At 56.2% G+C, this 57671-nt stretch carries 53 protein-coding genes; 39 read left to right on the top strand and 14 right to left on the bottom strand.

The window, feature by feature from the left end; translation table 11 throughout:
* The first annotated feature begins 169 nt into the window (after positions 1–169).
* The 10 genes from AC5FXY_RS19840 (at position 170) to AC5FXY_RS19885 (ending at position 10819) form a co-directional block, all read left to right on the top strand.
* Entirely contained in the window at positions 170–1180 is a 1011-nt protein-coding gene (locus AC5FXY_RS19840; RefSeq protein ID WP_493558461.1) for a hypothetical protein, read from the top strand.
* A 93-nt stretch (positions 1181–1273) separates the two neighbouring features.
* The gene (locus tag AC5FXY_RS19845) at positions 1274–2677 is read left to right on the top strand and encodes a lipopolysaccharide biosynthesis protein (RefSeq protein WP_493558462.1); all 1404 of its coding nucleotides are present in this window, start codon (positions 1274–1276) and stop codon (positions 2675–2677) included.
* Between the two features lie 13 nt (positions 2678–2690).
* The gene (locus AC5FXY_RS19850; RefSeq protein WP_493558463.1) at positions 2691–3614 is read left to right on the top strand and encodes a glycosyltransferase family 2 protein; all 924 of its coding nucleotides are present in this window, start codon (positions 2691–2693) and stop codon (positions 3612–3614) included.
* A gap of 40 nt (positions 3615–3654) precedes the next feature.
* On the top strand, positions 3655–4863 hold the full coding sequence (locus tag AC5FXY_RS19855; protein WP_493558464.1) for a glycosyltransferase: 1209 nt from the start codon (positions 3655–3657) through the stop codon (positions 4861–4863).
* A 130-nt stretch (positions 4864–4993) separates the two neighbouring features.
* Positions 4994–5926 carry a glycosyltransferase family 2 protein gene (locus AC5FXY_RS19860; protein ID WP_493558465.1) on the top strand — a complete coding sequence of 311 codons (933 nt, stop codon included), beginning with the start codon at positions 4994–4996 and terminating at the stop codon, positions 5924–5926.
* 78 nt (positions 5927–6004) lie between these two features.
* On the top strand, positions 6005–6724 hold the full coding sequence (locus AC5FXY_RS19865; protein WP_493558466.1) for a GNAT family N-acetyltransferase: 720 nt from the start codon (positions 6005–6007) through the stop codon (positions 6722–6724).
* Between the two features lie 60 nt (positions 6725–6784).
* On the top strand, positions 6785–7921 hold the full coding sequence (gene rffA, locus AC5FXY_RS19870) for a dTDP-4-amino-4,6-dideoxygalactose transaminase (protein WP_493558467.1): 1137 nt from the start codon (positions 6785–6787) through the stop codon (positions 7919–7921).
* Positions 7922–7928: 7 nt separating this feature from the next.
* Complete coding sequence (locus tag AC5FXY_RS19875; RefSeq protein ID WP_493558468.1) at positions 7929–9014, top strand: glycosyltransferase family 4 protein; 1086 nt, start codon at positions 7929–7931, stop codon at positions 9012–9014.
* Positions 9015–9026: 12 nt separating this feature from the next.
* Entirely contained in the window at positions 9027–10040 is a 1014-nt protein-coding gene (locus tag AC5FXY_RS19880; protein ID WP_493558469.1) for a polysaccharide deacetylase family protein, read from the top strand.
* 5 nt (positions 10041–10045) lie between these two features.
* Positions 10046–10819, top strand: a complete 774-nt coding sequence (locus tag AC5FXY_RS19885; protein ID WP_493558470.1) for a formyl transferase — start codon at positions 10046–10048, stop codon at positions 10817–10819.
* Between the two features lie 2 nt (positions 10820–10821).
* Here the strand turns inward: AC5FXY_RS19885 and AC5FXY_RS19890 are convergent, their stop codons facing one another.
* Together AC5FXY_RS19890 and AC5FXY_RS19895 are read right to left on the bottom strand one after the other, a co-directional pair.
* Positions 10822–12165 (bottom strand): hypothetical protein, encoded by a 1344-nt coding sequence (locus tag AC5FXY_RS19890; RefSeq protein ID WP_493558471.1) that lies wholly within the window; start codon positions 12163–12165, stop codon positions 10822–10824.
* A gap of 16 nt (positions 12166–12181) precedes the next feature.
* On the bottom strand, positions 12182–13453 hold the full coding sequence (locus AC5FXY_RS19895) for a tol-pal system protein YbgF (RefSeq protein ID WP_493558472.1): 1272 nt from the start codon (positions 13451–13453) through the stop codon (positions 12182–12184).
* 343 nt (positions 13454–13796) lie between these two features.
* Between AC5FXY_RS19895 and AC5FXY_RS19900 the strand changes: the two genes are divergently transcribed.
* The 5 genes from AC5FXY_RS19900 to obgE all read left to right on the top strand — a co-directional run bounded on the left by AC5FXY_RS19900 (position 13797) and on the right by obgE (position 19454).
* A complete protein-coding gene (locus tag AC5FXY_RS19900; RefSeq protein ID WP_493558473.1) occupies positions 13797–14477 on the top strand; it encodes a M20/M25/M40 family metallo-hydrolase in 681 nt (226 codons plus the stop codon).
* Positions 14478–14609: 132 nt separating this feature from the next.
* Positions 14610–16871 (top strand): sodium-translocating pyrophosphatase, encoded by a 2262-nt coding sequence (locus tag AC5FXY_RS19905; RefSeq protein WP_493558474.1) that lies wholly within the window; start codon positions 14610–14612, stop codon positions 16869–16871.
* Between the two features lie 108 nt (positions 16872–16979).
* Positions 16980–17519, top strand: coding sequence for a hypoxanthine phosphoribosyltransferase (gene hpt / locus AC5FXY_RS19910; protein ID WP_493558475.1), 540 nt, complete (start codon positions 16980–16982; stop codon positions 17517–17519).
* Between the two features lie 78 nt (positions 17520–17597).
* Positions 17598–18221 carry an adenylate kinase gene (locus AC5FXY_RS19915; RefSeq protein WP_493558476.1) on the top strand — a complete coding sequence of 208 codons (624 nt, stop codon included), beginning with the start codon at positions 17598–17600 and terminating at the stop codon, positions 18219–18221.
* A 168-nt stretch (positions 18222–18389) separates the two neighbouring features.
* Positions 18390–19454: a GTPase ObgE gene (obgE, locus tag AC5FXY_RS19920; protein ID WP_493558477.1), complete on the top strand. Its 1065-nt coding sequence runs from the start codon at positions 18390–18392 to the stop codon at positions 19452–19454.
* Between the two features lie 3 nt (positions 19455–19457).
* Here the strand turns inward: obgE and AC5FXY_RS19925 are convergent, their stop codons facing one another.
* A complete protein-coding gene (locus AC5FXY_RS19925) occupies positions 19458–19949 on the bottom strand; it encodes a hypothetical protein (protein ID WP_493558478.1) in 492 nt (163 codons plus the stop codon).
* 375 nt (positions 19950–20324) lie between these two features.
* On the opposite strand from AC5FXY_RS19925, the gene AC5FXY_RS19930 reads away from it, so the two are divergent.
* Positions 20325–20903 (top strand): nucleotide exchange factor GrpE, encoded by a 579-nt coding sequence (locus AC5FXY_RS19930; protein WP_493558479.1) that lies wholly within the window; start codon positions 20325–20327, stop codon positions 20901–20903.
* A 70-nt stretch (positions 20904–20973) separates the two neighbouring features.
* Entirely contained in the window at positions 20974–22122 is a 1149-nt protein-coding gene (gene dnaJ / locus AC5FXY_RS19935) for a molecular chaperone DnaJ (RefSeq protein WP_493558480.1), read from the top strand.
* Positions 22123–22212: 90 nt separating this feature from the next.
* On the opposite strand, the gene AC5FXY_RS19940 is transcribed toward dnaJ, so the two are convergent.
* Positions 22213–22422 carry a hypothetical protein gene (locus AC5FXY_RS19940; protein WP_493558481.1) on the bottom strand — a complete coding sequence of 70 codons (210 nt, stop codon included), beginning with the start codon at positions 22420–22422 and terminating at the stop codon, positions 22213–22215.
* Positions 22423–22576: 154 nt separating this feature from the next.
* Here AC5FXY_RS19940 and AC5FXY_RS19945 point away from each other — a divergent pair, with 154 nt between their 5' ends.
* From AC5FXY_RS19945 to AC5FXY_RS19980, 8 genes are all read left to right on the top strand, one after another.
* On the top strand, positions 22577–23080 hold the full coding sequence (locus tag AC5FXY_RS19945; protein WP_493558482.1) for an RNA polymerase sigma factor: 504 nt from the start codon (positions 22577–22579) through the stop codon (positions 23078–23080).
* Positions 23080–23718, top strand: coding sequence for a hypothetical protein (locus AC5FXY_RS19950; protein WP_493558483.1), 639 nt, complete (start codon positions 23080–23082; stop codon positions 23716–23718). The genes AC5FXY_RS19945 and AC5FXY_RS19950 overlap by 1 nt, the downstream gene beginning before the upstream one ends.
* Before the next feature lie 141 nt (positions 23719–23859).
* Complete coding sequence (locus AC5FXY_RS19955) at positions 23860–24813, top strand: ABC transporter ATP-binding protein (RefSeq protein ID WP_493558484.1); 954 nt, start codon at positions 23860–23862, stop codon at positions 24811–24813.
* Positions 24814–24828: 15 nt separating this feature from the next.
* The gene (locus tag AC5FXY_RS19960; RefSeq protein ID WP_493558485.1) at positions 24829–26172 is read left to right on the top strand and encodes an ABC transporter permease; all 1344 of its coding nucleotides are present in this window, start codon (positions 24829–24831) and stop codon (positions 26170–26172) included.
* 305 nt (positions 26173–26477) lie between these two features.
* Complete coding sequence (locus AC5FXY_RS19965; protein ID WP_493558486.1) at positions 26478–27761, top strand: PQQ-dependent sugar dehydrogenase; 1284 nt, start codon at positions 26478–26480, stop codon at positions 27759–27761.
* Between the two features lie 209 nt (positions 27762–27970).
* On the top strand, positions 27971–28879 hold the full coding sequence (locus AC5FXY_RS19970) for a ChaN family lipoprotein (RefSeq protein ID WP_493558487.1): 909 nt from the start codon (positions 27971–27973) through the stop codon (positions 28877–28879).
* Between the two features lie 6 nt (positions 28880–28885).
* Positions 28886–29545: a hypothetical protein gene (locus AC5FXY_RS19975; protein ID WP_493558488.1), complete on the top strand. Its 660-nt coding sequence runs from the start codon at positions 28886–28888 to the stop codon at positions 29543–29545.
* On the top strand, positions 29542–30186 hold the full coding sequence (locus AC5FXY_RS19980; protein ID WP_493558489.1) for a hypothetical protein: 645 nt from the start codon (positions 29542–29544) through the stop codon (positions 30184–30186). Before AC5FXY_RS19975 ends, AC5FXY_RS19980 begins: the two co-directional genes overlap by 4 nt.
* A gap of 114 nt (positions 30187–30300) precedes the next feature.
* Here AC5FXY_RS19980 and AC5FXY_RS19985 read toward each other — a convergent pair whose 3' ends face one another.
* Positions 30301–31173, bottom strand: a complete 873-nt coding sequence (locus AC5FXY_RS19985) for a hypothetical protein (RefSeq protein WP_493558490.1) — start codon at positions 31171–31173, stop codon at positions 30301–30303.
* 246 nt (positions 31174–31419) lie between these two features.
* On the opposite strand from AC5FXY_RS19985, the gene AC5FXY_RS19990 reads away from it, so the two are divergent.
* On the top strand, positions 31420–31986 hold the full coding sequence (locus AC5FXY_RS19990; protein WP_493558491.1) for an NYN domain-containing protein: 567 nt from the start codon (positions 31420–31422) through the stop codon (positions 31984–31986).
* Between the two features lie 112 nt (positions 31987–32098).
* Positions 32099–32845, top strand: a complete 747-nt coding sequence (locus AC5FXY_RS19995) for a YqjF family protein (RefSeq protein ID WP_493558492.1) — start codon at positions 32099–32101, stop codon at positions 32843–32845.
* A 57-nt stretch (positions 32846–32902) separates the two neighbouring features.
* Here the strand turns inward: AC5FXY_RS19995 and AC5FXY_RS20000 are convergent, their stop codons facing one another.
* Positions 32903–33259, bottom strand: coding sequence for a HesB/IscA family protein (locus AC5FXY_RS20000; RefSeq protein ID WP_493558493.1), 357 nt, complete (start codon positions 33257–33259; stop codon positions 32903–32905).
* 255 nt (positions 33260–33514) lie between these two features.
* Between AC5FXY_RS20000 and AC5FXY_RS20005 the strand changes: the two genes are divergently transcribed.
* On the top strand, positions 33515–34051 hold the full coding sequence (locus tag AC5FXY_RS20005) for a DUF7935 family protein (RefSeq protein WP_493558494.1): 537 nt from the start codon (positions 33515–33517) through the stop codon (positions 34049–34051).
* Between the two features lie 159 nt (positions 34052–34210).
* Here AC5FXY_RS20005 and bshA read toward each other — a convergent pair whose 3' ends face one another.
* Together bshA and AC5FXY_RS20015 are read right to left on the bottom strand one after the other, a co-directional pair.
* The gene (gene bshA, locus AC5FXY_RS20010) at positions 34211–35347 is read right to left on the bottom strand and encodes an N-acetyl-alpha-D-glucosaminyl L-malate synthase BshA (protein WP_493558495.1); all 1137 of its coding nucleotides are present in this window, start codon (positions 35345–35347) and stop codon (positions 34211–34213) included.
* 221 nt (positions 35348–35568) lie between these two features.
* Complete coding sequence (locus AC5FXY_RS20015) at positions 35569–38544, bottom strand: serine hydrolase domain-containing protein (protein ID WP_493558496.1); 2976 nt, start codon at positions 38542–38544, stop codon at positions 35569–35571.
* Between the two features lie 409 nt (positions 38545–38953).
* Between AC5FXY_RS20015 and mutL the strand changes: the two genes are divergently transcribed.
* The 3 genes from mutL to AC5FXY_RS20030 all read left to right on the top strand — a co-directional run bounded on the left by mutL (position 38954) and on the right by AC5FXY_RS20030 (position 42885).
* Entirely contained in the window at positions 38954–40972 is a 2019-nt protein-coding gene (mutL, locus tag AC5FXY_RS20020; RefSeq protein ID WP_493558497.1) for a DNA mismatch repair endonuclease MutL, read from the top strand.
* Between the two features lie 219 nt (positions 40973–41191).
* Positions 41192–41980 carry a rhomboid family intramembrane serine protease gene (locus AC5FXY_RS20025; protein ID WP_493558498.1) on the top strand — a complete coding sequence of 263 codons (789 nt, stop codon included), beginning with the start codon at positions 41192–41194 and terminating at the stop codon, positions 41978–41980.
* 14 nt (positions 41981–41994) lie between these two features.
* Positions 41995–42885, top strand: a complete 891-nt coding sequence (locus AC5FXY_RS20030) for a rhomboid family intramembrane serine protease (protein WP_493558499.1) — start codon at positions 41995–41997, stop codon at positions 42883–42885.
* A gap of 51 nt (positions 42886–42936) precedes the next feature.
* Here AC5FXY_RS20030 and AC5FXY_RS20035 read toward each other — a convergent pair whose 3' ends face one another.
* From AC5FXY_RS20035 to tilS, 4 genes are all read right to left on the bottom strand, one after another.
* On the bottom strand, positions 42937–43638 hold the full coding sequence (locus tag AC5FXY_RS20035) for a DNA alkylation repair protein (protein WP_493558500.1): 702 nt from the start codon (positions 43636–43638) through the stop codon (positions 42937–42939).
* Between the two features lie 47 nt (positions 43639–43685).
* Positions 43686–44318: a macro domain-containing protein gene (locus AC5FXY_RS20040; protein ID WP_493558501.1), complete on the bottom strand. Its 633-nt coding sequence runs from the start codon at positions 44316–44318 to the stop codon at positions 43686–43688.
* A 120-nt stretch (positions 44319–44438) separates the two neighbouring features.
* A complete protein-coding gene (mdh, locus tag AC5FXY_RS20045; protein ID WP_493558502.1) occupies positions 44439–45383 on the bottom strand; it encodes a malate dehydrogenase in 945 nt (314 codons plus the stop codon).
* A gap of 106 nt (positions 45384–45489) precedes the next feature.
* Positions 45490–46824, bottom strand: a complete 1335-nt coding sequence (tilS, locus tag AC5FXY_RS20050) for a tRNA lysidine(34) synthetase TilS (protein WP_493558503.1) — start codon at positions 46822–46824, stop codon at positions 45490–45492.
* Positions 46825–46972: 148 nt separating this feature from the next.
* Here tilS and AC5FXY_RS20055 point away from each other — a divergent pair, with 148 nt between their 5' ends.
* The 8 genes from AC5FXY_RS20055 (at position 46973) to AC5FXY_RS20090 (ending at position 55353) form a co-directional block, all read left to right on the top strand.
* Positions 46973–48688, top strand: a complete 1716-nt coding sequence (locus AC5FXY_RS20055) for an OstA-like protein (RefSeq protein ID WP_493558504.1) — start codon at positions 46973–46975, stop codon at positions 48686–48688.
* 102 nt (positions 48689–48790) lie between these two features.
* The gene (locus tag AC5FXY_RS20060) at positions 48791–49636 is read left to right on the top strand and encodes an outer membrane protein assembly factor BamD (protein WP_493558505.1); all 846 of its coding nucleotides are present in this window, start codon (positions 48791–48793) and stop codon (positions 49634–49636) included.
* Between the two features lie 93 nt (positions 49637–49729).
* Complete coding sequence (locus AC5FXY_RS20065; protein ID WP_493558506.1) at positions 49730–50071, top strand: DNA-directed RNA polymerase subunit omega; 342 nt, start codon at positions 49730–49732, stop codon at positions 50069–50071.
* A 21-nt stretch (positions 50072–50092) separates the two neighbouring features.
* Positions 50093–50671 (top strand): flavoprotein, encoded by a 579-nt coding sequence (locus AC5FXY_RS20070; protein ID WP_493558507.1) that lies wholly within the window; start codon positions 50093–50095, stop codon positions 50669–50671.
* An 80-nt stretch (positions 50672–50751) separates the two neighbouring features.
* On the top strand, positions 50752–51414 hold the full coding sequence (locus tag AC5FXY_RS20075; RefSeq protein ID WP_493558508.1) for a phosphopantothenoylcysteine decarboxylase domain-containing protein: 663 nt from the start codon (positions 50752–50754) through the stop codon (positions 51412–51414).
* Positions 51404–52336 carry a type IX secretion system protein PorD gene (porD, locus tag AC5FXY_RS20080; protein ID WP_493558509.1) on the top strand — a complete coding sequence of 311 codons (933 nt, stop codon included), beginning with the start codon at positions 51404–51406 and terminating at the stop codon, positions 52334–52336. The genes AC5FXY_RS20075 and porD overlap by 11 nt, the downstream gene beginning before the upstream one ends.
* A 325-nt stretch (positions 52337–52661) precedes the next feature.
* Positions 52662–54341 (top strand): DNA repair protein RecN, encoded by a 1680-nt coding sequence (recN, locus tag AC5FXY_RS20085; protein WP_493558510.1) that lies wholly within the window; start codon positions 52662–52664, stop codon positions 54339–54341.
* Positions 54342–54525: 184 nt separating this feature from the next.
* A complete protein-coding gene (locus AC5FXY_RS20090; protein WP_493558511.1) occupies positions 54526–55353 on the top strand; it encodes an enoyl-ACP reductase FabI in 828 nt (275 codons plus the stop codon).
* 232 nt (positions 55354–55585) lie between these two features.
* On the opposite strand, the gene AC5FXY_RS20095 is transcribed toward AC5FXY_RS20090, so the two are convergent.
* The gene (locus AC5FXY_RS20095; RefSeq protein ID WP_493558512.1) at positions 55586–56491 is read right to left on the bottom strand and encodes a carboxypeptidase-like regulatory domain-containing protein; all 906 of its coding nucleotides are present in this window, start codon (positions 56489–56491) and stop codon (positions 55586–55588) included.
* Positions 56492–56596: 105 nt separating this feature from the next.
* Positions 56597–57532, bottom strand: a complete 936-nt coding sequence (locus AC5FXY_RS20100) for a D-2-hydroxyacid dehydrogenase (protein WP_493558513.1) — start codon at positions 57530–57532, stop codon at positions 56597–56599.
* Positions 57533–57671: the final 139 nt, after the last annotated feature.

Raw genomic sequence — 57671 nt, forward strand, 5'->3', positions numbered from 1 at the left:
AGCCTCTAATAATTTGGTGCATTGGTGGAGGATGGCGGCATTGGCCGTTAGCCTCCACCAATGCACCAAAATTTTTGGTGCCACTTGGTAGTACTGGCAATTCCTCGATCAACCAACTCCAGCTTCTCCGACTGCCTTTCCGCTGTCTCTAGCGGTTAATTCTTCGCGAATGGATATTATCGTTAAGTCGTTCAACCGCCCGTATTACCTGGAAAGATGTATCCGCAGCATATACCAGTATGCGCAGGGCGACTTTACAGTTAAGATCCTGGATGACGGCACGCCGCCGGTGTATCTGGAAAAGATAAAGCGGTTATTTCCTGAGGTAGTAATTCTTACCTCGCCGTTGTATGATGCGAAAGTAGCAGCCATCAACGCTCATGTGCACGAAGGCAAGCCTTTCGACCAACGTACGATACCTACGGCCTTCTGGATAGAGGAGGTGAGGAAAAGCTCCTCCGTATTCTTACTGATAGAAGATGATATCTGGCTAACTGGGGAATTGCCGCTGAAGCAATTCGAAGACGAAATGCTTCAGGGCAATATTGTGATGGTGAAGCTCAGTTGGCTGGGCAACAATAATGTAATTACCGGGCAGAAGCGTGATGTTAATCAGATAATGGAGGAGATTGTACCGTCCATTCCTCTGCTGAGCCAACTCATTGTCCTAGACAGGTTCGGGGTTCGTACTTTACTAAAGTCCACTAAGCTGCTGCGCTTTGTGCGGTCTGATTTTAAGTTGCAACTACCCGTGTATACGCTCTACGGAGTCGCCTCTGCATTTTTTTCAAAAGAGTACTGGCTGTATTTGTGGAACAACAGCCAGTTGCGCGTAGATGAAGTCAAGCAGCTGCAAAAGGCGGCAGATTGGTACTTTAAGCACAATAGCCGCTACGCCAAATCGTACGTTGAGCTTACGCGTACATCTTTCAAAACATCGGCAACCAATATGTTCAAGGGGGTCAACCTTGATGTATTCGTATTCAATCATCACCTAAATGAAGCTTGGCTCAAAGGGGAGTTCGATGCAATGCAAGGTTTTCCGAAAGACTTTGACGAGTCCTACATTGAACAATTTCTGCAGCGGATCAACGATTCCCGTAGCTCCCACGGAGAATGGTTGAAATGGATTGAAAAATTTAAATCTCAATACCGCAGCTTCGGCTGCGAGGTGGATTAGTAAACTGATCGACATATACTGTTTGTAAAACTAAGCTAGTGCGTCAATGCACTGGTTGCTGGGTTTTTAATTTCACCGCTTGCGCTAAGGGTTTTGTATAAAAGATTGAAAGCTGGGGTTCTTGAAATAACAAGTGCCTTAAAGCAAAAAGGCTCTTTTGCACAAAATTTCGCTATTTCCTTTTCAGGCTCTGCAGCAGTAACTGTTTTGAGCTTGTTGTTGGCGCCTATTATGTCCCGCATTTATCCACCTGCTTCGTACGGGCAATTTGCGGTATTCAATAATATCGTAGGAAATCTGGGCCTGATTTCGACACTTTCCTACGCAAGTGCTATTCCACTGCCTAAAGAAAAAGCGAAAGCGCTAAGCGTTGTTCAACTGACGCTTATTCTATCGTTCGTTTCTTTTGCCCTGCTGGCCATTGTATTTGGTCTGTTCGGAGATGAATTGCTCGTAAAGTTGCAAGTGCCGTCCTTGGGCAACTGGGTGTACCTGATTCCGTTGCTGCTGTTGTTATTCAACCTCAGCATGATCATGAATTTGTGGTATACCCGTACCAAGGCGTTTAAAACTAGAGCCGTGGTAGATGTGGCCACCAATGCTTCGGGCCGAGCCTTCACGTTGGGATATGGTTTGTGGTCAGCGGGACATCCTACGGGTCTCATTCTAGGTGACTTGTTTAGCCGCCTGACGCTGTTTATTGGTTTGTTGAGAAGCGGGGCACACAAGGAGTTGGGTGAGGTTCGCAGCACCTTTTCTTGGCAGCGCATAAAGGAGGCTGCTGTGGAATACCGCGAGTTTCCCTTGTACATGCTGCCGGGGAGCTACATCGATGCTCTTTCAGCGCAGCTACCCATTTTCTTTCTGACCAGTGAGTTTGGCGCCACGGTGGTAGGTTTGTACTCTTTCTCGGTTACGCTCCTAGAAATGCCTATTAATCTAATCGGAGCTGCTGTAGCACCCGTATTTTATCAAAAGGCTACTGAGACTTATCATAATAATCCTGGTTACTTAGGAGAAATTACTCTTAAGCTATTTAATAAAATGTTGTACCTGGGGCTTTTGCCTTTTGGTGTAATTACTGTTTACGGCGACTGGATATTTAAATTTGTGTTTGGCGCGAAATGGGAAATGGCAGGCTTGTTTACTGCCTATTTGGGGTATTATTATATTTTCAAACTTACTTCTCGCTCCACGATGGCTATTTATACCGTGGTTAATAAGCAGCGGTATACCCTCATTACAAATATTGCATTGCTGGCCACACGCGCTCTGGCGCTGTCCATCGGTGTGTATATGCACGATGTGAACCTAGCCTTGATGTTATTTGGACTAGGAAGCCTGCTTTGCATGTTTATCGTAGATATGCACATTCTGCATCTTTTGAAGCTGCCGGTATTCGGTATTGCACTTCGTACTGCTGCTATTATCATTAGTGCACTGGTTGTGTTGAAGGTATTACGTTTCGGAATAGAATCTTTATTTCCAGCTTTGTAGCTTGATTACTGCCATGTCAGAGTCTACTTTCTCAGCCAATTCTCCGTTCTTCAGCATAATAATACCCACTTATAATCGGGCAGACTTCATTGCTGATACTCTCCGCTCGGTTTTAGCTCAATCGTTTAAGTCGTTTGAGGTAATCATTGTAGATGATGGGAGCAAAGACAATACGGCGCAGGTAGTTCAGCCATTCGTTTCGGGAAACGTGCACTACTTCCGGAAACAAAATGGTGAGCGGGGCGCAGCACGCAACTATGGTCTGGACCGGGCGGCGGGTGAGTATGTATTATTTCTTGACTCGGATGACCTGTTTCACGAAAATCATCTAAGCATCCTCTTCGCGGAAATTCAAAGAATAGGTAGCCCCAATTTCATAGCTACCAAATATGATTTCCTTCGGGATGAGCAGTACCATCCGAGTGACTTGGTAGCTGTGCCTGCCGGGCGTTACGGCTTGGATTTTTTTATCCGCGGCAATGCCCTGGCTTGTAATATTTGCGTGCGGCGGCAGAATAAGCAATTGCACCGTTTTGAGGAAGACCGCCGATATGCTGCCGTCGAGGATTGGATGTTTATGCTGCAGAACACCCAAAACGATGTCGTGCATCTGGTCGATGCCGTGACGCTGACCATGAACGACCACGATGCCCGTTCTATGCGGGCCGACAACCAAGGCTTGATCAAAAAGCTGGAGTTGGCGGCACAGTGGATGCTAAGCCACGTCACGTTAAATGCGGAACAGCGCCAACGCTTGCTGGGTCGAGTGTACTACCTATGCGCAATCCACGCATACGCAGATGGGCACCGGTCGCAAGCTTTAGCATTCGCCTGGCGGGCCAAGGCAGGTTTATCGGCCTCTCAAGCAGTCATACTCGGCGTGCGCTGCTTGGCTGGACCTGGCTTTATTGGAGCCCTGAAAAAGCTGCGCGCTTAAGCCAGGCACTCTTGTTTACGACCTGACGTTTTCCCTCATCATGCGCATCTTATTTTTGAGCTATTGGGGCTTGGAAGACCCTTTGACTATTTCTACAGTCATGCCGCACCTCAAGGTGTTGCAGGAGCGGCCCGATGTGGAAAGCATCTTGCTGGTGACGATTGAACGTGGAGCCACAGCACTGAGCATTCCAGTGTTGAGTCTGCCTTTCCCTAATCAGAAAGTCACTTTCAAGCCTCTTTGCTCTCGGCCAGGGCGCAATGTGCTCGTAACCAAGACAGATGACTTCTTGCGCTTTCCGAAAGAGTTAGCCAGTTTGGTGCAAGAGCACCACATTGATGCTATCGTGAGTAGAGGCGCACCAGCCGGGGCCTTGGCCTACTTGGTATGGCAAAAAACACGCACTCCTTTTCTGGTCGAATCGTTTGAACCGCACGCCGATTACATGCTCGAATCGGGCGTGTGGCGTAGCTACGATCCGCGCTATCTGTTTCAACGGTATTGGGAAACCAAGCAGAAGCAGCTCGCCCTAGGTTTGATGCCGGTGGCTGAAAATTATCGGCAACAATTGATTCGGGAAGGAGTGGCTGCCGAGAAGATCGTAACGGTACCTTGCTCCGTCAATACCAGTGCGTTTAAGTTTGATCCGGCGCTAAGGGAGCAGGTGCGGCATCGTGTAGGCTTTGCTGCTGACGCGGTGGTCGGCATCTATGTCGGAAAGTTTGGTGACATCTACTATGATGCCGAAGCGTACGATTTGTTTAAGGCTGCCGCAGCGCACTTCGGTGCTGATTTTCGACTGATCGTCCTGACGCCCAATCCGCTTGACGAAGTCAAACAGCGGTTGGCAGCGGTTGGCTTGGGCCCCGATAGGGTTTTCGTAATCAAAGCTGCGCACCACGAGGTGCCTGGCTATTTATCGGCTGCTGATTTTGCTTTTGCGCCCATCAAGCCCGCCCAGTGCCGTAAGTTTTGCTCACCGATTAAGGTAGGTGAGTATTGGGCAAGCGGCCTGCCTGTATTGCTGACCGAGGGCGTAGGTGACGACAGCGACATCATTCAGCAGGAGGGTGGAGGCGCCATCTTCAACTTGGATCGGCCAGCAAGTGTGGGGGAGGCTATTGAGCAAATCGGAAAAGTGCTGGAGGCACCCCGCTACCGAGAAACTGTTCAGCAGTTAGCATTGAAGCACCGCTCATCCGAGCGGGTAGTGGGGGCTTATGATGCTTTACTGACCGGCGTCGGATAAGAGGGAATTCAGCCCGCGGCCGGCTACTTCAGATAAGCCAACCGTTTGGGACGTACCTTTGTGAGCGGCAAGCAAGCCAGCAAGAGCTGGATTAGCGCACTTTTTCTCCACCTTTGGTCCCTTTGTACTCTTGAGTTCAGAACGTCCGTTGTTTTCAATTGTCAGTCCGGTGTACGGGGCCGAGACCTTGGTAGATGAACTGGTGCGGCGTATCGTGGCAAGTGTGTCGCAGCTGACAGATAACTTCGAAATCATCTTGGTAGATGATCGGGGGCCCGATAATTCCTGGAAGCGGATTCTACACAACACCAAGCTGGATAAGCGTGTGCGGGGCGTGCGGCTAAGCCGAAACTTCGGTCAGCATAAAGCTATTACCGCCGGTCTGGCTCAGTGCCGTGGCGAATGGGTGGTGGTCATGGACTGCGACTTGCAGGATCAACCCGAAGAAATTGCTAAGCTGTTTGCAAAGGCCCAGGAAGGCTATGACATCGTGTTTGCGCGCCGCGTAGAGCGGCAGGATACACTCTTCAAGCGTTTCTTTTCGAAGGCGTTTTATCAGGTACTGTCCTACCTGACGGAGACTAAGCAGGATCCGGCCATTGCAAACTTTGGCATTTACCACAGCAAAGTGGTGCAGGCGGTGTTGGCGATGAAGGATAGCATCCGCTACTTTCCGACTATGGTTCGGTGGGTAGGGTTTGACATTGCTTCGGTGTCGGTGGAGCATGCCGAGCGGCCGCAGGGCAAGAGTTCTTATAACTTTCGGCGCCTGATTCATCTGGCTATCGATATCATCCTGTCCTACTCCGATAAGCCTTTGCGCTTAGCTGTGAAACTGGGGCTGTCGGTGTCAGCCATGGCTTTTGTCATGGCCCTGGTTACGGGCGTCCGGTTCCTGCTGGGGAATATTGTAGTACTAGGCTATACCAGCCTCATCATTTCCATTTGGCTGCTTTCGGGGCTGCTGATGTCGGTTTTGGGTATGGTAGGGTTATACATTGGCAAAACCTTCGAGCAGGTCAAGAGCCGACCCGTATTCTTGGTTGATGAAATAATCAACTAAGCCCGCAGGCCTTGAGTAATGGTGTCACACAAGGCTTGCCCTCCTGTTTATCTGGTATCTTACGCTAGACGCTAGCACATGACGACTGAATTGGTTCCTTTAGCCTGGGATAGTGAGTTTTTGGGCTTTTCGGTGGGCCGCATTTCTGTGACCAAAGGCGCAGCAGAGCAGTTGACCGATTTAATTACCCAAGCTCGCCATTCGCAGTACCAGCTGATCTATGTAGTGGCGGATCCGACCGATGTGCTTAGTCAGCAGGCCGCTTCTCACCACGGGGCAGTGCTGGTAGACCGGAAAGTGACCTTTCTGCAGCAACTGGAAGCCAACTCCGTCGCCGCAGTGGCAGAGCCCGATATCGTGGAGGTGCATCAGATGAACCCGCAGTTACGGGCGCTGGCCTTGCAGAGCGGAACGTACTCCCGGTTTCGTTGCGACCCCCGTTTTGAGCGGCAGGTGTATGAAGAACTGTACACCAAATGGATTGAGAATTCCTTGAAGCGTGAACTGGCTCGCACTGTGCTGGCGTACCGTCCGGCTGATAAAGAACTAGGTGTGCTGACCCTTGGCCTCAAGCATGGCCGCGCCGATATTGGGTTGCTGGCCGTGGATGAAGCAGCACGTGGAGCACGAATTGGGCAACGGCTAGTGGCCGCGGCTAAGCGGCAGGCGTTGGAGTGGGGGTGCCCAGCACTACAGGTTGTTACCCAGCTGGAAAATCAACCGGCCTGTCACTTTTATGAACGATGCGGGTTTCATCAGGAGCAGGTAGAGTATATCTATCACCTGTGGATGGCTTAAGGAGGAGTTGCCGCCCGTTGCGTATTTTTGCACGTTTTTGGCTTTAACCTGCCCCGTCACATGTACCCACAAATCCCATTTAATAAACCCTATCTATCAGGAAACGAGACGGTTTATATAGAGCAGGCTGTTCGTTCCGGCAAAATATCGGGTGATGGAATATTCACTAAGCGTTGTCATTCCTTTTTTGAGCAGCAATTAGGCTTCCGTAAGGTGCTGCTAGCTACTAGCTGCACCGATGCGCTGGAAATGGCGGCTATTCTGCTGAACCTGCAGCCCGGCGACGAAGTAATCGTGCCGTCTTACACGTTTGTGTCGACGCCCAACGCCTTTGTGCTGCGTGGCGCAAAAATTGTGTTTGCTGATAGCTCGTCGGAAAACCCCAATCTGGACGTGCGCAAGATAGAGGAGCTTATCACTCCGCGTACCAAGGCCATCGTGCCGGTGCATTACGCTGGTATTGCCTGCGACATGGATGCCATCCAGGCCATTGCCGACCGACACAACCTTGCCGTTGTGGAGGACGCGGCCCAGGCTATCGACAGTTTCTACAAGGGCCAGCCGCTGGGTACTTTTGGTGCGCTGGCTGCATTCTCTTTCCACGAAACCAAGAACATCATTGCCGGTGAAGGTGGCTTGCTGGCCATCAACGATTTGGCATATGCCAGCCGGGCCGAGATAATTCGTGAAAAGGGCACCAACCGATCATCTTTTTTCCGCGGCGAAGTAGATAAGTACGGCTGGGTAGACGTGGGCTCTTCCTTTCTTCCTTCGGACATTATTGCCGCTTTTTTGTGGGCTCAGCTGGAGCACATGAGTGAAATCCAGCAACGCCGAAAGGATATCTGGCAGCGCTACTACGACGCTTTTTCACCCTTAGCCAACCAAGGCATTGGGCTGCCCATGATTCCGGACTATGCGACTAACAATGGGCATATGTTCTACTTGGTTTGCCGTAGTCTGGATGAGCGTACAGCGCTGATTGAAAGCCTGAAGAAGCGGCAGATACTCCCAGTATTTCATTACTTGTCGCTGCACAAGAGCCCGTTTTACGCAGACAAGCACGACGGCCGTGAACTAGCTTGGGCTGATCATTACACAGACTGCTTGGTACGTCTGCCTCTGTATTACGAACTCGCTCCCGAAGACCAGCAGCGTGTAACTGAGGCTGTGCTGGACTTCTACAAAGGACGTTAACCGCGCAATGCCGAGCATCCTTTTTCTTGTTCCATACCCAGTTGGAAAGGCGCCCTCGCAGCGGTTTCGCTTTGAGCAATACCTGTCCCGGCTTGCTGAGCAAGGCTACCAGTATCAACTGGTGCCCTTTCTCGACGATGCTACGTGGGCTATTCTATACAAGCCCGGCCACACGGGCCGTAAGGTTCTGGGTATTTTAGCAGGCTTTCTACGGCGTCTCCTGCTGGTGCTGACTGCCGTCGGCAAGTACGACTTCGTGTTCATCCACCGCGAAGCGGCTCCCATTGGTCCACCGGTGTTCGAGTGGATTATTGCCAAGTTGCTGCGTAAGCGCGTTATCTACGATTTCGACGATGCCATCTGGATGAAGGACCCAGCCGGCGAGCAGACGTTCATCAGCCGGCTAAAGTGGCAGCAGAAAGTGGGACAGATCTGTAGCTGGGCTTATCGGGTGAGCTGTGGCAATGCTTACCTGCGCGATTATGCCGCGCAATTCAATTCACAGGCTGTCATCAATCCCACTACCCTGGACACGGAGCATTTGCACAACCAAGTGCGGGAGCAGCAGACTGGTCTTAACGAAACGGTAGTGGTGGGCTGGACTGGTACCCACACCACATTGCGGCACCTGGATTTGGTGTGGCCGGTACTGGAACGGCTTGAGCAAGAAGGGCACCGGTTTGAATTTCGGGTCATTTCCAATCAACCGCCGGAATACAAAGGACTGAAGTCACTCACTTTTCGCCCGTGGCGAAAGGAGACGGAAATTGCAGACTTGGCCACGTTTCATTTTGGCCTGATGCCGCTCGTAGATGACCCATGGGCCCGTGGAAAATGTGCCTTCAAGGCGTTGCAATACATGTCACTGGGTATGCCGGCGCTAGTATCCCCGGTGGGCATGAATACGGAGGTGGTGCAGGAAGGCATCAACGGGTACATATGCGCCAACGACGAGGAATGGTATCAGGCTATACAGCGTCTGCTTACGGACGAACCGTTACGCGCGCAGCTAGGCAAAGCTGCCCGGCAAACTATTGTGGAGCGTTATTCTGTACTTTCTAACACTTCCAACTTTCTCGCGCTGTTTCGCTAATCAATCGCCCAAATGACTGCTGATAAACCTACGGAGCCGGGTAAGCTGATTATCTCGCTCGATTTTGAGTTGTATTGGGGAGTGCGGGATCAGCAGACCTTGTCGCAGTACGGTTCCAACATTTTGGGAGTGCGCCAAGCCATTCCCGCTATGCTGGCCCTGTTTGGCGAGTATCAGTTGCGCGTCACCTGGGCCACTGTCGGCTTGCTTTTCTTCAGCAAGAAAGACGATATGCTGGCTCATTTGCCCTCAGTGCGCCCGGAATATGCTGATCCTAAACTCTCGCCTTACCATGCAATGCACGAAGTAGGGGCAGATGAAGTTCAGGACCCGTACTACTTCGGGCAATCATTGATTGACCAGATTCGGCAGGTACCAGGACAGGAAATGGCGACTCATACTTTTTGCCACTACTACTGCTTGGAGCGAGGGCAAACCCCCGAGGCTTTCCGGCATGATCTGGAAGCGGCCGTGCGCATAGCGCGTGCGCAAGGCCTGGAAATGCGCAGTCTGGTGTTTCCGCGCAACCAGTCCAATGCGGCTTATCTGGACATTTGTCGCGAACTGGGCATTACGAGCTACCGCGGTAATGAGCAGTCGTGGATATATAAGGAGCGCAACGAGGAAGAACAAGCCCTCTACAAGCGCGGCGCCCGCCTGCTCGATGCATACCTGAACCTTTCGGGGCATCATTGTCATCGGCTTGAGGATATTGCTCGCTCCGGGGCGCCCTTTAATATCCCCGCAAGTCGTTTTCTCCGTCCCTGGTCCCAGCGGCTCAAGCCTCTGGAAGGGTTGCGTATGCGGCGGATGATGGCTGCCATGGAGCACGCGGCACGCGAAGGGTTAGTCTACCACCTGTGGTGGCACCCCCACAACTTCGGCGCTAATCTGGTAGAAAATATGGCCGTATTGCGGCGCTTAGCTGACCATTACCGCACTTTGCAGCATCGGTACGGCATGGAAAGTCTTTCCATGGGCGATTTAGCCACTAGGTTGTTACATCAAGTTTCCGCTACGGTATAGAGCGTATGAGCAAACCCAAAATTGTAATTCTGGCTGGTCCCGGTTCATCCACCGATATCCTGTTTCATGCACTGGATCAGGAATTCGGTGTGCACCGCATCATCATTGAGCAGCCAATCAGTCAAAAGCAATTGCTCAAACGCCGTGCAGAGAAACTGGGTTGGAGCACTGTAATGGGGCAAATACTCTTCAAACTCCTCGTCGCTAAGCCCCTTGAAAGTAGTTCACAGAACCGACTAACGGCTATCCGGCGAAGCAATAACTTGATTGAGAAGCCGATTCCGGAAGACCGGGTGCTGCGCGTGCCTTCGGTGAATGCCGCTGAAACCATTGAGGCATTACAAAAAATGCAACCCGACGTCATTGTTGTCAATGGCACACGCATTATTGCCAAGAAGGTATTGCAGAGCGTGCCATGCAAATTCATCAATACTCACGCAGGAATTACGCCGCTGTATAGGGGCGTGCACGGAGGCTATTGGGCATTAGCCAACGATGACGTCGCGCACTGTGGCGTTTCTGTGCATTTAGTCGATCCAGGTATCGATACTGGAGCCATTATCTCTCAAGCTCTTATTCAACCTACTGCCGAGGATAACTTTGTTACTTACCCAATGCTGCAGTTAGCCGCTGGTTTGCCTTTGCTTAAGCAAGCCGTGCGAGATGCCCTAAGCGGAGAACTGCAATTGATTGCGCCTCCAGAAGGTACTTCCCGGCTGTGGTCGCACCCAACACTAACCCAATACCTGAGCAACAAGGCCCGAAACGGTACCAAATAGGGTTAGATAGCTGCGGCACGTCGGCCCGTTACGCCTCTACGAGGAGTAATTGCTTGAGCCTTTAACTGCATAATGTATAAGGCTGCTAGGAAAAAAGGCATCAAGGGAATTTTGTACCGGACCAACGTACCGAAGTTCCCGCTGGTAGTGCCCACCCCGATAGCCATGATGACGGAGAATATAAAGCAAAAAGTCAGGATGGGCTCGGTGGCGATTATGCGTAAGCCCCTAATGAAGCCCGCTTTATAGAACAGGCGAACGAATAAGTAAAGAAACATTGAGGCTTCAAGTGCCGATAGGAGCATTACCGGGTTGCGGGCCTCAAACAAGAAGGGCCGAAACAGCGAAATGAACACAGCCTGAGGTGCCACTTTGACAATAGAATTAAGAGAGCCATCTAGTTCTCCGATGTCATAAGCTGAGCCGCTGGTAACATATTCGCTTAAGTATTCTTTGGTAATCTTACTACGTTCCCCAATTTTCTCAACGTCAAACCTTTCGTCGCCAGCGGTAAGATTGGTAGCCCCGAAGTAGGCGGCACCAGCTCCTAAGATGATGAAGAAAGGCTTTAGGAGCAGGCGGAGCGACGCCGACTTGATCCGGTTGTTGTTTTCGTTGAATACCCAGAAAAGGGCTGGCGGCATAAAAGAGAGAAGAATATAGATTTTGGCGGATACCAGGATGTAAATGCCCAACCCCCCCAAAATAGCCGCTGTCTGAAAGTTCTTTTTAAGGATGAATACGTGGTAAAATCCGTAGAATGTCCAGCCAAGTGCGCCAATACAAAGCGAGTCTTTCATCAGGCCCGAGCCCCAGAAGAACACCGAGGGCAGAAAGAAGACCGCAATAGCTAAATTCTTATAGGCTGTAGGATAAATCTTTATGAAAGTAACATACATAGCCCACATGCCACAGAAGCTTATGAAGGCAAAGGCAAGAGCGATGACTGTATAGGTATTGAAGCAAAAGAGAGCAATAACGGCTGCTATTCTGACAATAAAGAATTCCGTGGAGTTAGGCTGCCACCAAAACATGTAGCGGGTATACTTTGATAGCTCCGGAAGTTTGGCTCCATTGGCGGTCATCATTTTGATGCCCGTGCCGAAAGAATCTCCAAAAGCTTGGTAAACCAGCTTGACATGCATGTAGTAGTTATAGGTGTCGCCGCCGTTATAGTAAAACTGATAAATAACCCCTAAGCTGATGGCACCAAGAAATTTCAGAGACAGCGCCGGGATGAAATATTTGCGGGTATAAGCATTGGTGTATCGGTCTCGTGCCGCAAAAGCAAGGACGTAGAATAAACCTAAGTAGATAGGGGTGAGAAAAAGGTCCTTAAGCTCCATAGTATCCAGCCGGGGCTTAACCCTTCTTATTCTTCTTAATGTATGCCTTCGCCTCGCGGTACTGCTCGCTTTTCCGGTCGGCTTTGTCGCGTACCACATCATAGTACTGCAAGGCTGCCGGAATATTTTTGGCTTTGTCAGCCATGCGAGCCAGATTGAGGTTGGCGTAGAGGTAAAACCCACCACTGGTTTCGCCGGTGCTTTCGGCAAACACGATGCAGCGCTGGTAGAAGTCTTGGGCTTTAGTGATGTCCTTATACTTGTTCTGGGCTAGCCAACCGAGGAAGTAGGTGGCGTAGCGGCCGCTGATGGCTTCGTAACCTGGGAACCCGCGGTTGATCTTGTCGAGAATGTCGCGGCTTATTCGCTCACACTCACGAAACTCACCTTCATTAAAACAGAGCAGTGCGTAGAAGCGCTGGAAGTAGGCGTTGTCGGGGTAGGTGGTAGCTAGGTAGCGCGCCACTGGCATGGCACCGGTTGGGTTGTTCTCCTCGTTATTGAGGATGCGCATCAGGAAGAACTTGGCCTCAGTGCCGGTGTAGAAGCCGTTGTCGGCCACGTGGCGCAGTTGCTGCAGGCCGAGCTGGCGGTTGCCCTTGGGGAAGAAGAGCATGACGGGGCGCAGCAAGGGGTAGTGCTCGGCAATCCAGACCTGGTAGTAGTTGAACAGGGCCTGGCCGAAGAGGAACTCCGGGCTCAGCCCGTTGGCCTCCTGGCTGCGCTGCAAATAGTCCAGGGCGCGCTTGCTCGAGACGGTGGCCTTGCGCCAGTCGGCCCGCTCGGCGTGCAGGCGCGCGTCGAAGCCGTAGGCGGCGGCCAGGAAAAAGCAGGCCTCGTAGTTCTGCGCGTTCTGCCGGTAGAGCGCCTCGCCCTTGGCGATGGCCGTGTCCATGTAGGCGAAGAAGGGCTTGTCGTAGAGCTTGGTCTGCACGTTCGTCGGCACGATCTTCCACCACTGGCTCAGCCCCAGCAGAAAGTACGGCATCGGGTGCTGCGGGTAGCGCCGGCGCAAGGAGCGGAACTGCTTCTCGGCCCGGTCGTACTTGAAGTTGTAGAGGTTGCGCACCGCCCCGTCCAGCTCCAGCTGGATGTCCTTGTCCAGCAGCAGCCAGCCCGAGTAGTCAACTGCTCCGGGGGCCACGTCCACATTCTCCAGCTGAATGTTGCGAATGGGGGAGGACTTCTGAGCAGTATCTGGCTGCTGCGCATACACCGCTGCCGGGCGCAGAAAAAACAGGCCGAACAGCGCGACTAGCGACAGGACAAAACGCAGATGAACGGTCATGTAATGCAATGAAGGAAACGGCGCGCACGGAGCAAGCCAGCGTTCCGTAGCCAAACGGAACAGCTAAAATATGCTATTTGGGTTACAATTGAGACGAAAACGCCTTTCTATGGAGCTTTTGCATACGCTGTGCCGGCTACCGGCCCCTTCCGGCAACGAAGCCGCGCTAACTAAATTTTTACTGGGTTACATTAAAGAACAAGCGCCCAAGTGGCAAGTTCAGCCACAAGTGCTGGCTGGAGAAAGATTCCAGGATTGTATTATTCTAGTCTTCGGGAAGCCCCGAACAGCCGTATTTGCGCATATTGATTCCATCGGGTTTACAGTTCGGTACGGGCACCAATTGGTACGAATCGGCGGGCCTGATGTAGAAACGGGCTACCACCTGGTAGGGCAAGATGCGCAGGGCCCAATCGAGTGTACCCTTACTGTAGATGCCCAAACGGGAGCGTTGGGTTATGAGTTCAACCGGGAGATTGAGCGCGGCACGGAACTCACCTTCAAATGTGACTTCCGTGAAACGGCGGACACCGTCCAGAGCTGTTACCTGGACAACCGCTTGGGCGTGTGGACTGCGCTACGCCTGTGCGAAACCCTAGAGCATGGAATTGTGGCATTCAGCTGCTGGGAAGAACACGGTGGCGGTTCGGTTAAGTACCTAGCCAAGCACATTTACAAAACCTTTGGAGTGCGCCAAGCGCTGGTCTGTGATATCACCTGGGTAACCGAAGGTGTGCATCCGGGGCAGGGTTGTGTGATTTCGCTACGCGACTCGCTGATTCCGCGCCGCTCCTATGTAGAACGCATCCGACGCATTGCTGCTGAGTCAGGAATTCCGCACCAACTAGAAGTAGAAGGCAGTGGCGGTTCCGACGCCAAAGAACTGCAGCATGGGGCGCAGCCCTGGGACTGGTGCTTTGTGGGTGCCCCGGAAGACAACGTGCATACACCCGACGAAATCGTACATAAGGCCGATATCGACAGCATGCTGAAGCTATATCAGGTACTGATGCAACACCTATAAGGCGGCAGGATTGGATTGAAGTTAGAAGGAGTGCGCAGAAAAGCTTGGTCTTGTGGGTAAAAGCTCTATTTTTCACGCATCAAGTTGTGCTTTTCTCTTTCTAGTCCTCCTTCTCACCACCAACACCGCTTTATGATCATTCTTTACCTCGCCCCCGCACTGGGCCTGCTGGCGCTGCTGTACACGGCGGTGCGCTCCAGTTGGGTAGCCCGGCAAGACGCCGGCGACGACCGCATGCGCACCATTGCCGGCTACATCGCCGATGGGGCCATTGCCTTCCTGAAAGCTGAATACCGTGTCCTGGCCCTGTTCGCGCTAATTGCCTGCGCTTTTCTTGGTTTTTTGAGCTTCGGTAATGAACGCTCGCACCCCATCATCATCGGGGCGTTTCTGTTAGGAGCAATTTTCTCGGCCGCTGCGGGCTACATCGGGATGAAGATTGCTACAAAAGCCAACGTGCGCACCGCTCAGGCGGCGCGTACGAGCCTTTCCCAGGCCCTGAATGTGTCGTTTGCGGGCGGCTCAGTAATGGGCATGGGCGTGGCCGGCTTGGCTGTGCTAGGCTTAGGCGGTTTATTTATTGCGTTCTACTACATGTTTGTGGGCGACGCTAGTGCCAATGGTCCCGAAATGGAGCGGGCCCTGGAAGTACTGACGGGCTTCTCACTAGGGGCTGAAAGTATCGCGCTGTTTGCCCGCGTGGGCGGCGGTATCTATACCAAAGCCGCCGACGTAGGCGCCGACCTCGTGGGCAAAGTAGAGGCCGGGATTCCGGAAGACGACCCGCGTAACCCCGCTACTATTGCCGACAACGTAGGCGACAACGTGGGTGACGTAGCCGGAATGGGCGCCGACTTGTTTGGCTCCTACGTGGCTACCATCCTCGCCACCATGGTGCTCGGCCGCGAAGTAGTAGCCGCCGGCGACAATTTCAATGGCCTCTCGCCGATTTTGCTGCCCATGGTTATTGCTGGCCTGGGTATAGTTTTCTCGCTTATTGGCATCCTGTTCGTGCGGGTAAAAGAAGGCGGCGACGTGCAGGCAGCCCTGAACAGAGGCAACTGGATTTCGGTAGCCCTGACGGCTGTTGGCTCGTATTTCACCATCCAATACCTGCTGCCCGACGGTACTATGGGGATGAACCGTCTAGGCTCGGCTCCTTTCACTGCCATGGATGTGTTCTGGGCTGTGGTAGTGGGCCTGATAGTAGGCGCACTGATGAGCATCATCACCGAATACTACACTGCCATGGGCAAGCGCCCGGTGCTGAGCATTGTGCAACAGAGCAGCACGGGCCACGCTACCACGGTCATTGGTGGTTTGGCCGTAGGCATGGAATCTACGGTGTTGCCCATTATCGTGCTGGCGGCCGGTATTGTACTGTCGTATGAATTTGCCGGGCTGTATGGCGTAGCTATTGCCGCGGCGGGTATGATGGCCACCACGGCCATGCAGCTGGCCATCGATGCCTTCGGGCCGATTGCCGACAACGCCGGTGGTATTGCTGAAATGAGTGAGCTGCCGAAAGAAGTGCGCGAGCGGACCGACATCCTAGATGCAGTAGGCAACACTACAGCCGCTACTGGCAAAGGCTTCGCCATTGCATCCGCCGCGCTGACGTCGCTGGCCTTGTTTGCCGCCTTCATGGGTACGGCAGGCATCAACACCATTGATATCAGCAATGCCCGCGTGCTGGCTGGTTTGTTTATCGGGGCTATGGTGCCCTTTATTTTCTCGTCGCTGGCCATTGCTGCCGTAGGTCGGGCTGCCATGTCGATGGTGCAGGAGGTGCGCCGGCAGTTCCGCGAGATTCCCGGTATTATGGAAGGCACCGGCCGGCCAGAGTATGAGAAATGTGTTGCTATTTCCACCCAAGCTGCCATTCGGGAGATGATGCTGCCGGGGGCCATTGCCCTGCTGACGCCCATCATCATCGGATACGCCTTCGGGCCGGAGGTACTGGGCGGCCTGCTGGCCGGCGTGACGGTATCGGGCGTGCTAATGGCCATGTTCCAAAGCAACGCCGGCGGCGCTTGGGACAACGCCAAAAAGTCGTTTGAAAAAGGTGTGATGGTAAATGGCAAAATGGAGTACAAAGGCTCCGATGCACATAAAGCTTCGGTAACCGGCGACACCGTGGGCGACCCGTTCAAAGACACTTCCGGGCCTTCGATGAACATTCTCATTAAGCTGATGAGCATTGTGTCGCTGGTTATTGCCCCGCACATTGCCCGCGAAGGTGGCGTAACGCCCAACCGCGGTGTAGCGCCGCTGCCGCAGCGCCCCGCTACGGAGCAAGTACAGCAAGCCGTTAAACCTAAAGTTCGCTACGTTGACCTTTCCGCTGAGGCTTCGCGTATCGTGCTGACTTCCTTGCGGAAGTACGCCGAATAGGAGGGAAGCATCATTCGATAATCGAGCAGCCTTTCCGCAAGCCGGAAGGGCTGCTCTTTTTTCTTGTACCTTCGCGGCACTTTCGCCCCGGATCAATCCTGCCCTGGCATGCCTCTGCCTACTATCTCGCTGCACAACAAAGAGTTTGTACCTTACCTGTCCGAAGCCCAGCTAGCCACCGCTGTGAAGGGCGTGGCCGAGCAACTAAACCGCGACTATGCGGGCAAAACGCCGCTCTTCGTGGCCGTGCTCAACGGCTCGTTTATGTTTGCTTCTGACTTGCTCAAGGAGGTAAGTATCGACTGCGAAATAGCTTTTATCCGGGTGACGTCTTACCAAGGCACCAGCAGCACCGGTGAGGTAAAAGAAATCCTTGGCCTGCAGGAAGACGTACAGGGACGACATGTAGTGGTGCTGGAGGACATTGTGGACACGGGCCATACCATGAAAGCCCTGCTGGAGCAACTGCAAGCCAAGCAGCCCGCGTCACTGGAAGTGGCTACGTTCCTGATCAAACCCGATTGTCTACAACATCCGTTAGCCATCAAATACCAAGGATTGGCCATTCCCAACGACTTCGTAGTCGGCTACGGGCTCGATTACGACGGGCTCGGCCGAAACTACCGCGACCTGTACCGCGCCGTATAAGCCGCACCATGTTGGGCAATCTTTCTTATCTTACACTCGCCCCCGTTTTTCTCACACTCCCTCCCGCTCTCTCGCATCATGCTTAATATCGTGTTGTTCGGCCCGCCCGGTGCAGGTAAAGGAACCCAGAGCCAAAATCTAATTCAGCGCTACGGCCTGGTACACCTCTCCACCGGCGACTTGCTTCGCTCGCAGATTACCCAAGGCACCGAGCTCGGCCTTAAAGCCAAAAAGCTCATGGATGCTGGCGAACTGGTGCCCGATGCCGTGGTAATCGGCATGATTGAGTCACAACTGGCTGGTAATAAGGATGCCGCCGGCTTTATCTTCGACGGCTTCCCGCGTACCATTCCGCAGGCCGAGGCCCTCGACGAACTCATGCAGCGCTATGACACGGGCATTTCGTGCATGATTGCGCTGGAAGTGACCGAAAACGAGCTGGTAAAGCGCCTCCTCGAACGCGGCAAAACCTCCGGACGTCCTGATGATCAGAACGAAGAGCTGATTCGCCGCCGCGTGGTGGAGTACAACACCAAAACCGCGCAGGTAGCTTCGTATTATGCTGAGCAGGACAAGTTTCACGCCGTGAACGGCATCGGAGGCATCGACGACATCTTCCAACAGCTCTGTGCGCTGATCGACTCGCACCAGCCCGCTACACTGGTGGACGGCTCGCAGGCGGCTGACGAGGTAAAAGCGTAACTTTGCAGAGCCGTCGGCCCCGGGCCGGGCGGCATCTGACATATCTGTCATCCTGAGCTTAGCGAAGGACCTTATCATGCCGGAACGAGATTCGTACAACCGATTCGTTCTGCCCTGAGGAGGTCCTTCACTATGCTCAGGATGATAGCTTTTTACTAGTTGACCAGTATGGCTTCCAATAACTTCATCGATTACGTCAAAATTTGCTGCCGCTCGGGCCGCGGCGGGGCAGGCTCGCATCATATGTTACGCGCCAAAGGCAAGCCCATGGGCGGGCCTGATGGCGGTGACGGTGGCCGCGGCGGCCACATTATTCTGCGCGGCAACAAGCAACTCTGGACGTTGCTGCACCTGCAGTACCAGAAGCACGTAATTGCGGGCCACGGCGAAGGCGGCGGCGAAAACCGCGCTACCGGAGCTCAAGGCGAAGACATTATTCTGGATGTACCGCTGGGCACCATCGCGCGCGATGCCGAAACCGGCGAAATCCGCGCTGAAATCACCGAGGATGGCCAGAAGATCATCCTGACGCCCGGCGGGCGTGGCGGGCTCGGTAACGACCATTTCAAATCAGCTACTAACCAAGCGCCTACCTACGCCCAGCCTGGCGAACCAGGCCAGGAGGTATGGAATATCTTGGAGCTCAAACTGCTGGCTGACGTGGGTCTGGTGGGCTTCCCCAACGCCGGTAAGAGTACGCTGCTGTCGGTGGTATCGGCGGCTCGGCCTAAGATTGCCGATTACGCCTTCACCACGCTGGTGCCCAACCTGGGAGTAGTGGGCTACCGCGACTATCAGTCTTTCGTGATGGCCGATATTCCGGGCATCATCGAGGGGGCGGCCGAAGGGAAAGGGCTAGGCCTGCGTTTTTTGAAGCACATCGAGCGCAACGCCATCCTGCTGTTCATGGTAGCGGCCGACTCGCCCGATATTGCCAACGAATACAATATTCTACTGAGTGAGCTAGAGCAGTTTAACCCAGACCTGCTCAGCAAGCGTCGCGTGCTGGCTATTACCAAGTCCGATATGCTGGACGCGGAACTAGAAGCGGAAATCGAGGCCACCTTGCCCAATGACGTGCCGCACATCTTTATTTCCAGCATCACCCAGAAAAACATCCAGCAGCTCAAGGACCTCTTGTGGCTGGCTCTGCAACAAGCACGCCGCGAAGCTCCCACGCCCATGCGGCAGAGCTACCGCGTAGAAGAGGAGTCCGAAGACCAGTTCGACTAATTGTTATGCCGAGGGCGAGGGGCGCAGTTGCTGATAAAGCAGCTGCGCCGCCGCTTCTAATAGAGGCTGGTCGGTACTGCGTTCTTGGCAGCGTTGCAGGTCGTAATGACACAGCGTGCCGAAAGGTTTGCCAGCCGCATCACGGATGAGTACGCCGCAGTATGATATGACCGGTGTGGTTACCACGCCCTTAACGCGTAAATCGGTGGTGGCGTCCTGGATTTCCAGCGGCGCTTGCTGCTTGCCTACCAATGAGCAGAAAGTGGCTGCCATGGGCGCGTCTTCCCCTTGCTGCAACTCTTGCTCGTAGCGGTCAAAGAGGAGTTCGTTACGTAGGATATCACCATCGAAACGATAAACGCCGGTGTAGCGGTGCGGAGTACGGTCGTTTAGGTACTTAAGTGCTGCACGTGGGCCCTGATGCTGCAATAAGCTGGCAAACTCGCTGATTTCCTGAAGCATCGGGCTGTCTTGCCCTGGCGTAGTGCTGAGCATGTTCTGAAGTCGGTGGTAGGGGCGGCTGGTGTGCTGATAGCGGCGGCCAAAGGTCGGAGGGGCTGCTAGGTGTGCAAATGTAGTAAAGCCCGTTCCGAGAAAAGCCAAGGTGCTGAAGTCGTTTTTACGGTTTTGGGCAATAAAGTTTAGCTCGAAGTTTCATTTGATTAGCTTCATACGTCAAAGCAGTGACTTACTGAGCCTCAATTGCTAAAGCCCGCCGTGCCCACGTGCAGGCGTTACTTTGTCTGAACTAAACCGCTTGGCTTAGGGGTTTCTGTGCCACTATGTCACCTGCAGGAGCTTTGGCAGGTTCCTTGATTTGAGCCAGTTCCCGAAACTGAACATTCATTTTCTGAAATACCTACCGTAGGCATGGCTGACGAAAAATTTCCGCAAGCCGAAGAGCCGCAGGCACAAAGTGCGGCTTCTAATCCCGAGCAAGTAACCGGGGAAACCTTTGACGAGCAAAGCAATGGCCAGACAGCCGATGGCAATGCCCCGGCCGATGCGTCCCGTACCGATCAAGAAGTGGCCGAACTGAAAGACAAATACCTGCGCCTGGCAGCCGAGTTCGAGAACTACAAGCGCCGCACTACCAAAGAGCGCGCCGATCTGTTCAAAACCGCTAATCAGGAGTTGATGACGGTGTTGCTGCCCGTGCTCGATGATTTTGATCGGGCGCGTCAGCACACGCAGAATACCGAGGATGCGAATGTTGTGCGCGAAAGCATCGACATCATTCACGGCAAGCTGACGAAGGCACTGCATCAGAAAGGCTTACAGCCAATGGAGACCAGGGGCGGGGCTTTCGACCCCGAATTGCACGAGGCCATCACCCAGATTCCGGCGCCATCGGAAGACCTGAAGGGCAAGGTGGTGGATGAAGTAGAAAAAGGCTACTACCTGGGCGACAAGGTAATCCGTCACGCCAAGGTGGTGCTGGGCCAATAATTGTAGAGCCGAAAGATTAAAGGAGAAACAGCTGCTGACCCGGCCAACGGCTCCTTACCAAGTACCGACTATGTCGACCAAGCGAGATTATTACGAAATACTGGGCGTAGCCAAAAACGCGTCGGCGGATGAAATCAAGAAGGCTTACCGCAAGGTGGCCATCAAGTTTCACCCCGATAAGAACCCCGACGACCCCACGGCCGAGGACAAGTTCAAGGAGGCCGCTGAGGCTTACGAAGTGCTGTCGGACGACAACAAGCGCGCCCGTTACGACCGGTTTGGGCACCAGGGTGTGGGCGGTGCCGGCGGCAACGGGCACGGCCCGAGCATGGAGGACATCTTCTCGCAGTTCGGCGACATCTTCGGGCAGGGCGGCGGCTTCGAGAGCTTCTTCGGGGGCGGAGCCCGTAGCCAGGGCCGCCGCGTGCGCAAGGGCTCCAACCTGCGCATCAAGCTGAAGCTTGATCTGGAGGAAGTGGCCAACGGCGTCGAGAAGAAAATCAAGGTGAAGCGCTACACGGCCTGCAATACCTGCACTGGCACCGGCGCTAAAAACGGCACCGAGGTGCGCGACTGCGGCACTTGCCACGGCCAAGGCCAGGTGAAGCGCGTGGTGCAGACCATGCTCGGCCAAATGGTGAGCAGCAGCACTTGCCCCACCTGCCACGGCGAGGGCAAAGTGGTAACGGCTAAGTGCGACGCCTGCCACGGCGAAGGCCGTCAGTTGCAGGAGGAAATCATTCCGATCAACATTCCGGCAGGCGTGGCCGAGGGCATGCAGCTCTCCATGAACGGCAAGGGCAACTACCCCGAGCGCGGCGGTGTGCCCGGCGACCTGCTCATCCAGATCGAGGAAGAACCGCACGAGTTCCTGAAGCGTGACGGCAACAACGTGGTGCTGGATCAGTACATTTCCATCATCGATGCCGCCTTAGGCGCCAACATTGAGGTGCCCACTATTGAGGGCAAGGTGAAAGTCAAAATCGACCCGGGTACCCAAGCCGGTAAAATACTTCGCCTGCGCGGTAAGGGTGTGCCCGACCTGAACGGTTACGGTAAAGGCGACCAGCTCATCCACATCAATGTGTGGACGCCGAAGAATGTGACAAACGACGAGCGGGCGCTGCTGGAGAAGCTGCGCAACTCGCAGAACTTCGCCCCTAACCCCGGCAAGAACGAGAAGGGCTTCTTCGAGAAAGTGAAGGAGTATTTTCAATAGCGTTACCACAAGCCTGATTAGCGAAAAGCCCGGCCATAAGCCGGGCTTTTTGTGCGTTATGCCACCGTCTGCCGCTACGAGTTGAGCGAGTTAGGAAAGCAACTTGCGTAGCGCCCGGGCTCTAGCCGGGACATCCAGCGGCTCAGCAAGCAGGCGGCCGTTGGCGATGCGCACCTGGAAGGCCCACAAGCCGGCAGCTAGTAGCACGCAGAAAGTGCCGGTGCTTGTTTGGCTGCTTACGAGGCTGATCAAGCCGTAGAAAAACAAAAAGGGAAGCAGGTATTTGGAAGTGTTGGCCATTGAAGCAGAGCGTTTGAAGGTGGTAGGCAAAGAATGAATAGCCGAAAAGCGCTGAAGCATTACAGCTCTGGGATAAAATATTTTTTCGGCACAAGCTGTAATGCTGATGCTGAAGCGCCGATAGATATTGTGAGTTTCATTTATTGCTCCGCCAATGTCGCTCAATGCTACTGCACCGCCCTTTGTGGCGATGATCAATGCGCACCAACCGATGCTCCGGCGCATCTGCCGGCTATACGGTGCTGACAAAGACGCACGCGAGGATTTGTTCCAGGACATCGTGTTGCAGCTGTGGCGGGCATGGCCCCGCTACGAGCCTGGAGCGGCCAAACTTAGCACGTGGCTGTACCGCGTGGCCCTGAACGTAGCCATCAGTGACCTGCGCCAGCGTACCCGTCGGCCCGCTGCTGACCGCCTCGACGACTCGACACCGGAGGTAGCTGCTCTTCCCGATGGCCCCGACCCCGAAGAGCTAGCTCAATTATACCGCGCCATTGAGCAGCTATCCGACGTGGATAAGGCCTTCGTGCTGCTGTACTTGGAGGAGCACAGCTACGAAGAAATGGCCGATATCCTGGGCATTACCCAAAACAACGTGCGCGTGAAAATGCACCGCGTGCAAGACAAAATTCGTCAACTTCTTACCCGCCTCGTCTGATGGAACTCGATGATCTTCGCCAAAGCTGGAAGCGAACCGACCCCGGCGCCGGGCAGCCGACCAACTCTTTCAATTCAGATACCCTGGCCCGGCTGCTCGCATCAGGGGCGCAAAATCCCGTCGCCAACATGCGCCGCAACGCCGGCTGGGAACTCGGCTTCACGTGGCTGCTCCTCGCGGGAAGCGTAATCGGCCTGCTGCTGGTAGAGCAGGCCCGGCACCGAGCCTCGTTGGGGCTTTTGCTGGTCCTGTGCGTAATCAGCCTGCTCAGTTACCACCGGCGGCTCGGAAAGCTGCTCGGCTCGGGGCCCTACGCCGATGGCGCCGTGCGCCACCACGTGGCGGAGCAGGTGGCCCGGTTGCGCCAGCTCATGCAGGGCAGCTTGCAGTCCGTTATGTGGACGTTGCCCGCAGCACTCGGCGTGGGTTTCTTTTTTTCGGCGAAGAACTACGTGGATGTCGAAACCTGGTCCGTGCAATGGGGGCAATTGGGCGTCCTGATTGTGGGCTACGGGGCGGTTTGGGCAGCTGCTCGCCTGGGTCTGCGCTACTTCGGCCGGCAGTTTCTGCACGATATGTATGGCAAGCACCTCGACCGCCTGGAGGCCGCCCTGCAGGAACTAGATGCCGACGAATAATATCCGTGAGGTGTCCCGTTAAGGGCTGCTTTACGCCGATTGAGGCAGCCAAAACGACCGTTGGTCTAAGATTCGCGGTGGGCATGGCTGCGGAGGCTCGCAAGTTTCTACCTTGTACCAGCAACCAACCGAAAAACGGTCGTGAAACCAATTCTACAGGCCATTGACGTACGGAAGCAGTACGCCAGCCACACCGCCCTGGATGGTGTGAGCATCGACATCCCCGAAGGCTCGATTTTCGGCCTGCTCGGGCCCAACGGTGCCGGCAAAACTTCGCTCATCCGCATCATCACCCAGATTACCGGCCCCGACGGCGGTGAAATTTTGTTTCGTGGCGAGCGGCTCAACCCCTCGCACATCGCCCAGATCGGCTACCTGCCCGAGGAGCGCGGCCTCTATAAAAAGATGAAAGTAGGGGAGCAACTGCTCTACCTCTCGCAGCTAAAAGGGCTATCGAAATCTGATGCCACCCAGAAAATCAAGTACTGGCTGGATCGGTTCGATATCAAGACCTGGGCCGATAAGAACGTGGAGGACCTCTCCAAGGGCATGCAGCAGAAGGTGCAGTTTATCGCCACGGTAGTGCACGATCCGTCGCTGGTGATTCTGGACGAGCCGTTCTCCGGCTTCGACCCCATTAACGCCAATCTGCTGAAGGACGAAATCCTGGCCATGCGCGACCGGGGCGCCACCATCATCTTCTCCACGCACCGCATGGAGTCGGTGGAAGAGCTCTGCGACCATATCGCCCTGATCAACCGCTCCAAAAAGGTACTGGACGGGCAGGTGAAAGATGTGAAAAATGCCTATCGCAGCCAGACGTACGAGGTAGAAGGTCAGGGCCGCCTGATGGTGGTGCACCCCGATTTTGAAGTAGTGGAGCAGAAGGCGCGTGAAAACGACCACTTCTACGCCCGGGTCCGCATCATGCACGGCCTCACACCCAACGACCTGCTGCGCTACCTCATCGGACCGGGCAGCGTGGAGGTGCATACGTTCCGCGAACGGGTGCCGAGCATCAATGAAATCTTCATTCAGCGCGTGCGCGAAACGCACCCGGATTACGTGCCCGATACGGATACCGTCAACGCCTAAGCCTTACCCCGAACCATGTCTAAAATCTGGCTGATTGTTCAGCGTGAGTACCTTACGCGGGTACGTAAAAAGAGCTTTATCATCATGTCGCTGATTGGGCCGCTGCTCACGGTGGCCCTGTTTGCGGTGCCGGTGCTCATCGCCAAAATGTCGGACAGCGGCAAAGTAGTGGCCGTAGCCGACGCTGGTGGCCTGTTTGCCGAGAAGCTGCCCGAGCCCAAAGACGACCTCAACTTCACGCGCGTTTCGCCTGATTTGGCCACAGCCAAAACGGAGTTTAAAGCCGGCAAGTACGACGCTCTCCTTTATGTGCCGAAGGTAGACATCAACAACCCGCAGGGCTTTCAGGTATTCTCGCGCAAGGGACTAAGTCTTTCGCTCGAACGCGACATCAAGCGCGCCGCCAACAAGGCCATCGAGAACGAGCGACTACGGGCTGCTGGCATTGACCGCGCCGTACTCGACAACATGAAGGTTGATGTGGATCTGGCTACCGTTAGCATGAGCGACGACGGCGAAAAAAGCTCCAGCACGGGCATCAGCACCGGCGTGGCGTACTTTTTCGGCTTCCTGATCTATATCTTTATTTTCATCTATGGCGTGCAAATCATGCGCGGCGTGATGGAAGAAAAGACCAACCGCATCGTGGAGGTAGTTATTTCCTCGGTCAAGCCTTTCCAACTGATGATGGGCAAAGTGCTCGGCATTGCAGCTGTGGGCTTCACGCAGCTGGCGCTGTGGGTGCTGCTGTCCTTTGGCATCAGTACGGTAATGGCCGGCTCCATCAGCCCCGATAAAGTAGTACAGGACCGTGCCGACCGCTCGACGGCCATGGTGACGGGTTCCGCCGCCGCATCGGAAGAGGAGGGAGGCGCTAAAAAGGAAAACGTGGCCGCAAAGGTTATGCAGGCTTTTAAGAATGCCGACCTGAACATGCCGCTGCTGGCCGCCTGCTTCCTGTTTTACTTCCTGGGCGGCTACCTCTTCTACGGGGCGTTGTTTGGGGCCATCGGCTCGGCCGTCGACAGCGAAACCGACACCCAACAGTTTATGATGCCCGTCACAATGCCGCTGGTGCTGACGTTTGTGGTGTCGCAGGCCATTCTCACAACCAATCCCAACGGCTCGGTCGCTTTCTGGATGTCGATATTTCCGCTGACCTCGCCCATCGCCATGATGATGCGCCTGCCCTTCGGCGGGGTGCCGGCTTGGCAACTGGGCCTGTCGATGGCGCTACTGATTCTGGGCTTTGTGGCTGCCATCTGGATTGCCGGCCGCATTTACCGCGTGGGCATCCTGATGTACGGCAAGAAAGTCACTTACGGCGAACTGTCGAAGTGGCTGTTCTATAAGGGTTAAGCCGAAGCGCTTTTCAAGCAAACAGCCCCGCGACGCAGCTGCGTCGCGGGGCTGTTTGCTTGGGCATTATCCTAGGGAAGGGAAGTCAAGTAGACGTGAAAGGCAGCAATAGGCGAGAGTGAGTTTGTTCTTATTTGGTATTAAACTAAGATTAATGTAGGAACATTAAAGTTTTCTGTTCGTAGAGTTGGGTGTGGGTAGCTAGGCTTAACTGCTGTACAGATAGAATTTAGCTGGTGCAGAAGTCTGGAGAAAATGCGCTGCCTGCAAAACCAGGATTTTGTCTTAAACCAAAGCCAAAGATTATGGGGAAGTTTGGAGTTGTCATTGCCGCAGCAACGCTGATAAGCATAAATGCTTGCAACCGCGGGACCAACGATGCTGATCGGCAGGAAGCCATCGGCAACGAAACGCCGGGCCAGCCAGTGGAAACCCGGGAGCAGGATGCCGGCTACAAGCCCGCCTTCGCCGGCCAAATGCGGGCCCCAGGCGTGAAAACTTCGGCCGCCTACGAGGTGCGAGTACTCACCGACAAACTAAATAAGCCATGGGAAATTGCCGCGATGCCCGACGGGCGGTTCCTGATTACGGAAAAGGACGGCAACATGCGCATTGTGTCAGCGGCCGGGCAGATGAGTGAAAAAATCGAGGGGCTCCCCAAGGTGATTCACAAGGATCAAGGCGGTTTGCTTGGGTTGGCGCTTCATCCAAACTTCGAATCCAACCGCTTGGTGTACTGGTCCTTCACGGAGCCCCGCGGAAAAGCCAACTTGACGGCCGTGGGCAAAGGTCGGTTATCGACCGATGAGCGCCGCATCGAGAATCCGCGGGTTATTTTCCGAGCCGAGCCCGCCTATACAGGGGACAAGCACTACGGCGGGCGACTGATTTTCGATAAAGAAGGCTATTTGTACCTTACTACGGGCGACCGGTTTGAGGAGGATAGGCGAGCCAACTCGCAGGACCCTAACACCCACGTAGGCACTCTGCTCCGCATCACCCACGACGGGCGGGCGGTACCCAGCAACCCCTTTGCGGGGCAAGCCAATGCCCGCCCCGAAGTGTATTCTATAGGGCACCGCAGCCCACAAGGCATTGCTTTTCACCCCGAAACCGGCGACCTGTGGATGTCGGAAATGGGGCCGCGGGGCGGCGATGAGCTGAACCTGATTGAGCCCGGCAAAAACTACGGCTGGCCGATTATCACTTACGGTATCGAGTACAACGGGAAAAAGGTAGGTGAAGGACTTACCCAGCGCGAAGGACTGGAGCAGCCCGTGTACTTCTGGGACCCGGTGCTTTCGCCCAGTGGTATGACTTTCTATCGGGGCAGTGCCATGCCCGAGTGGCAAAACAACCTATTTATCTGCGGGCTCAACAGCCACCATATCGCCCGGGTGGTACTCGAAAACCGCAAAGTAGTGGGTGAGGAGCGCATTGCCGCCGACCAGCAGCAACGCTTCCGGGCCATCACCGAAGGCCAGGACGGCGCGCTCTACGCTGTCACGGACGAAGGTCGGCTGTACCGCATCGGAAAAAGTGCGGGCGGAGCGAATTCAACGCCTGCGGTCAGCGGCGTAGCTCCGTAGCCCGGCCGGATAAGCTTAAGCACCAGAATCATGAAGGCCAGCACCCATATCAGGGGCGCTGGCCTCTTTTTTTGCTAGCTCGCACGTAACAGCAGCGGGCAAATGGAGTTGAAGTAAGGCGGAATGCTGACGCAGGCACGCCGGGTGGAAGTACTACCGATTTGCCTATTTGCGCCACCCGTTCCGATTTCGCTAACCTCCTTCTGCTGATGATGCGCTTACTGTTGCTTTCTTGCCTGCTGCTACTCTCACTGCAGGCCCTGGCCGTGAAAGACCCCAAGTCCACCTCCGACGACCGCCCCGCTTACCGCCTCTTCACGGCCGACGGCAAAGCCGTAAGCTTTGGTAAAATGGCGAAAGAGCTGGCTGCGGCCGAGGTAGTGCTCTTCGGTGAGCAGCACAACGACCCGATGGCCCACTGGCTGCAGCTGCAAGTAGCCAAGGAACTGGCCCAGCGCAAAGCCGGCCAGCTAGTGCTTGGCCTGGAGATGTTTGAGCGAGACGTGCAGCCGCTGGTGGAACAGTACAACACGGGCGAACTGGACGATAAAGCCTTCGAAGAACAAAGCCGCCCCTGGCCCAACTACCCCACCGACTACAAACCCTTGCTGCTGCTGGCGCGTCAGCAAAAGCTACGCGTAGTCGGCACCAACGTGCCACGCCGCTACGCCCAGCAAGTAGCACGCCAAGGCGTGGCCTCCTTGGATGCCCTGCCCGCCGAGGAAAAAGCCTGGCTGGCTCCGCTGCCGCTGGTGGTAGATTATACCTTGCCCGGCTACAGCGAAATGGCGAAGATGTTCGGCCGCAGCGCAGCTCACGGCACGGCCGGGCCGAGCCTGCAGCAGATGATTGCGGCCCAGGCCTTAAAGGACGCCACCATGGCTCATTTCATCCGCCAAAGCCGCCAGCCCGGTCAGTTACTGCTGCACATCAACGGCTCTTTTCACTCCGACAACTACGACGGCATCGTGTGGTACCTGCGCCAGGCTGAGCCTAACCTGCGCATCCGCACCATCAGCACCGTGACGCAGGAGCAGCTGGGGAAACTGGACAAGGAGAATTTAAAGAAGGCTGATTATGTGCTGGTGGTGCCGGCCGATATGACGAAGACGTATTGAACGCTAATGGTCTGCCTATTCGAAGAAAAATATCAATCAGCGCTGGGCTGGTTTAATATCAAACTTAGCTCATCGGTCGATTTTGCTCATATCGATACAACTAAGCGCGAAACCGTTGTCTTGACGGTGGGGCACAACGTAACGATTCGGCGCGTACAAGCGCTGACCGACTGGCTGCCGCCGCACATGAGCGTTTCCGCCGCTTCCGCCTGGCTATTTTATGTACAGAAGCGCAACGAAGCGCCGGAAGTACTGGAAGTCAGCATAATCATGGCTGGCACTGAATCAGCATTGGAAGCGGATGCTAATACTGGTCAATGGTTGACGGCAGTAGAATTTGAGGACGGGCAGCACCAAGTGCACATCGGCACGCAGGACGAAGACTGCTACTCTTGGCAAGCCGGTAGCCATTGGGTGCCGCTGCGGTTGCAACCGGATTTGGCAAACTACCGCCTTACCATCACGGATATCACGCCCAAAGGCCTGCTAACCCACGTACCTAGCCTATTAGCCAAGGAGCAATTCTACTTTCACTACATCCTCGCTGAAAGCTCGCGCCGGAAGTCGATTGATTACCCGAATGAATGGGATATATCAACCTGGTATGCAGTGGAACAAAGCCGAGCCAAGCTTGAAGAAGCTTGGCTATCTTCCTCACGCCTATGATTTCGATCCAGAACTACGCCGCCCTGCCTGACGCCACGTCCCTACAGAGCCTTTGCAAAACCCTCTCCGCGCTGGACGCCATCAACTCCCCTGAGTGGGAATACCGCTATTACTCCTACGACCCGAATTGGGGCGAAGGGGAGGAGCTGTTTCAGATGCGCAATGGCGAAGGCGACGAAATGCTGGTTTTGTTTCGTCCTGAAGGCTGCTGCATCAACGGCCTTATGCACGAGTACGAGCAGCCCAACAAAGGCGAGGTAATCCGCGGCCTACCCGCCGCCTTTGATGAGTTTCTATTTGGCGAGCCGGTGGCCTCGCTCGGCACCACGTTCTGCCTCTGGTATACGCCCGCTCAAGGCTGGCAAACCGGCACCATAACAACGGACGAAGACGGCTCGGAGGAGCTGCTTGCTATTTTCGACGGTAAACCAAATACTTACGCGGAGTGGGCCAACGAGTATTATACCGAAGACACCGACCGGCCGCCACTTGACCCGGAAGCCGTAGCCCTGGTGTACCGCCAGGAGCCGCTAACCAGGGCTATTGTGCATCGCATTAATCCGGAACTGGAAGATTGGGAGCAACTGGCCGCTGACTTGGAGGAAATTGGCTACCCCCACGATTTTACCTCGCAAAGCTGAACTGAGCTGACCTTGCGGGTTGGTGGGATCATACGAGCCTCATGATTGGTGCTCGAGGGAATCGTAAATATCGTTGAACCAATGTCGGAAGCTGGTGGTCAAGCGAGGCTTCTGTCAGGCTAAGTCCCCGGTGCCGAGGCAGGCGGCATCATGCACGGCCTGCACCTGTTGCGCGTCGGCGCACATGTGCCCGCTGCCGTAGTCACCCAGCCACTTGCACACGGAGTAATCTTGGCTGCGCTGCTGATAATACTGCTCCCACAGGCTCATTTCGGCTGACTGCTCGGCCGTTTCATAAGGAAAGGCATACGCCGGTCTTGGAACTCCTATCCGCCAAGGCTTCGGGCTTAGTCGAGCTCGGTAACAAGCCTGATTCTGGCACAGACGGGCGTAAGTCCAATCGACGGGAAGCGCGCGGAATATTTCGTGCGCTTCGGCGGCGTTGGGGTCGATGGGCGCATGCGTGACCAGCAAGCGGAAGCCGGCCCGGGTGCGGTACAGCCGGAAATTCCAGGCCGGATGCCGTTGCAGCCATTGCTGAATCCGAAGCTCGAGGTAGGCTTGCGGATTGAAAGGTGGAGTAGGCGGCGCAGCAACAAACAACCGCTTAATCATTGCAAATAGGCTAGACGTGGGGGTAGACCGACGCCGTAAGTCCGCATCATCCACGTCAAGAAACATGATTTGGGTAGTGTTAAGCACCTCGCTACCGTAGCGGTTGCGGGTAACAGCCCCCACAATTTGTCCTTCTTCGCCGGTCAGCCGCTGCAGTACTTTTTCGCGCAAGGGCGCCGCGCCGGAAGGGTACTGGCCCAGCCGTCTACCTTGCTCCAAGTCATTTTGTCGCTCCTGAAGTTTTAATTGCGCCTGTAGCTGCGCATCGCTCAGGCTTGTATTGCTACCGGCGTAGGCTATCAGGCGGTACGCGCGGCCATTGGAGGCCTGATAATGCAGAGACTGTTTGGCCCAATAAGAGTATAAACGCATGCAGATGCTCGGCTGGAAGGTAAAGCTGCGCAGAATAAGCCGGATTAAGCCAAGGTAGAAGTAAGCTGCTGATACCTAGAAAGCCGGTTATAGCTGGCGGTTGCTGAGCGTATAATAGCTGCTCATCTGGTTTTGGCGTAAGCGGAGGCAATAAACTCGGCCGAACCTGTTGGCGCCTTATCTACGGTATTCGCCGGTACGCCCAGAAGCCAAAGCCTAGACCTCACCTAACATTTATCATTGCACATGCCCAAAACCATCTGGCTCATCGACGGGGCTTACTTGCTGAAGTCCTCGGCCGCGCACGGCAAGTTTGACTACATCAAGCTCAAGAACGAGCTGGAAGACCTCAACGGAGGCGAGTTCAAGGAAATCTATTATCTGAACTCGGTCAAAGATTCGTCGGCCGCACAACAGAACGCCTTTCACAACTGGCTGAAGAGCGCGCCACCTACCGGCCCTAAAATGCGCGTGAAACTATACGGCCTGAAGGAAATGTCGATGCGCTGCGAATGCGGTCAAACCGCCGTCAGACCCGTGCAGAAAGGCGTGGACGTGGGCATCGCAACATTGATTATCAAGCTAGCCTCGCAAAACCAGTACGACAGGCTGATGCTAAGCGCGGGCGACGGGGACTTTGAGGACGCTATTGACTACGTGAAATCCGAACTGCACAAGGAAATCTGGATTGCCGGGTTCAGCGGCAACGTGTCGCCGGACCTGCAGAGCTACGCCGACAAGGTCATCTGGCTGGAAAAGCATTGGGAGCGAATAGGCATGGGAACCGCACCCGTAGCGGGCGAAACAGAGTAGCCAGCGCTTCGGCAGGCACGATGAATTCTGCTGCCAGCAATTAACGGAAGCGCCTACCTCCAACCATGTGCAGCAGATTGGGTTTGAATAGCACCAGCTTATACTTCCGCCCATGGCTACCACCTTCCTCACCGCTGAATGGCGCAACCTGCTCATGGCCAATTATGCCGTGGAGCCCGGCATTCTGAGGCCCTTGCTTCCCTATGGCACCGAGCTCGACGACTTCAATGGCACGCACTACGTGAGCATGGTTGGCTTCATGTTCATGCACACGCGGGTGCGTGGCTTCAGCGTACCCTGGCACCGTCATTTTGAGGAGGTAAACCTGCGCTTTTACGTGCGTCACTGCGACCCACAGCGCGGATGGCGACGCGGCGTGGTGTTTGTGAAAGAAATAGTGCCGAAGGCCATGATTGTGGCCGTCGCCAATACCTTTTACGGCGAGAAGTACGCCGCCATGCCCATGCGCCACTCCTGGCAGCCCAATGCGGAGGCCGGCACCCTTGACGTAGAGTATGGCTGGCTGGTAGGGCAGGAGTGGAACCACCTGCGCGCTACCGTGGAGCAAACTGCGCACCCCATCGAAGCCGGCTCCGAAGCCGAGTTCATCACCGAACACTACTGGGGCTATACCCAGCGCGGCCCCCGGCGCACCGATCAGTATGAAGTGCAGCATCCTCGCTGGAACGCGCACCGCGTGCTGCAGTACGATATGCACTGCCAAGTTGGGCAGCTTTACGGCGAGGCCTTCGTGGAGGCGCTAAGCCAGCCGCCCGCTTCTGTGTTCATGGCCGATGGCTCCGAAGCGCGGGTAATGGCTGGCGAAACGATTCGGATGGCAGAACCCGCACGGCTATAAATGCACAGCGGGCAGCCCGCCGAAGCAAGCTGCCCGCTGTAAAAGCAAATTCAAACGCTACGCCGAGAACGATGAGCCGCAGCCGCAGGTGCTCTTGGCCTGGGGGTTGCTGAAAGTAAAGCCGCGGGCGTTCAGGCCATCCTGGAAGTCGACTTCCATGCCCAGCACGTACATCGCGTGCTTTTTGTCCATAATCAGCAATACGCCGTCAACGTCGAAGGTTTCGTCCTGCTCCTTGGCTTTGTCGAAGCCGAGCAGGTAGCTCAGGCCGGAGCAGCCGCCGCCCTGTACGCCTACGCGCAGGCCGTACTCAGCCGGGACGTTCTTCTCGCGGAGAATGTTTCGTACCTCTTCCAGAGCGCGCGAAGTGAGCGTGATGGGAGCGGTTTTGGTGGAAGCCGTGGCAGTTGCCATAGTGAAATGATGTTGCGTAGTGTCGTCGGTTGGAAAGGCTTACGCCATATAGCAGCAAAGATACGGGCTGCATGCAAAAGGCGTAGCAATACCTTAACAGCTACCCTTCCCGGCAGGTTCACCGTACTATATTTGCCGACCGTATTATGCGGTGGCCAAAGGCCAAATCACGCGTGCGGAAGCTTTTGCCAGCCCTTTTACCCTAAACACTCAGCAACCCAGCCGCTTCGTAGCGGCTTGTGGTTTTTTATTTGCATGGACACCACTGCCCTCATCATCGATTTGCTCAAAATCACCTTGCCGGCGCTTATCGTAGCCGCTACCGTTTACTACCTCATTCAGCAATACTTGGAGAAGGAGCAGCAGCGGCGGTTGATCGAGCTGCGCATGGAAAGCGCCAAAACCATGCTGCCACTGCGCCTGCAGGCGTACGAGCGTATCGTTCTGCTACTAGAGCGCATCACGCCCAATAACCTGATGATTCGGCTGAGCTCGGCCGGGCAAACGGCTCCCGAGTATCACCGCGTGCTGCTGCAGGAAATTCGGGCCGAGTATGAGCACAACCTTTCTCAGCAGCTCTACATGAGTCCCGAAGTATGGGGCCAGGTGCGTCAAGCAAAGGAGAATGTGCTTACGATGATCAACAAAGCCTACCAGAACCTGCCCAATCAGCAGCAGGCCCGCGGCACCGAGCTAGCCAAACGAGTGCTGGAAGCCCTGCTGAACGACGAAGCCGATCCAACGGCTCAAGCCTTGGTCGCCGTAAAGCGCGAGGCAACCGGGCTGTTTTAAGCAGCCTGCCTAACTTCCTGCATTGTTTGTTGTCATCCTGACAAAGGAAGGACCTTGTCACCGCAGAACGACATCGTAACAACGATTTATTCTCGCGTGATAAGGTCCTTCCTTCGTCAAGATGACCGACGATTGATCGGTCTGTGAGATGCTGCCGTGCTACACCCCCGCCAGCACTGCGTCAATAGCGCGCTGGTAACAGGCTTCGTAACGGGGTAGAATATGCTCTACCGCAAACTCCTCGGCGCGGGTACGGGCCGCTGCTTTAAAGCGCGGCAGGTTCTCATCGTCGAGCACGTAGAGGGCGTTCTTGACCATGTCGGCTACGTCGGCCACGTTGCTTACCATGCCTGTGACGGCGTGCACGTTCAGCTCCGGAATGCCGCCGGCATTGGTGCTGATGACCGGCACCTCGCAAGCCATGGCTTCAAGGGCAGCTAAGCCGAAGCTTTCCTTCTCCGAAGGCATCAGAAACAAATCCGAAATGCTCAGGACTTCTTCCACGGCCTCCAGTTTGCCCAAGAAGCGCACATCCTGGCAAATGCCCAGTTCGCGGCACAGCTTCTCGATGCGCGGGCGGTCGGGGCCGTCGCCTACGAGCAGCAACTTGGCAGGCATATGCTCACGCACACCAGCGAAGATCTGCACCACGTCGTCCACGCGCTTCACCGAGCGGAAGTTGGACGTGTGAATCAGCAGCTTTTCGCCTTCGGGCGCAATAGCGGCCCGAAAATGCTCTTTGCGCTGCTTCTTGAAACGCTCCAGGTTGATGAAGTTCGGAATGACTTCGATGTCCTTCTCCACCGCGAAGTAGCGGTATGTTTCCTCCTTCAGATCAGCCGAAACCGACGTAACCGCATCCGATTGGTTGATGCTAAACGTAACCACCGGCTCGTAAGAAGCATCCTTACCCACAAGCGTGATATCGGTGCCGTGGAGCGTGGTAATGACTGGAATCTGAATACCCTTGGTGCGCAGAATCTGCTTAGCCATGTACGCCGCCGAAGCATGGGGGATGGCGTAGTGTACGTGCAGCACATCCAATTTCTCGTTCTGCACAATGTCGACCATCTTGCTGGCCAAGGCTAGCTCGTAGGGCGGAAACTGAAACAGTGGATACGGTGGAATGTATACCTCGTGGTAGAACAGGTTCTCGTTGAAGAAATCGAGGCGGACGGGCTGGCTATAAGTAATGAAATGCACGCGGTGGCCCTTCTGGGCCAGGGCCTTACCAAGTTCAGTGGCGACCACGCCTGAGCCGCCGAAGGTAGGGTAACAGACAATGCCGATGTTCATACGAGGGGTGGTGCGGCGAAAGTAGGAGAGAAGGGTTTGCTGCCTAACAACGCAATCGGCGGCAAGTTGGAGAAAACCTACGTTATTCTGCAGCTCGCAACGCAGCGGTAATAGAGCCCGCTGCAACCCTCCAAAAAAGAACGCGCCGTCCTGGTCAGGGACGACGCGCCGGTCAAGGGGTTGCTTGTTCCACACCACATAGAATGTCGCTTCCCCTCAGATCAGCTTTTGCCCTTGTCGGCATCGGTAAGGATGGAGCGGTAGATAACGTCGTGGATGCGCGAGCGGATGTTGTACTGGCGCAGCTTGTTGTTGCCCGCATCCGGGTACACGCGGTTCGACAGGAAAATGTAGAGAATCTTATTGTCGGGGTCCATCCACACGCAGGTACCGGTGAAGCCGGTGTGCCCAAAAGTGCTAGCCGGCGAGAGGTTGCTCGTCGGGCCGTCGGGCTTGCTAGGGTCGCCGTGGTCCCAACCGAGGCCGCGGCGGTTGCTGGTGCTTTGCTGACGGGCAAACTCCGCTACTACCGGCGTGCTGAAGAAGCGTCGGCCGCCGTAACGGCCATTTTGTAGGTTCATCTGCATCAGCACGGCCAAGTCGTTGGCGTTGGAGAACAAACCCGCATGGCCTGCCACGCCGCCCATCAGGGCTGCGGCCTGATCATGCACACTGCCCTGCAATTGGGTATGGCGGAAGTACGTGTCGTTCTCGGTAGGCGCAATGCAAGATTTTGGGAACCGCTGCAGCGGGTTGTAAGTCATGGTGTTCAGGCCCAGCGGAGCGTAGAAGTTCTGCTGCAAAAACACTTCCAGGGGCTGGTTCAGCACCTTCTCGGCCAAGCGCTTCAGAATGATGAAGCTCAGGTCGGAGTATTCCGTCGGGTAACCGCTCTTGGTTTTGGGCAGCAGAGCGCTACGTTTGATCCAGGTCCAAACAGAGTCTTCAGCCGTGCGCGCCACATAGGTGCCGGGAATCACCTCGCGTTGGAAGGCGTCGTTGCGGGTGCTGGCGTAGAAGGTGGGTTTCAGGCCACCAGTGCGGGTAACAGTTCGCTCCCAAGTTGGAATGCCTGCTTTCAGTCCGGCGCGGTGCAGCAGCACGTCACGCACGGTCATGTCCTTCTTGTTGGTGCCTTTCAGGTCGGTCAGGTAATCCGATACTTTGGAGTCAAGGTTGAGCTTGCCTTCATCTTTCAGCCACATGATGGCCTGCAGCGTGCCCGCTACTTTTGAAATAGAGGCCAGATCGTACAGGGTTTCGCCCGTTACGGGCTGGGCCTTGTCGTAGGTGCAATAGCCGTAGCTCTTGTCGAACACCACCGCACCGTCCTTGGCCACCAGCACTTGGCAGCCCGGCGTAGCAGCGTACGCAATGGCTTCGGTGGCGATGTTGTCGATCTGCGTGAGCACGCGCGAGTCCAAGCCCACCGCCTCCGGAGAGGCGTAGCGCAGGCGGCGGAAATCCGCCGTGGGCAGGCCCGTGCCAGCCTTCAGCGTTTCTGATACTGTGATGGGCAAGCGGCCTTTAGCAGGCAATGCCCCAAACAGCACCTGTGGCACCACCAGCTGCGAGCTATGATTGTCCTCGTAGCCGCACACCAGCGTGCGGGCGCTTTCCACGTACTTCAGCGCGTAGGCATTACCCATCACCACCACCACCACTTTCTGACGTTGGTTTTCCTGCAGCCGCTTGATAAAGCGCAGCGCACCGTCGCCCAAACCGTAGTTGTGAGCAGGGGTGTTGTTCATGTTGTGCAAGCTCACTACCACCGTATTGTAGGCGTTGAGCTTGGGCATGAGGTTGTCGAAGGTGGAATCCGGGGCGTAGCGGTTCGGAATGGCGTGGGTGGCGCAGGGCATGTAGCGCTGCATGGTCTTACCGAACTCATTGCCGTTGGGCGCGCCGATGGTGATGGAGGCCATCCGCAGCGTATCCAGATGGGCGAAGGGCAAAAGGTCGTCCTCGTTCTTCACCACCGTAATGGCGTGCTCGTAGATGTTCTGCTGCACCACCCGGCTGAGCGGACGGTTCAGGTTAGCCATCAGGTTGGGCATATCTACGGGCGTACGCTTGTTCAGCCCGGCCCAGTACTTGGCGCGCAAAACCTTGCGTACGCGGTAGTCGATGTCTTCCTGGGCGATTTTATTGGCCGCTACCATTGCCTTGATCTTCTGAATGGCCATGGGCACATCCTCCGAAAAGAGCAGCACGTCGTTGCCGGCCAGCAGGGCGAGGGCGTCCAACTCACCTGGCTTGTAGATGCTCGATACGCTCTTCATGTTGAGCGCATCGGTAAAGACGAGGCCTTTGTAGCCCATCTTTTCCTTTAGCAGCCCCGTCACAAGGTTGCGCGAAAGCGTGGTAGTCTGCGTCCGGACGGAGTCGAACAGCGGCATGTACAGGTGAGCTACCATCACGCCCATCACGCCCACCTCAAACGATTTCTGAAAAGGGTAGAGGTCGACGTTGGCTAATCGGGCCATGTCGGTATTGATTACCGGCAAGGCTAGGTGCGAGTCTACATCAGTGTCGCCGTGGCCGGGAAAGTGCTTGGCTACCGCAATGACGCCATGGTCCTGCAGCCCGCGGATGTAGGCCGTGCCCAGCCGGGCCACCTGCTCTTTGCTTTCGCCGAAAGAGCGGTTACCGATAACTGGGTTGTTGGGGTTGGAGTTGACGTCGACCACCGGCGAAAAGCTCACGTGCACACCGAGGGTACGCATCTTCAGGGCTATTTCGCGGCCCATCTGGTACACGTACCGGTCGTCGTCCATGGCGCCGAGCGTCATCTGCTTGGCAAAGTGCTGGCTGGAATCCAGGCGCATGTTCAGGCCCCATTCAGCATCCATGGCGATGAGCAGCGGAGTACGGGCCGTGGCTTGGTAGCGGTTGGTGAGCTGAGCCTGGCGGCGCGGGCCGCCCTGCAGGAACATTACGCCCCCGATGTTGTACTCACGAACCAGAAATTCGGTGTAGTTGACGTGCTTCTTATCCTTGTTGGAATAAGCAGCTACCATGAAGAGCTGCCCCAGCCGGTGGTCCGGCGAGAGGGAGTTGAAGACCGAGTCAACCCACTGCTGCTCGGCCACCGAGGAGGGCCGGGCCCCCTTGTCGTAGGGCGCAGATGATGACACGATCAGACCCGTCACGGCCAACAGCAGCAGTACCAGTCCAATCCGAATTTCCTTGCCCATTGGCCTCTGAGTCGCGTCTCTGATGATGATTTGGTTACGTCGGCCGCCTGTACTTGCGCCCTTCGGCGTAGGCCGAAGCCTGCGGAGAAGGGCGCCAATCAAGCGGTGCAGAAATAACCGGCCATAGCCCGTAAGACGATGACCGACTATGCTGCGGGACCAGCCCGCAAGCTAAAGCTGGCCACAAACTTACGCATTATTTCCGGTGGCGGATTAGTGCATTTTTTGGGCCAATTACACTCGGAGCTGGTAAGCAGTTCATTTTCAGGAAATGTTCCGACCAACTGCGGATATAATACCATACATGGTTCCGGATGAACCGCGGATAGGCTGTGTAGCGCCGCCGAGTGGCGTACCTTTGCCCCGTATCAGAACAAACGAAACCTCGGTTGGGGTTCGTATCCGCGCTATGTCCGATATCATTCAACTGCTGCCCGAGTACCTAGCCAATCAGATTGCGGCCGGCGAAGTAGTGCAGCGCCCGGCCTCGGTGGTAAAGGAGTTGCTGGAAAACGCCGTCGATGCCGGCGCTACCCAGATTCAGCTGATTGTGAAGGAAGCCGGCAAGCAGCTGGTGCAGGTGGTCGACAATGGGTCGGGCATGAGCGCCACTGATGCGCGTATGAGCCTGGAGCGCCACGCCACCAGTAAGATTCGCACGACGGAGGATCTGTTTCAGATCCGAACGCTGGGCTTTCGTGGCGAGGCCTTGGCCTCCATCGCGGCCGTGGCGCAGGTCGAGATTCGTACTAAGCTGCGCCAGCAGGATACCGGTACGCAACTGCTGGTGGAAGGCTCCCAAGTGGTAAGCCAGCAGCCCACGGCCTGCCCCGATGGCACCAGCATCTCGGTAAAGAACCTGTTCTATAACGTACCTGCCCGGCGCAATTTTCTCAAGAGCAACGCTGTAGAAATGCGTCATATTCTCGACGAGTTTCAGCACGTCGCTTTGTCCAAGTCAAATGTCAGCTTCTCGCTGTACCAGAACGATTTGGAAGTATTTAACCTGCCCGCTGGCAAGCTTAGCCAGCGCATCGTGTCCTTGCTCGGCAATAGCTACAAGGAGCAGCTGGCGCTGGTGGAAGAAGTGACGCCGTTCATCTCGGTGAAGGGATACATCGGCAAGCCCGAATCGGCCAAAAAAAGCCGCGGTGACCAGTTTTTCTTTGTCAATGGGCGCTTTATCCGCTCGGCTTACCTGAACCACGCCGTGCTGGCCGCCTACGAAGGCCTGCTGCCCAAGGAAACGCACCCGTTCTACGTGCTGTTTTTGGAGCTTGATCCGAAGACAATCGACATCAACGTGCACCCTACGAAGACGGAAATCAAGTTTGAGGACGAGAAAACCGTTTACGCCATCATGCGTGCCGCCGTGAAGCAGGCCCTGGGCCTGCACAACATGGCGCCGTCTTTGGACTTCGAAAGCAACATCAACTTTGCCCCGCTGGCTGGCCTGCGCACCGGTTCCATTTCCGATTTCGCTGACCCCAACGACGATACCCACAGCGACAGCAGCCGCGAAGGCGGTGCCCTAGCCGCAGCTATGGCCGCGGCCGCTGCCCCCACACGTCCCGGCCGCGACGCCGCTGCCCGCTGGACCGACGAAAAACCCCTCACGCCGCGGCCCACCGAGCAGGCCCGCAAGGCGCTGGAAGATTTCTACCGTACCCTGAGCCAGCCCGGCGCCCTCGACGACATTCAGGCCGAAGCGCCCGAAGCCAAGCCCGAGTCTGTACCGATGGTGCCGGTGATGCCCGCGGCTCCGGCCATGCCACCCGCGCCAACTGAGTCGGTGCTACCCATAGCCCCCGAGCTGCCCCTAACGCACGGAACTGGTTCCGCACATCCGGAGGGTAGCACGCCCGGTCGTCGCTCGGTGCAGGTGCAGCAGTACGTGCTGGTGCCGGTGAAGTCGGGCCTGATGCTCATCGACCACGTTGCAGCCCGTGAGCGGATCCTGTACGAGCAGTACCAGCAGAACATGACGGAGGAAAACAGCGCTTCCCAGACGCTGCTGTTTCCGCGTACCGTTTCCTTCTCACCGGCCGATTTTGCCGTGCTGCGCGAAGTCACCAACGAGCTACATGCCCTGGGTTTTCGCTTCGCCGAGTTCGGGCCAAATACCATTGTGGTAGAGGGGCTGCCAGCCGAAGTACCGCACCGCAGCAACGAAAAGGAGCTGCTGGAAGGCTTGCTGGAGCAATTTCGCATGGCTACCGGCCGCGCCCGCCTCGACCGCCGCGAACAGTTGGCTCTAGCCTTGGCCCGCCGCGTAGCTGCCTCGGCTGGGGGCCGGCTAAGCGAGCTGGAGATGAATGCCTTGGTCGATAAGCTGTTCGCCTGCCAGACGCCTGGTTACACGCCTACCGGTCAGCGCACTCTCGTAATGTTGGAGCTGGATCAGTTGCAGGCGTTCTTCGCCCGCTAAAGTCTAGGCTGCATGCTGGGGGCGGCACAGCCCTGAACCGGGAGCCAAGCTCGGCGGTTTGTTTGCGTAGCTTACCTTGCCGTCGGTGAACCAACCGGGCGGATGGCCGCTACGCGCCGAAGTTTTGCGTAAGCAGCCAAACCGGAAGCTGCTTCGGTGCTGCTTCCGGACTTGGTGTCAACCAGTATAATCAGCGAAATCACCCCTAATCAGCGGTTTATGTTCAACGTCACCCCGATGGTGCGCAACCTGCTCCTAATCAACATTGCGATGTTGCTCTTGGAGGGCATGGGCGCACTCGGTGCCATTCCCAGGTTGCTGGCGCTTTACCCCTGGACGTCCGATTATTTTCAGCCTTTTCAGCACGTCACGTACATGTTCCTTCACGCGGGCTGGGGGCACTTGTTTTCCAACATGCTTGGCCTGTTTTTCTTCGGACCGATGCTGGAAATGCGCTGGGGCGCGCAGCGCTTTTTGATGTTTTGGATGATCTGTGGCATCGGGGCGGGCATGCTGTATTCGGGCGTGCGGCAGTATGAGATTTCGCAGATGCGGGAGGCGCGTAATGCCTTTATCGAGGCCCCGTCGGGCGTGGCTTACAGCGACTATTTCGACGACCACATGCCCCAGGCCCGAGGTTACGAGCTGCTGGCCCGTGCCATGCAGCAGGACCCCACCAATCAGGAATACATCCGGGCCGCCACCCGCACCGTGGATGAAATTTTTGAGTCAGCCAATAATGCCCCCATGGTGGGCGCCTCGGGCGCGTTATTCGGCATTCTGCTGGCGTTTGCGTATCTTTTCCCCAATACGGAGCTGATGTTGCTCTTTTTTCCCTTCCCCATTAAGGCCAAATATTTCGTAACGCTTTATGCGCTGTACGAACTCTATGGCGGTATCCAACGGGCTCCTGGTGACAATGTGGCGCACTTCGCTCACTTGGGCGGAATGTTGATCGGATTTCTACTGTTGAAATACTGGGAACGACACCACTCGCGCTTCTACTAACCCCACCCATTGCTATGAGCATCTTCGCCGATATTCAGTCCACCTTCACCCGCCGCGACAACGCGCTGAATCAGCTGTTGGTTATCAACGTGCTGGCTTTTGCGGCGATAGTGGTGCTGAAGGCCGTGCTGCACCTGAGCAGCGCCGGGGAAGCCTACAATGTGCTGATGCGCCAGCTGGCGCTGCCTTCGGATATACCGAATTTATTGCGTCATCCTTGGACGCTGCTTACTTACGCCTTTACCCACGAGGGTTTCTTTCACATCCTGTTCAACATGCTGAACCTCTACTGGTTCGGTATGCTGGTGCGCGAATACCTCGGCGACCGACGCCTGGTGAGCCTCTACATTCTGGGCGCGTTGGTCGGGGCGCTGTTTTTCCTGCTGAGTTACAATTTGCTGCCGGTGCTGCGTCCGCAGCTGGGCGTACCCATGATTGGGGCCTCGGGGGCGGTAACGGCCGTCATCGTGGCTGCTGCCGCGCTGCTGCCTGATTATACCTTCAATCTGCTGATCATCGGGCCGGTGCGCATCAAATACATCGCGGCGGCAGTGGTGCTGATTTCTATTGCGGGCATCAACGGTACCAACCCCGGCGGACAGATTGCTCACTTGGGCGGTGCTGCCTTGGGCTTCATTTACATTCGACAGTTGCAGCGCGGCCGTGACCTGGGCCGCCCCATCATTGCTACCGGCGAGTGGATTAGTGCATTGCTACACGGCCGGCCGCGGCTCCGCGTGTCGCATCGTAGTCCGCAGGCTGCCCCGGCCAACGCCAAACGTGGCCCGCTAGCCAAGCCTGCCCAGGAAGAAATAGACCTGATTTTGGACAAGATTTCCCGCTCCGGCTACGAAAGTCTGTCGAAGGACGAGAAGCAGAAGCTCTTCAAAGCCAGTCAGCAGTAAGCGCTTATCAAAAATAAAACCGCCCGCCAAAGAAGTTTGGCGGGCGGTTTTTTATTGCTGCATATGGTGTCGGCGTCGGTTGGGCTCCAGCTTCTCGATGGCGTAGCGCAGCATGGTGCGCGGCATGCGCTGGGCGTGGTCGGCCAAGAATTCTTCCAAAGCATCTTCGTTGCGCTTGCCCACTTCGCGCAGCATCCAGCCCACCGCTTTGTGAATGAGGTCGTGGCGGTGGGGGAGAAGCAGCTCCGCCAGAGCCAGGGTGTCGGCAAACTGACTTTTGCGGATGAAAGCCAGAGTGGAGATAATGGCCATACGTTGGCTCCACAGGTTATCTTCAGCCGCTAGCTCGTACAGCGCGCTGCGGTCTTGGTGCAGCAGGTGCGCCCCCATGATGTGCGGGCAGGTCACGTCCACCAAGTCCCAGTTATTGATGAAGCGGCGGTGCTGCAGGTACCGCTCGTAGATGGCCTGACGACCGGCTGGGCCGGCTTTGGCGTACTGCAGCGTCCAGATGATAAGCCCCACGGAGCGGCAGTCGTGCCAGGGGTTCTGCACCAGCTGCTCCACTTCGACCATCGGCAGCGCGCGAAACTCCTTGGCCAAGGCACGCTGCTGCGGCATGGTTAGGCCCAGGAACTGGTCGCCTTCGCCGTACTCGCCGGGACCTGTTTTGAAGAAGCGGGCCAGCAGCGGCACGCGCTCCGCATCGGCCAGGGCGTGGATGCGGGCAAGCAGGTCTGAGGCAGTGCTCATAATAGCGGAAACGGCGCCAGCAGCAACGAGCCAATACTACCGGGGCATTAGTTAATAGGGTACTTAATGTCTTTGTGGTCGTGGGTAAAGAAGTAGGCATAGTTAGAGCGTAACTCTTCCCAACCTGCTTCGGTGGCGTGCTTGCGCTGCATTACATCTTCCCAGGCAATGCGCATCTGGCGTGCGCACACCAACGGCCGTACTTGACCCACGCCAGTACCTAGGCCTGGAATGGCAATGCTGCGCACATGGCTGGCTACCGGGTCGCCATTAGGCATTTTTCCATCGACCACCAGCACCAGCAGCGCCTTCATAGCCAAATACACGTTGGGCCCCCGCGTAATGGTCATGGGGGTGCGCATCGTGGGAGCCGCAATAAGGTAAGGAAAGGATGCTTGGCCCGTAGGCACAATCTCGGCCTGGCCGACCAGTAACTCACCGTAGTGTCGGTCGCGAATCAGGCGTTGTAGGTCTTTTTCGATGTGCCATCCCAAGTTCTTGGAAATAGCGAAATCGATGCCACCATTCATGTAGCCGAAGCTGTTGGCCGGGCTGACGATGGCGTCGCATGGTGTGTCAAAAATGGAGCCGTGCCGAACCGTTACTTGCGGCACAGCGGCGAAAACCTGCTCCCAAGCAGCGGTAACTTCCGCATTGATGTCGATAAGGTAGAGGTGCATGAAAGATGAATTAGCACCGGCAAGCTACGGAAGTGCATTAGATGCAAGGACTGAACAAGAAAAAACGGGCCGCCCCGCAGAAGCGGAGCGGCCCGGAAGGCTTCAAAGGACTATAAGCGTCTAGGCGTTGGCGGGCTGACCCATTTTGTCCAGCGCATCCATTACCTCTTTCACGTGGCCGCGCGAGGTTTCCAGCAGCTGCTTCTCGTCGTCGTTCAGCTGCAGCTCGATGATGCGCTCGATGCCGTTTTTACCCAGGATTACTGGAGCACCCAGGTATACGCCATTGATGCCGTATTCACCCTGCAACTCCACGCATACCGGGAACACGCGGCGCTGGTCGCGTACGATGGCTTCTACCATTTGCGCAGCGGCTGCACCGGGAGCGTACCAGGCCGAAGTGCCCATCAGCTTCACCAGTTCACCGCCGCCAACGGCCGTGCGCTGCACGATGGCGTCCAGCTGCTCTTTGCCGATCAGCTCGGTTACGGGGATGCCGCCAACCGTGGTGTAGCGGGGCAGCGGTACCATGGTGTCGCCGTGGCCGCCCATCAGTACCGCCTGAATGTCCTTGGGGCTTACGTTCAGCGCCTCAGCCAGGAAAGCGCGGTAGCGGGCCGTGTCCAAAATGCCAGCCATGCCAAATACCTTCTCACGAGCGAGGCCCGAGGTGAGGTGCGCTTGGTAGGTCATCACGTCCAGTGGGTTCGAAACCACGATGATGATGGCGTTGGGCGAGTATTTTACTACCTGTTCGGTTACCGACTTCACGATGCCGGCGTTAACCGAAATAAGGTCGTCGCGGCTCATGCCGGGCTTGCGGGGCAGGCCTGAGGTGATAACCACCACTTCCGAATCGGCGGTGCGCGCGTAATCGTTGGTTACGCCCACCGTGCGCGTATCGTAACCGATGATCGGGGCCTTCTGCCAAATGTCGAGAGCTTTGCCTTCGGCAATGCCTTCCTTGATGTCAACCAGAACTACTTCGTTGGCAATTTCACGGGTAGCGAGAACGTCAGCGCAGGTTGCGCCCACGTTGCCGGCCCCTACAACGGTTACTTTCATGGGGTGGTCAGTTGGGAATTGAATGATTCGGGTTACGGGCCGCAATGTAAAAACTGTAGCGCATTGTAGCGCGATAAAGCCTGCAGTTGGCCGCGCCGGGCCTGCATTAAATCCGTTTCAAGCGCACTTCCAGCACCCGCTGCGTCTCCTCGGTTACTTTGAACCGGTCGTCGGGCCGGTGGCCCACTATCCAGGCCACTTTGCCATCGGCCGTAGTGAGCAGTAGCACCTGATCCTTCAGGTTCAGCGGCACCTTCTGGTCGATGAGGAAGTCGCTGATTTTCTTTTTACCCTTCAGCCCGATGGGCATAAACCAGTCGCCCTCGCGCCAGCGGCGCAGCGTCAGGGCAAACTTCAGCTTGTCGGCGTCGAATGCAGCTACATCCTTGGCCCGCGACACCGTGTAGCCTTCGGCCGGGTGCTCGGCCACCGTCAGGCGTATGCCTTCGGCCTGCAGCTCCGGTTGGCCAGCTTGCAGCTGGTAAGTGCCGAAGCCGGCGAGGTTCTTGGGCGTAATTACCAATTGGTCACGGTCTTTTACCAGTAGGTGCGTGGGTGACTCAAACTGACGGCCAGAGGTAGCCTTAAACGAAGCCACAATATCTTTCACCACCAGCCAGGAGAAATGGAAGGGGCGCAGCATTTCGTGCAGCACTACCGTCGTGGCCGGCGTGGACTGCAGCAGCCCAATTTGGATGTACACGGCCTCGGCTTCGTCGCGGCGGGCCAGCTGCGTGGTTTGGTCTACCATGTGCTTTACCAGCAGTTCAGCGCCCTGCACGCGTTCCGCAGTGGTTTGCAGCGTTTGGTCAAGATTCGGGTTGAGGTCGCGCAGCACCGGTAGCACGTCGTGGCGCAGCTTGTTGCGCTGGTACAGGGTGCTGTCGTTGGAAGAATCTTCGCGCCACACCAGGCGGCGCTCAACCACATAATCGTACAGGTCTTCCTTGCCAATGCCCAGCAAGGGACGTACCACCCGGCCCTGGCGCAGCGGAATGCCGTGCAGGCCCGAAAGGCCGGTGCCATGGGTGAGGTTGAGCAGCATGGTTTCGGCGGCGTCGCGGCGGTGGTGGGCCGTGGCAATGTAGTCGAGCTGCTGGGTGCGGCGCACCTGCTCAAACCACTGGTAGCGCAGCACCCGGGCCGCCATTTGGGTGGAAAGTCCTTCCTGCTCAGCGAAGCCCTTGGTATCGAAAAACTCGGCGAAATACGGCGCCTCATACTTCTTGGCCAGCTTGCGCACGAATTCCTCGTCGGCATCGGCTTCTTCGCCGCGCAGGCCAAAGTGGCAGTGCGCCACCGCCACCCCGATGCCCAGCCGGTGCAGCACATCGAGCATCACCACCGAATCCATGCCGCCGCTCACGGCCAGGAGCAATTGGTCGGCTTCGGGGTTGAAGAGGTTGTTGTCTTCGATGAATTGGCGGACGCGGTCGAGCATAAACGAAAAGGGTAGGGGCTGCAAAGGTAGGACGGCCGGCACGCCACCGCCGCATAAAAGGGCTTGGTAGGCGGAGGAAGTCCGACTTTGCGGCGCACCAAAACCCAACCGTGCGCGTTAGGGCGGTGGTTCCGTACTTTTGCGCCGCATGCGCCTCCGATTTCTCCTCTTTTTCTCGCTATTGCTGCTGAGCGCGCCGTTGGCGTGGGCTCAGCGCCGTCCTGCCCAAACGCAGCCTACGCCCAAGGGGCAGCGCATCGAGCTGCTGCCGGGTGCGGGCGAACTAATTGGGGGCGTGTTCAACGGCCAGCAGATTCGTAAGCTCATTAACAACGTGAGCTTCAAGCAGGGCGACGCCTTCTTGTACTGCGACTCGGCCTATCAGTACATCGACCGCAACGCCATCGAAGCCTTTAGTAATGTGCGCGTGGTGCAGAACGATACGGTCACCATCACCGGGGACCGGGGCTTTTACGACGGCGACACCCGCACGGCCCGCATGACCGGCAACGTAGTGCTGCGCGACCCGCGCATCACCCTCACCACCCAGGCCCTCGACTACGACCTAAACCGCAAAACCGCGTTTTACCGCAACGGCGGCCACATCGTCGACCCCGAAAATACCCTCGACTCGGAACGCGGCTACTACAACACGGCCACCCAGGTGTTCAGCTTCCGCGGCAACGTGAAGCTGGTGAGCAAGGACTACACCATCACCAACGATACACTGCAGTACAACACGCAGTCGAAGATTGCCTACTTCTTCGGCCCGACGCGCATTACCGGGCAGCAGGGCAATCTGTACGCCGAAAAAGGCACCTACAACACCCGCACCCGGGTGTCGGACTTTCAGCGCAACGCCAAAATCGAAACGCCTAACTACCTGCTCGGCGGCGACCAACTGGTGTACGACGAGGCCCGGCAGTATGGCATAGCCCGCGGCAATGTGTCGATGACGGCTAAGAAGGACAACGTGGTGATTCGCGGCGATGTGGGCCGCTACTGGCGCGGGCAGGGTCGGGCCAAAGTGTACGGCGCCCCCGTGATGCGCAGCATTGCCGACAACGACACGCTGTTTCTGGCCGCCGATACGCTGGTGAGCGTGGAGCGGCGCATGGAAGGCGACCCCGGCATTATTTACGCTTACCGCAGGGTCAAAATCTACCGCCGCGACCTGCAGGGCCGCTGCGACTCGCTGACCTACAACCGCCGCGACTCGGTAATCTACCTGAACACCAAGCCGGTGCTTTGGAGCGATAAAAACCAGCTAACGGCCGACTCGATGGAAATTCGGCTTCGGCGGCAGAAAATCGACCAGATGCGGCTGTACGCCAACTCATTTATCATCGGCCAGGATACCCTGCTGAACTTCAATCAGGTGAAGGGCCGAAATATGGTGGCGCATTTTTCGAACAGCAAGCTCAGGAAAGTGGACGTGCTCGGCAATGCCGAAAGCCTGTATTACGCCCTCGAAAACGACACTGCCACCACTGGCCTGAACAAAGCCGTGTCGGCCAACATGGCCATGCGTTTCGCTGACAGCAAGCTCCAGACCATCACGTTCCTGACCAATCCCGACGCCAGCTTTATTCCTCCGCACGAGCTGAAGGAAGAGGATAAGCAGCTGAAAGGCTTTCAATGGCTGATAGCCCAAAAGCCGACGCGCCGAGCTGTGCTGGGTAAGCATTTTGCCCCGCCCGCCCGCAAGGCTCGGGCTAAGCCTGCCGCCAAAGTCAAAACCGTCAAATCAAAATCAGCTCCTAAGAAGAGTCCGGCGGCCAAACCCGCAGTAAAAACCGCACCTGCAGCCAAACCGGCCGCGCCAGTTCGGCCGGCTCCGGCCAGCACTAAAGTGAAACCCTGATTGTTCCCGAGTCAATCGGCGCAACCTTTCGAGGGGCGCTGGCCTCCTGTGGCTGAGTGGTTTTTGTGCCAGAGCTGTCAAATCGTTACCTTTGCCCCCCTTATGCCCGCAATCCGTCTCCGCGTCGCTGCCTTGCTACTGTGCACCCTGTTGCTCGGAGCCTGCAGCTCCTATCAGAAGCTGTTGAAGAGCACCGACGTAAACCAGCGGTACACGGCGGCCATCGACTACTACGAAAAAAAGCAGGACTACTACAAAGCTGGTGCCCTGCTGGAGCCGCTGATTCCGCTGCTGAGAGGCCGGCCGGAAGCTGAGAAGGCCGAGTTCTACTTCGCCAACATCAACTACCGCCAGCGCAACTACACGCTCAGCTCTTACTACTTCGATCAGTTTTCGGCCACGTACCCGACTTCGCCCTTCGCGGAAGAAGCCGAGTTCATGCACGCCAAGTCCTTGTTCCGCGACTCGCCCGAGTACGAGCTGGACCAGACCAACACGATTGCGGCCATTGAGGCTATTCAGGAGTTTCTGAACCGCCGCCCCGAAAGCAAGTTCCGGCCCGAAGCCGAGAACATGTCGAACGAGCTGCAGAAGAAGTTGGAAGTGAAGGCCTATGAAAGTGCCAAGCTGTACCACGCGCTGCGTTATTATCAGTCAGCAGTGGTAGCCCTCAACACGTTCCAGCAGCAGTATCCTTCGTCGGCCTATGGCGAGCAGGTAGCTTTCCTGAAAGTCGATGCGCAGTATAACCTGGCCAAGGAAAGCATCGAAACCAAGCAGCGCGACCGGTACTTGGAAACCGTAGCGTTCTACCAAGCTTTTGTGGATGCCTTTCCACAGAGCAAGAATCTGAAGGCGGCCGAGCAGATGTACGACGCCGCGCAGAAATTCCTCAAGCAGACCCAACCGGCCACCGAAGCGGCTAGCACCGCGCCCGCGGCCAACTAATTTGAAAATGGCTAAATTGCTGAACGGTTAGATGGCTAATCGTTCGGTAATGCCCGCATTTTAGCCATCTGACCCTTCAGCCCATTGTATCCTATGAAAGTTCCGAGCCACGTTCCTGCTTCCATCGTTACGCGCAACCTGTCGGATTTCGTGTCCGAAACCGGCAACGTGTACGAGTCGATTTCCATCATCTCGAAGCGCGCCAACCAGATTTCGGTAAAGCTCAAGGAAGAGCTGAACAGCAAGCTGGCCGAGTTTGCCACCACGGTCGATAACCTCGAAGAGGTGTTCGAAAACCGCGAGCAGATCGAAATTTCCAAGCACTACGAGCGTCTGCCCAAGCCCACCAACCTCGCTATCGAGGAGTTCCTGGAAGGCAAGGTGACCTTCCGCATGCCCGATCCGGAGGAGCCCACGGCTGAGAAAGCCGAGTAGCTTACATCAGCCTAAGCCGAAATGCTGGCCGGTCGCCGCATATTGCTGGGCGTGAGCGGTAGCATTGCCGCTTATAAGTCAGCCGCTTTGGTGCGGCTGCTGGTAAAAGCCGAAGCCGAGGTGCAGGTAATCCTGACGCCCTCGGCTTCGGCTTTTGTTACGCCTATTACCCTAGCTACGCTTGCCAAACGTCCAGTTCTGCAAGGCTTTATCAAAGACGAGCAAGCCGGCGTGTGGCACAACCACGTGGAGCTGGGCCTGTGGGCCGATGCGCTGCTGATAGCCCCCGCCAGCGCCAATACGCTGGCCGCGCTAGCCAGTGGCCTGTGCCCGAACCTGCTCACTGCTGTGTACCTCTCGGCCCGCTGCCCAGTGCTGGTGGCGCCGGCGATGGACCTGGATATGTACCAGCACCCGGCTACCCAACGCAACCTGGCGCAACTGCGTCAAGACGGCGTGCAGGTGCTCGATTCGCCTGCCGGCGAGCTGGCTAGTGGCCTTACTGGTCCTGGCCGCATGCTGGAGCCGGAAGACATTGTGCGGGTGCTGGACGAGTTTTGGGGAAGCAGGCCTGGTGGAGCGGAGGTTACCCAAGTGTAGATTCACAGGAGAAGCGCGCAGGTGCTCAGAACTCTGACGTCTGATCGACTTTTAATTTTTAATTCCTCATTCTTGATTGAATGACGCACGTTCTGCTCACGGCTGGCCCAACCTACGAGCCCATTGACCCTGTCCGCTTTATCGGTAACCACTCAACGGGCAAGATGGGGTATGCACTGGCCGAGACGTTCGCCGAGGCGGGCTTTCAGGTAACGCTGGTAAGCGGGCCGACCAACCTGAGCATCTCGCATCCCGCCGTGCAAGTGGTGCGTGTGCAAACAGCTCAGGAGATGTACGAAGCCGCCGCTGCCGTAGCACCGCAAGCTGATATTTGGGTGTTTGCCGCTGCCGTAGCCGACTATCGACCCCGGACCGTGGCTGCTGAAAAGATTAAAAAGCGCGAGGACAGCTCCGACGAAACGCTGGTGCTGGAGCTGATCAAGAACGTTGACATTGCTGCCACTTTGGGCCAGACCAAGCGGGCTGAACAATTTTCCGTCGGTTTTGCGTTGGAGACGCAGGACGAACTGCGCCATGCCCAGGATAAGCTGCGGCGTAAGAACTTCGACCTGGTGGTGCTGAACTCCCTGCGTGATGCCGGGGCCGGTTTTCGCCACGATACCAATAAAGTCACGCTCGTGGACGCTGCGGGAGTGACTACATTTGATTTGAAGCCCAAGGCCGACGTGGCCCGCGACATCGTTTCTGCCATCCTTGCCCGCCTCCAACCTCATGTTGCATAACTGCCTTCTACAGTGTTTTGCCCTGTTACTGCTGACGCTGCTGGGCACGGCTGGTAAGGCTACTGCCCAAGAACTGCTAGCCGAGGTGCGCGTGACGGCCGAAAACGTGACCATCACCGACCGGCAGTTGCTCACGGCGATGCAAAACGACATCACGCAGTTTCTAAACAACCGGCGCTGGACCAACGAGATTTACAAACCGGAGGAGCGCATTCGCTGCCGCATTTTTGTGGGCATCAATGCCATTCCGCAAAACGGCAGCTACCAAGCTACGGCCCGCATTTTCACCTCTCGGCCAGTTTACGGCACCTCCTACGAAACCAACCTGCTGAGCTACGCCGAGACGTGGAAATTCAGCTACCTGCCCGGCCAGCCGCTCGATTTTTCGGAGAACTCCTTTGTTAACAACCTCTCTTCTATCCTGAGCTTTTATGCTTACGTGATGATCGGGATGGACCAGGACAGCTTTTCGCCACTGGGTGGTACCCGCAATTTTACCCGGGCCCAGAACATTCTGCAGGTGGCCGCCACCCAGAATGCCGACGGCGACGAAGGCTGGCGCGACAACGGCAAGCGTGATCAGCGTAGCCGCTACTGGCTGCTCAACGGTATGCAGGACCCACAGCTGGAAGCACTCCGCTCCGCGGTATATGCCTACTACCGCCAAGGTTTGGATATCTTCATTCAGAAGCCCGACGATGCCCGTAGCAGCATTCAGCAGGCTTTGCAGGGCATCCAGCAAGCGGCGCAGCGCCGCCCTGGCTCTACACTCATTCGGGCCTTTTTCGAAACTAAGGCCGATGAAATTGCCAACATCTACCGCAGCAGCTCTTCGCCCGATCAAAAGCAGAGCATAGTGGCCCTGTTGCAGGAAATCGACCCGACCAACTCGCCGAAGTATCAGGCCATCATGCAGCGCTAAGCCTTTGATTTCGCTCTGTAAGGCGACGTTTATCAAGAATTAGTAGCGGTGCCACGACTCAAATTTGTGGCACCGCTTTTTTGTACCGTTGGGGTACTTGGCTGAGTATCGCCAATGCTAATTTGACACGTATTTCAAGCTGTGCTAAATTTTTTATCGGCCCTCACGCCTATCAGGAAGCTCTTTTTGCACATGCTACTAACTTAGTTGGAAAATCGCCTTGCGGATGGACTAAAGTCTTTAGTAAGTTTGTAAACAGCTGTTCTGCGGCTTTTTGACTGCATCAGCTTTTAGCAAATTTACTTTTCACGCAACCATCACCCATATGCTGGTTGACCTCCGCATACAGAATTACGCCCTGATTGAGTCGTTGGAGCTGCGCCCGTCGTCGCTGTTGAACATCATCACGGGCGAAACCGGCGCCGGCAAGTCCATTATGCTGGGCGCCATCGGCCTGCTGCTCGGCAACCGCGCCGATTCCAAGTTGCTCTTCAACACCAGCAAGAAATGCGTGATTGAAGGGCAGTTCGATATTTCAGGCTATCAGCTGCAGGACATTTTCGAGGCCGAAGACATCGACTACGACACGCAGTGCATTCTGCGCCGCGAAATAGCACCCACCGGCAAGTCGCGAGCTTTCGTGAACGACACGCCGGTGACGGTGGAAACGCTGCGCAAAGTGGGCGCCAACCTCATGGACATCCACTCCCAGCACGACACGCTGCTGCTCGGCGACCCGGTGTTCCAGCTCAACCTGATTGACCTATACGCGGGCTTGGTGCCCACGCGCACTCAGTACGGCAACGCTTTCCGGCAGTACCGCAAGCTAGCCGCCGATCTGAAACACTTGGAGGATCAGGTAGCGCAGGCCAACAAGGAGCTGGACTACCATAGCTTCCTGCTCAACGAGCTGGAAGAGGCCAAGCTAGATGGGGAGGACCAGGAAGCATTGGAGCAGGAAATCAAGGAGCTGGAGCACGCCGAGGAAATCAAGCTGCGCCTTACACATGCCTTGCAGAGTTTGTCGGAAGGGGAGTACTGTGCCACCAGTTCGCTTAAGGAAGCCAGCATCATGCTGGGCCAGATAGCGGGCTATTCCGACGCCGTACGGCAGCTCAAAGAGCGGCTGGATAGCTGCCTCATCGAACTGCGCGACATAGCCGACGAAACCGAGCTGGCCGAGCAGCGCACCGAAGCTGACCCCAAGCGGCTGGACGAGTTGCAGGCGCGCCTGACAGTGTTCTACAATCTGCAACGCAAGCACCAAGTACGCGACTTGCCCGGCTTGCTGCAGGTGCGCGATGAACTGCAGCAGAAAGTGGGCTCGGTACTGAACCTCGACAAGGAAATTACCCGCTTGCGCAAAGATGCCGAAGGTGCGCTGTCTACCGTGAACAAGCGCGCCGCCCACCTGTCCGAGCAGCGGCGCAAGGCGTTTCCTTATTTTGAGAAGGAACTGGCCGAACTACTTGCCGACCTCGGCATGCCCAATGCCCGGCTGCTGGTGCAGCACAGCACTGGCCAACCCGCCACCAGCGGTACTGATGTCATCAGCCTACTCTTCACTGCCAACAAAGGCGCGCAGCCGCAGACCTTGAGCAAAGCCGCCTCGGGCGGGGAGTTCTCGCGGCTGATGCTATGCATCAAGTACATGCTGGCCGATAAAACCGCCCTGCCGACTATCGTCTTTGACGAAATCGACACTGGTATTTCGGGCGAAATAGCGGTTAAGGTAGGCCGTATGATGCAGCAGATGGCCAAAAAGCACCAATTGGTAGCTATTTCGCACCTGCCGCAAATGGCCGCCGCCGGCGACGCGCACTTCTTCGTGTACAAGGAAGACCGCGCCGACCGCACCGTGAGCCGCATTCGTCGCTTGACGGAGGAGGAACGCATCCGCGAAATCGCGCAGATGATTTCGGGTGCCAGGCCCAGTGAAAACGCCTTCCAGAGCGCCCGGGAGCTGTTGGCTATGCGCGGGGAGAGTGACTTGGTGCCCGCGTAGGAACATGTAAAAGTGTAGCGCGGCCTTGGCAGTCTGCGTCCACAGATGGGATTCTTAATCGTGAAATAGCGGTGGAAGATTACTATCAGCGGGCGCAGACTACCAAGGCCGCGTTACTGTTTCAGCCGAACGCCTATTTTTGCTCATTCCATAGTCCTTCTTCCGACTCGACTCAACTTCATTTATGGCCACCAACATACTTGCCGGCAAGCGCGGCATCATCTTCGGCGCCCTCAACGAACAATCTATCGCCTGGAAAGTGGCGCAGCGCTGCCACGAAGAAGGCGCCACGTTTGTGCTCAGCAACGCGCCACTGGCCATGCGCATGGGCGAAATCAACAAACTCTCGGAGCAGTGCAACGCCCCGATCATTCCGGCCGATGCCACCGTGCTCGAAGACCTGGAGAAGGTATTCAGCGGCGCTGTAGAGCAACTCGGTGGCAAGATTGACTTCGTACTGCACTCGATCGGTATGAGCCCGAACATTCGCAAGGGCAAGCACTACGGCGAGCTGAACTACGACTGGTTCCAGAAGACGCTGGACATCTCGGCGCTGTCGTTCCACAAAATGCTGCACGTGGCCGAAAAGCAGGACGCCCTGAACGAGTGGGGCTCAGTGGTGGCCCTGTCGTACATCGCCGCTCAGCGCGCGTTCCTCGATTACACCGATATGTCGCAAGCTAAGGCCGTGCTGGAAAGCATCGCCCGCAGCTATGGTCAGCGCCTCGGCACCATGAAGAAGGTGCGCGTGAATACGATTTCACAGTCGCCGACTAAGACCACAGCCGGCACCGGCATCAGCGGCTTCGACGCCTTCTACGAGTACGCCGACCGCCTCTCACCCCTGGGCAACGCCCCGGCCGAAGCCTGCGCCGACTACTGCGTGTCGCTGTTCTCGGACCTGACGCGCTACGTGACCATGCAGAACTTGATGCACGACGGAGGCTTCAGCACTACGGGCATCTCGGAAGCCATGGTAGAAGCCATTAGCAAGAGCACCCAAGAGGCGTAAGCTATTGCATTTACAAAACGACGAAGCCCGACCGTATCGGTCGGGCTTCGTCATTTTGTTATCTGTTCCTGCTTGCCGTCGTTGCTGATTTTGGCCAGGTTGCCCTCGGCCATGCAGCGTAAGATCAGTAGAGGCAATGATCAGGTAGGAGTGTAGCGCAAGCGGGCCTCCGCAGTGGCAAAATGCAGTCGAAAGCTGGTAGGCGAATTGTTGAGGTGCTAGCTGTGCGGCTTTAATAAAAGAAGCGTTGGAAGACCAAGATTATTTCCCGATAGGTCCGAATGTGATTGACCCGAAAACCCGCCTGATAATTGCTCGCAAACGGATGCAGTACTTCGCCCTGAAATTGCCAAAAGCCAGGCCAACGCGTGGCCTGCGCCGTGGCAAATAATTGGAAAGGGTAAGGGAGCAGATTGTTGTTTGTTAGGCCAAAGCCATACCCATAGCCTCCGCGCTGCTTAAGTTCTTGCCGTGATGCTGAACCCCAGCGGGCATAGCCGCCGCTAAGCAAAAGCTGAGGCACTCTGCGGCCCTGTAGAAAAAACAATGCAACGCTAGTCTCTGCTCGCCAGCTAGCAAAGCGGACATCAGGTCCAATACCTTGCAATTGCTGGTATTCTACTTTTTGGGCGAGCAACGGTCTGCACTTGTAGCCAAAGCCGATTTGCAGACTGCTGGTTAAGGCATAATTGCGACTCAAATTGGTTTGCCATCCTGCCGAAGCTCTGACGGGTACCCGAACCAACCGCTGCCCAAATAACTGAATCCGGCCCCCGAGCGGGGCATAGCGTACCCCACTCGCTAGGCCTACGGCCATAATCGGTGGTGCATACACTGAGCAGAATATTTCCGCGCTTTCCTGTAGACTGATGTCTTCTTGGAGCTGAATAACTGGCTGGCCAGCAGCAAGTACTTTAACCTCGCGGGTGAGGTAGCCAACTGATGAAACGACCAGAGCAAGGGTATCCTGCGCCGCAAAAACACGAAAGCTGAAGTAGCCATCGGCATCGGTCAATATACCGTTGGTAGTGCCTTTTTGCAATACCGTTGCGCCCGGCATAGGCTCGCCGAGTTGGGTTATTACCCGTCCGTTTACCGTAGAGTTTTGGCCGCTGCAGGAGCAGGCAATGGATAACAAGAAGAGAAGGAACAGAAGTACACGTAGGTGCATGAGCGTTTTAATGAAAGTGCTGTACAGGGGATGCACTTTCGCCATCTATTCCACAATGACTTCTCGACTTTATCAATACCCCCGCGTCACATCCACCAGATTTTCTAGCGGCTCGCCGCGCTGAAAGCGCTGCAGGTTCAGCAGAATCATGTCCACTTTGCCGCTGTCTTCGTCGGGCTGGCCGCCGGCGGAATGTTGGGTGACGATGACGTTGGGCAGGCTCCAGAGTGGGTTGTCGGTGGGTAACGGCTCCACGGCGGTTACGTCCAGCACGGCGCCATACAGATGGCCAGACTGCAGCGCCGCAATCAGGGCGGGCTCGTCGGTGGTGTTGCCGCGACCCACGCTGGCGTACACGCTGCCGGGCTTCATGGCTTGAATCAATTCGGCGGAGAAGAAGCCTTCGGCGGTGCCAGGTAGGCAGTTGATAACGAGGCCGGTTTCGGGCAGTACTGCTTTCAAATCGTCCGCAGAGTGCAACTGCGCCTCCGGGCTGGTGCGGGCCAGCAACTGTGTGTGGCACTGAAAGCCGGAGAGCTGCTGGCGTACCGCGAGGCCAATGTAACCGGCCCCGAGGATGACAACCCGTTTGTGGCGCATAAGCTGCATGGTGGCTCGCACGGGCGGGCCCACCCAACGCTTTTCGGCTTGGAGCAGGGCCAACTCGGGCAAGTTGCGGTAAAGGGCCATGATGCCGGCCACAATGCTTTCGGCGCAGGGCCAGGCGAAGTAGTCGCCCATGTTGGCTACCGGTACAGAAAGTTGCAGACCAGCGTAGCGCTCAAAGCCGGAAGAATCGATTTGCCAGAACTGCAGGTTGGGTAACGGTCCTTCAGTAAACCACTCAGGCGGCGGATTGCCGAGGATGACGTGAGCGGATCGGAAAGCGGGTAGTTGCTCGGCTTCGGAAAGCTCGTTGCGGAAAGCAACCTCCACATCGGGCGGAAGTTGAGCACGTAGGCGGGCTCGGAGAGCGTCGTGGAGGAGGGTATAAACGTACAGATGCATGAAGAGGCAGCGGATCGGGATGCAAGTTTACCGCGTTTTGGGCTGGGGTGAGGTCAAGTAAGTAAGTCCAAAGGGCTGCTTACGAAATGTTGTTCAACTCGTATCGGCCCAAGAGAAATTACAAACTGATTGCCGGTCC

The organism is Hymenobacter sp. FMD4 (assembly GCF_058932745.1).

Excerpts from the sequence above, each read along its gene's own strand:
- AC5FXY_RS19840 (WP_493558461.1), top strand. The coding sequence starts at position 170 with ATGGATATTATCGTTAAGTCGTTCAACCGCCCGTATTACCTGGAAAGA.
- AC5FXY_RS19850 (WP_493558463.1), top strand. The coding sequence starts at position 2,691 with ATGTCAGAGTCTACTTTCTCAGCCAATTCTCCGTTCTTCAGCATAATA.
- AC5FXY_RS19855 (WP_493558464.1), top strand. The coding sequence starts at position 3,655 with ATGCGCATCTTATTTTTGAGCTATTGGGGCTTGGAAGACCCTTTGACT.
- AC5FXY_RS19865 (WP_493558466.1), top strand. The coding sequence starts at position 6,005 with ATGACGACTGAATTGGTTCCTTTAGCCTGGGATAGTGAGTTTTTGGGC.
- rffA (WP_493558467.1), top strand. The coding sequence starts at position 6,785 with ATGTACCCACAAATCCCATTTAATAAACCCTATCTATCAGGAAACGAG.
- AC5FXY_RS19875 (WP_493558468.1), top strand. The coding sequence starts at position 7,929 with ATGCCGAGCATCCTTTTTCTTGTTCCATACCCAGTTGGAAAGGCGCCC.
- AC5FXY_RS19880 (WP_493558469.1), top strand. The coding sequence starts at position 9,027 with ATGACTGCTGATAAACCTACGGAGCCGGGTAAGCTGATTATCTCGCTC.
- AC5FXY_RS19885 (WP_493558470.1), top strand. The coding sequence starts at position 10,046 with ATGAGCAAACCCAAAATTGTAATTCTGGCTGGTCCCGGTTCATCCACC.
- AC5FXY_RS19890 (WP_493558471.1), bottom strand. The coding sequence starts at position 12,165 with ATGGAGCTTAAGGACCTTTTTCTCACCCCTATCTACTTAGGTTTATTC.
- AC5FXY_RS19895 (WP_493558472.1), bottom strand. The coding sequence starts at position 13,453 with ATGACCGTTCATCTGCGTTTTGTCCTGTCGCTAGTCGCGCTGTTCGGC.
- AC5FXY_RS19905 (WP_493558474.1), top strand. The coding sequence starts at position 14,610 with ATGATCATTCTTTACCTCGCCCCCGCACTGGGCCTGCTGGCGCTGCTG.
- hpt (WP_493558475.1), top strand. The coding sequence starts at position 16,980 with ATGCCTCTGCCTACTATCTCGCTGCACAACAAAGAGTTTGTACCTTAC.
- AC5FXY_RS19915 (WP_493558476.1), top strand. The coding sequence starts at position 17,598 with ATGCTTAATATCGTGTTGTTCGGCCCGCCCGGTGCAGGTAAAGGAACC.
- obgE (WP_493558477.1), top strand. The coding sequence starts at position 18,390 with ATGGCTTCCAATAACTTCATCGATTACGTCAAAATTTGCTGCCGCTCG.
- AC5FXY_RS19925 (WP_493558478.1), bottom strand. The coding sequence starts at position 19,949 with ATGCTCAGCACTACGCCAGGGCAAGACAGCCCGATGCTTCAGGAAATC.
- AC5FXY_RS19930 (WP_493558479.1), top strand. The coding sequence starts at position 20,325 with ATGGCTGACGAAAAATTTCCGCAAGCCGAAGAGCCGCAGGCACAAAGT.
- dnaJ (WP_493558480.1), top strand. The coding sequence starts at position 20,974 with ATGTCGACCAAGCGAGATTATTACGAAATACTGGGCGTAGCCAAAAAC.
- AC5FXY_RS19940 (WP_493558481.1), bottom strand. The coding sequence starts at position 22,422 with ATGGCCAACACTTCCAAATACCTGCTTCCCTTTTTGTTTTTCTACGGC.
- AC5FXY_RS19945 (WP_493558482.1), top strand. The coding sequence starts at position 22,577 with ATGTCGCTCAATGCTACTGCACCGCCCTTTGTGGCGATGATCAATGCG.
- AC5FXY_RS19950 (WP_493558483.1), top strand. The coding sequence starts at position 23,080 with ATGGAACTCGATGATCTTCGCCAAAGCTGGAAGCGAACCGACCCCGGC.
- AC5FXY_RS19960 (WP_493558485.1), top strand. The coding sequence starts at position 24,829 with ATGTCTAAAATCTGGCTGATTGTTCAGCGTGAGTACCTTACGCGGGTA.
- AC5FXY_RS19965 (WP_493558486.1), top strand. The coding sequence starts at position 26,478 with ATGGGGAAGTTTGGAGTTGTCATTGCCGCAGCAACGCTGATAAGCATA.
- AC5FXY_RS19970 (WP_493558487.1), top strand. The coding sequence starts at position 27,971 with ATGATGCGCTTACTGTTGCTTTCTTGCCTGCTGCTACTCTCACTGCAG.
- AC5FXY_RS19975 (WP_493558488.1), top strand. The coding sequence starts at position 28,886 with ATGGTCTGCCTATTCGAAGAAAAATATCAATCAGCGCTGGGCTGGTTT.
- AC5FXY_RS19980 (WP_493558489.1), top strand. The coding sequence starts at position 29,542 with ATGATTTCGATCCAGAACTACGCCGCCCTGCCTGACGCCACGTCCCTA.
- AC5FXY_RS19985 (WP_493558490.1), bottom strand. The coding sequence starts at position 31,173 with ATGCGTTTATACTCTTATTGGGCCAAACAGTCTCTGCATTATCAGGCC.
- AC5FXY_RS19990 (WP_493558491.1), top strand. The coding sequence starts at position 31,420 with ATGCCCAAAACCATCTGGCTCATCGACGGGGCTTACTTGCTGAAGTCC.
- AC5FXY_RS19995 (WP_493558492.1), top strand. The coding sequence starts at position 32,099 with ATGGCTACCACCTTCCTCACCGCTGAATGGCGCAACCTGCTCATGGCC.
- AC5FXY_RS20000 (WP_493558493.1), bottom strand. The coding sequence starts at position 33,259 with ATGGCAACTGCCACGGCTTCCACCAAAACCGCTCCCATCACGCTCACT.
- AC5FXY_RS20005 (WP_493558494.1), top strand. The coding sequence starts at position 33,515 with ATGGACACCACTGCCCTCATCATCGATTTGCTCAAAATCACCTTGCCG.
- bshA (WP_493558495.1), bottom strand. The coding sequence starts at position 35,347 with ATGAACATCGGCATTGTCTGTTACCCTACCTTCGGCGGCTCAGGCGTG.
- AC5FXY_RS20015 (WP_493558496.1), bottom strand. The coding sequence starts at position 38,544 with ATGGGCAAGGAAATTCGGATTGGACTGGTACTGCTGCTGTTGGCCGTG.
- mutL (WP_493558497.1), top strand. The coding sequence starts at position 38,954 with ATGTCCGATATCATTCAACTGCTGCCCGAGTACCTAGCCAATCAGATT.
- AC5FXY_RS20025 (WP_493558498.1), top strand. The coding sequence starts at position 41,192 with ATGTTCAACGTCACCCCGATGGTGCGCAACCTGCTCCTAATCAACATT.
- AC5FXY_RS20030 (WP_493558499.1), top strand. The coding sequence starts at position 41,995 with ATGAGCATCTTCGCCGATATTCAGTCCACCTTCACCCGCCGCGACAAC.
- AC5FXY_RS20035 (WP_493558500.1), bottom strand. The coding sequence starts at position 43,638 with ATGAGCACTGCCTCAGACCTGCTTGCCCGCATCCACGCCCTGGCCGAT.
- AC5FXY_RS20040 (WP_493558501.1), bottom strand. The coding sequence starts at position 44,318 with ATGCACCTCTACCTTATCGACATCAATGCGGAAGTTACCGCTGCTTGG.
- mdh (WP_493558502.1), bottom strand. The coding sequence starts at position 45,383 with ATGAAAGTAACCGTTGTAGGGGCCGGCAACGTGGGCGCAACCTGCGCT.
- tilS (WP_493558503.1), bottom strand. The coding sequence starts at position 46,824 with ATGCTCGACCGCGTCCGCCAATTCATCGAAGACAACAACCTCTTCAAC.
- AC5FXY_RS20055 (WP_493558504.1), top strand. The coding sequence starts at position 46,973 with ATGCGCCTCCGATTTCTCCTCTTTTTCTCGCTATTGCTGCTGAGCGCG.
- AC5FXY_RS20060 (WP_493558505.1), top strand. The coding sequence starts at position 48,791 with ATGCCCGCAATCCGTCTCCGCGTCGCTGCCTTGCTACTGTGCACCCTG.
- AC5FXY_RS20065 (WP_493558506.1), top strand. The coding sequence starts at position 49,730 with ATGAAAGTTCCGAGCCACGTTCCTGCTTCCATCGTTACGCGCAACCTG.
- AC5FXY_RS20070 (WP_493558507.1), top strand. The coding sequence starts at position 50,093 with ATGCTGGCCGGTCGCCGCATATTGCTGGGCGTGAGCGGTAGCATTGCC.
- AC5FXY_RS20075 (WP_493558508.1), top strand. The coding sequence starts at position 50,752 with ATGACGCACGTTCTGCTCACGGCTGGCCCAACCTACGAGCCCATTGAC.
- porD (WP_493558509.1), top strand. The coding sequence starts at position 51,404 with ATGTTGCATAACTGCCTTCTACAGTGTTTTGCCCTGTTACTGCTGACG.
- recN (WP_493558510.1), top strand. The coding sequence starts at position 52,662 with ATGCTGGTTGACCTCCGCATACAGAATTACGCCCTGATTGAGTCGTTG.
- AC5FXY_RS20090 (WP_493558511.1), top strand. The coding sequence starts at position 54,526 with ATGGCCACCAACATACTTGCCGGCAAGCGCGGCATCATCTTCGGCGCC.
- AC5FXY_RS20100 (WP_493558513.1), bottom strand. The coding sequence starts at position 57,532 with ATGCATCTGTACGTTTATACCCTCCTCCACGACGCTCTCCGAGCCCGC.